The 56,634-nt window shown below is 62.7% G+C and carries 54 protein-coding genes and 1 tRNA gene (2 of these 55 only partly in view); 32 read left to right on the top strand and 23 right to left on the bottom strand.

All coding sequences use genetic code 11. From position 1 onward, the window contains the following. Both OKA04_RS19220 and OKA04_RS19215 read left to right on the top strand, forming a co-directional pair. Positions 1-459 carry the 3' portion of a hypothetical protein gene (locus tag OKA04_RS19220; RefSeq protein ID WP_264502830.1) on the top strand. Its footprint begins 243 nt before the window's first position, so 459 of the gene's 702 nt are visible here — the last part of the coding sequence; the start codon falls outside the window, past its left edge; the stop codon is at positions 457-459. Positions 460-631: 172 nt separating this feature from the next. Next, on the top strand, positions 632-2,467 hold the full coding sequence (locus OKA04_RS19215; protein ID WP_264502829.1) for a phosphoenolpyruvate carboxykinase (GTP): 1,836 nt from the start codon (positions 632-634) through the stop codon (positions 2,465-2,467). A 187-nt stretch (positions 2,468-2,654) separates the two neighbouring features. On the opposite strand, the gene OKA04_RS19210 is transcribed toward OKA04_RS19215, so the two are convergent. After that, entirely contained in the window at positions 2,655-3,224 is a 570-nt protein-coding gene (locus OKA04_RS19210) for a hypothetical protein (protein ID WP_264502828.1), read from the bottom strand. Between the two features lie 208 nt (positions 3,225-3,432). Between OKA04_RS19210 and OKA04_RS19205 the strand changes: the two genes are divergently transcribed. From OKA04_RS19205 to OKA04_RS19190, 4 genes are all read left to right on the top strand, one after another. Continuing rightward, positions 3,433-4,881 carry a glycoside hydrolase gene (locus OKA04_RS19205; RefSeq protein ID WP_264502827.1) on the top strand — a complete coding sequence of 483 codons (1,449 nt, stop codon included), beginning with the start codon at positions 3,433-3,435 and terminating at the stop codon, positions 4,879-4,881. An 82-nt stretch (positions 4,882-4,963) separates the two neighbouring features. Further along, a complete protein-coding gene (locus OKA04_RS19200; RefSeq protein ID WP_264502826.1) occupies positions 4,964-5,206 on the top strand; it encodes a phosphopantetheine-binding protein in 243 nt (80 codons plus the stop codon). Then, positions 5,207-6,520 (top strand): condensation domain-containing protein, encoded by a 1,314-nt coding sequence (locus tag OKA04_RS19195; RefSeq protein ID WP_264502825.1) that lies wholly within the window; start codon positions 5,207-5,209, stop codon positions 6,518-6,520. After that, positions 6,517-7,923: a class I adenylate-forming enzyme family protein gene (locus tag OKA04_RS19190; protein ID WP_264502824.1), complete on the top strand. Its 1,407-nt coding sequence runs from the start codon at positions 6,517-6,519 to the stop codon at positions 7,921-7,923. The genes OKA04_RS19195 and OKA04_RS19190 overlap by 4 nt, the downstream gene beginning before the upstream one ends. A 22-nt stretch (positions 7,924-7,945) precedes the next feature. On the opposite strand, the gene OKA04_RS19185 is transcribed toward OKA04_RS19190, so the two are convergent. After that, positions 7,946-8,761 (bottom strand): hypothetical protein, encoded by an 816-nt coding sequence (locus OKA04_RS19185; RefSeq protein ID WP_264502823.1) that lies wholly within the window; start codon positions 8,759-8,761, stop codon positions 7,946-7,948. Between the two features lie 208 nt (positions 8,762-8,969). Here OKA04_RS19185 and rpmI point away from each other — a divergent pair, with 208 nt between their 5' ends. Both rpmI and rplT read left to right on the top strand, forming a co-directional pair. Next, positions 8,970-9,179, top strand: coding sequence for a 50S ribosomal protein L35 (rpmI, locus tag OKA04_RS19180; RefSeq protein ID WP_264502822.1), 210 nt, complete (start codon positions 8,970-8,972; stop codon positions 9,177-9,179). Positions 9,180-9,318: 139 nt separating this feature from the next. After that, positions 9,319-9,690, top strand: a complete 372-nt coding sequence (rplT, locus tag OKA04_RS19175) for a 50S ribosomal protein L20 (protein WP_264502821.1) — start codon at positions 9,319-9,321, stop codon at positions 9,688-9,690. Between the two features lie 59 nt (positions 9,691-9,749). Here the strand turns inward: rplT and OKA04_RS19170 are convergent, their stop codons facing one another. From OKA04_RS19170 to OKA04_RS19155, 4 genes are all read right to left on the bottom strand, one after another. Beyond that, entirely contained in the window at positions 9,750-10,166 is a 417-nt protein-coding gene (locus OKA04_RS19170) for a hypothetical protein (RefSeq protein ID WP_264502820.1), read from the bottom strand. 32 nt (positions 10,167-10,198) lie between these two features. Then, positions 10,199-11,206 carry a glycosyl hydrolase family 18 protein gene (locus OKA04_RS19165; protein ID WP_264502819.1) on the bottom strand — a complete coding sequence of 336 codons (1,008 nt, stop codon included), beginning with the start codon at positions 11,204-11,206 and terminating at the stop codon, positions 10,199-10,201. Positions 11,207-11,259: 53 nt separating this feature from the next. Next, entirely contained in the window at positions 11,260-12,078 is an 819-nt protein-coding gene (locus tag OKA04_RS19160; protein WP_264502818.1) for a hypothetical protein, read from the bottom strand. Positions 12,079-12,337: 259 nt separating this feature from the next. Then, positions 12,338-18,487: an SdiA-regulated domain-containing protein gene (locus tag OKA04_RS19155; protein ID WP_264502817.1), complete on the bottom strand. Its 6,150-nt coding sequence runs from the start codon at positions 18,485-18,487 to the stop codon at positions 12,338-12,340. A gap of 136 nt (positions 18,488-18,623) precedes the next feature. Between OKA04_RS19155 and OKA04_RS19150 the strand changes: the two genes are divergently transcribed. After that, entirely contained in the window at positions 18,624-19,133 is a 510-nt protein-coding gene (locus OKA04_RS19150) for a gamma carbonic anhydrase family protein (protein ID WP_264502816.1), read from the top strand. 20 nt (positions 19,134-19,153) lie between these two features. On the opposite strand, the gene dinB is transcribed toward OKA04_RS19150, so the two are convergent. The 6 genes from dinB to OKA04_RS19120 form a co-directional block, all read right to left on the bottom strand. Continuing rightward, complete coding sequence (dinB, locus tag OKA04_RS19145) at positions 19,154-20,188, bottom strand: DNA polymerase IV (RefSeq protein ID WP_264502815.1); 1,035 nt, start codon at positions 20,186-20,188, stop codon at positions 19,154-19,156. A 74-nt stretch (positions 20,189-20,262) separates the two neighbouring features. After that, positions 20,263-21,048, bottom strand: coding sequence for an SDR family NAD(P)-dependent oxidoreductase (locus OKA04_RS19140; protein WP_264502814.1), 786 nt, complete (start codon positions 21,046-21,048; stop codon positions 20,263-20,265). Then, entirely contained in the window at positions 21,049-21,393 is a 345-nt protein-coding gene (locus OKA04_RS19135; protein WP_264502813.1) for a hypothetical protein, read from the bottom strand. Positions 21,394-21,476: 83 nt separating this feature from the next. Next, positions 21,477-22,496: a zinc-dependent alcohol dehydrogenase gene (locus OKA04_RS19130; RefSeq protein WP_264502812.1), complete on the bottom strand. Its 1,020-nt coding sequence runs from the start codon at positions 22,494-22,496 to the stop codon at positions 21,477-21,479. Continuing rightward, positions 22,493-22,804, bottom strand: coding sequence for a Dabb family protein (locus OKA04_RS19125; RefSeq protein ID WP_264502811.1), 312 nt, complete (start codon positions 22,802-22,804; stop codon positions 22,493-22,495). The genes OKA04_RS19130 and OKA04_RS19125 overlap by 4 nt, the downstream gene beginning before the upstream one ends. A gap of 68 nt (positions 22,805-22,872) precedes the next feature. Next, a complete protein-coding gene (locus OKA04_RS19120) occupies positions 22,873-23,382 on the bottom strand; it encodes a glycine cleavage system transcriptional repressor (RefSeq protein ID WP_264502810.1) in 510 nt (169 codons plus the stop codon). 136 nt (positions 23,383-23,518) lie between these two features. On the opposite strand from OKA04_RS19120, the gene OKA04_RS19115 reads away from it, so the two are divergent. From OKA04_RS19115 to OKA04_RS19105, 3 genes are all read left to right on the top strand, one after another. After that, entirely contained in the window at positions 23,519-24,136 is a 618-nt protein-coding gene (locus tag OKA04_RS19115) for a hypothetical protein (RefSeq protein ID WP_264502809.1), read from the top strand. Positions 24,137-24,212: 76 nt separating this feature from the next. Next, positions 24,213-24,305 (top strand) — tRNA-Ser (locus tag OKA04_RS19110). 63 nt (positions 24,306-24,368) lie between these two features. Continuing rightward, positions 24,369-24,728 carry an HIT domain-containing protein gene (locus tag OKA04_RS19105; protein WP_264502808.1) on the top strand — a complete coding sequence of 120 codons (360 nt, stop codon included), beginning with the start codon at positions 24,369-24,371 and terminating at the stop codon, positions 24,726-24,728. Positions 24,729-24,970: 242 nt separating this feature from the next. Here the strand turns inward: OKA04_RS19105 and OKA04_RS19100 are convergent, their stop codons facing one another. The 3 genes from OKA04_RS19100 to lpxA form a co-directional block, all read right to left on the bottom strand. Beyond that, positions 24,971-25,852: a hypothetical protein gene (locus tag OKA04_RS19100; protein WP_264502807.1), complete on the bottom strand. Its 882-nt coding sequence runs from the start codon at positions 25,850-25,852 to the stop codon at positions 24,971-24,973. Positions 25,853-25,950: 98 nt separating this feature from the next. After that, positions 25,951-26,397, bottom strand: a complete 447-nt coding sequence (locus OKA04_RS19095; RefSeq protein ID WP_264502806.1) for a hypothetical protein — start codon at positions 26,395-26,397, stop codon at positions 25,951-25,953. Positions 26,398-26,659: 262 nt separating this feature from the next. Continuing rightward, positions 26,660-27,493: an acyl-ACP--UDP-N-acetylglucosamine O-acyltransferase gene (lpxA, locus tag OKA04_RS19090; protein WP_425503699.1), complete on the bottom strand. Its 834-nt coding sequence runs from the start codon at positions 27,491-27,493 to the stop codon at positions 26,660-26,662. Between the two features lie 133 nt (positions 27,494-27,626). On the opposite strand from lpxA, the gene OKA04_RS19085 reads away from it, so the two are divergent. The 5 genes from OKA04_RS19085 to OKA04_RS19065 all read left to right on the top strand — a co-directional run bounded on the left by OKA04_RS19085 (position 27,627) and on the right by OKA04_RS19065 (position 31,725). Continuing rightward, positions 27,627-28,145, top strand: coding sequence for a hypothetical protein (locus OKA04_RS19085; RefSeq protein WP_264502804.1), 519 nt, complete (start codon positions 27,627-27,629; stop codon positions 28,143-28,145). Positions 28,146-28,232: 87 nt separating this feature from the next. Further along, a complete protein-coding gene (locus OKA04_RS19080) occupies positions 28,233-28,385 on the top strand; it encodes a hypothetical protein (RefSeq protein WP_264502803.1) in 153 nt (50 codons plus the stop codon). Next, positions 28,382-30,919, top strand: coding sequence for a cytochrome-c oxidase, cbb3-type subunit I (gene ccoN, locus OKA04_RS19075; protein ID WP_264502802.1), 2,538 nt, complete (start codon positions 28,382-28,384; stop codon positions 30,917-30,919). Before OKA04_RS19080 ends, ccoN begins: the two co-directional genes overlap by 4 nt. Before the next feature lie 6 nt (positions 30,920-30,925). Continuing rightward, the gene (locus tag OKA04_RS19070; protein ID WP_264502801.1) at positions 30,926-31,102 is read left to right on the top strand and encodes a hypothetical protein; all 177 of its coding nucleotides are present in this window, start codon (positions 30,926-30,928) and stop codon (positions 31,100-31,102) included. Next, positions 31,099-31,725 (top strand): cbb3-type cytochrome c oxidase N-terminal domain-containing protein, encoded by a 627-nt coding sequence (locus OKA04_RS19065; RefSeq protein WP_264502800.1) that lies wholly within the window; start codon positions 31,099-31,101, stop codon positions 31,723-31,725. Before OKA04_RS19070 ends, OKA04_RS19065 begins: the two co-directional genes overlap by 4 nt. A gap of 248 nt (positions 31,726-31,973) precedes the next feature. Here OKA04_RS19065 and OKA04_RS19060 read toward each other — a convergent pair whose 3' ends face one another. Further along, positions 31,974-32,666, bottom strand: coding sequence for a 3-keto-disaccharide hydrolase (locus tag OKA04_RS19060; RefSeq protein WP_264502799.1), 693 nt, complete (start codon positions 32,664-32,666; stop codon positions 31,974-31,976). A 526-nt stretch (positions 32,667-33,192) separates the two neighbouring features. Between OKA04_RS19060 and OKA04_RS19055 the strand changes: the two genes are divergently transcribed. Together OKA04_RS19055 and OKA04_RS19050 are read left to right on the top strand one after the other, a co-directional pair. After that, positions 33,193-33,537, top strand: a complete 345-nt coding sequence (locus OKA04_RS19055; RefSeq protein WP_264502798.1) for a GNAT family N-acetyltransferase — start codon at positions 33,193-33,195, stop codon at positions 33,535-33,537. Between the two features lie 128 nt (positions 33,538-33,665). Then, positions 33,666-34,175 carry a hypothetical protein gene (locus OKA04_RS19050; protein WP_264502797.1) on the top strand — a complete coding sequence of 170 codons (510 nt, stop codon included), beginning with the start codon at positions 33,666-33,668 and terminating at the stop codon, positions 34,173-34,175. A gap of 75 nt (positions 34,176-34,250) precedes the next feature. On the opposite strand, the gene OKA04_RS19045 is transcribed toward OKA04_RS19050, so the two are convergent. Both OKA04_RS19045 and OKA04_RS19040 read right to left on the bottom strand, forming a co-directional pair. Then, complete coding sequence (locus OKA04_RS19045; protein WP_264502796.1) at positions 34,251-34,721, bottom strand: hypothetical protein; 471 nt, start codon at positions 34,719-34,721, stop codon at positions 34,251-34,253. A gap of 137 nt (positions 34,722-34,858) precedes the next feature. Next, positions 34,859-35,929: a pyridoxal-phosphate-dependent aminotransferase family protein gene (locus OKA04_RS19040; protein ID WP_264502795.1), complete on the bottom strand. Its 1,071-nt coding sequence runs from the start codon at positions 35,927-35,929 to the stop codon at positions 34,859-34,861. Positions 35,930-36,101: 172 nt separating this feature from the next. Between OKA04_RS19040 and OKA04_RS19035 the strand changes: the two genes are divergently transcribed. Beyond that, positions 36,102-36,797 (top strand): hypothetical protein, encoded by a 696-nt coding sequence (locus OKA04_RS19035; protein WP_264502794.1) that lies wholly within the window; start codon positions 36,102-36,104, stop codon positions 36,795-36,797. Between the two features lie 98 nt (positions 36,798-36,895). Then, positions 36,896-37,357: an SRPBCC family protein gene (locus OKA04_RS19030; protein ID WP_264502793.1), complete on the top strand. Its 462-nt coding sequence runs from the start codon at positions 36,896-36,898 to the stop codon at positions 37,355-37,357. 9 nt (positions 37,358-37,366) lie between these two features. Here the strand turns inward: OKA04_RS19030 and OKA04_RS19025 are convergent, their stop codons facing one another. Further along, a complete protein-coding gene (locus tag OKA04_RS19025) occupies positions 37,367-37,840 on the bottom strand; it encodes an EF-hand domain-containing protein (protein ID WP_264502792.1) in 474 nt (157 codons plus the stop codon). Between the two features lie 165 nt (positions 37,841-38,005). On the opposite strand from OKA04_RS19025, the gene OKA04_RS19020 reads away from it, so the two are divergent. Together OKA04_RS19020 and OKA04_RS19015 are read left to right on the top strand one after the other, a co-directional pair. Beyond that, positions 38,006-38,914: an outer membrane protein assembly factor BamB family protein gene (locus tag OKA04_RS19020; protein ID WP_264502791.1), complete on the top strand. Its 909-nt coding sequence runs from the start codon at positions 38,006-38,008 to the stop codon at positions 38,912-38,914. A gap of 101 nt (positions 38,915-39,015) precedes the next feature. Beyond that, positions 39,016-39,630, top strand: coding sequence for a hypothetical protein (locus OKA04_RS19015; RefSeq protein ID WP_264502790.1), 615 nt, complete (start codon positions 39,016-39,018; stop codon positions 39,628-39,630). A 135-nt stretch (positions 39,631-39,765) separates the two neighbouring features. Here OKA04_RS19015 and OKA04_RS19010 read toward each other — a convergent pair whose 3' ends face one another. Continuing rightward, the gene (locus OKA04_RS19010) at positions 39,766-45,318 is read right to left on the bottom strand and encodes a LamG-like jellyroll fold domain-containing protein (RefSeq protein WP_264502789.1); all 5,553 of its coding nucleotides are present in this window, start codon (positions 45,316-45,318) and stop codon (positions 39,766-39,768) included. Between the two features lie 187 nt (positions 45,319-45,505). On the opposite strand from OKA04_RS19010, the gene OKA04_RS19005 reads away from it, so the two are divergent. The 5 genes from OKA04_RS19005 to OKA04_RS18985 all read left to right on the top strand — a co-directional run bounded on the left by OKA04_RS19005 (position 45,506) and on the right by OKA04_RS18985 (position 48,887). Next, on the top strand, positions 45,506-45,856 hold the full coding sequence (locus tag OKA04_RS19005; protein ID WP_264502788.1) for a hypothetical protein: 351 nt from the start codon (positions 45,506-45,508) through the stop codon (positions 45,854-45,856). A 59-nt stretch (positions 45,857-45,915) separates the two neighbouring features. After that, positions 45,916-47,652, top strand: coding sequence for a DNA polymerase/3'-5' exonuclease PolX (polX, locus tag OKA04_RS19000; RefSeq protein WP_264502787.1), 1,737 nt, complete (start codon positions 45,916-45,918; stop codon positions 47,650-47,652). Between the two features lie 6 nt (positions 47,653-47,658). Then, entirely contained in the window at positions 47,659-48,126 is a 468-nt protein-coding gene (locus OKA04_RS18995) for a DUF5063 domain-containing protein (protein WP_264502786.1), read from the top strand. A 251-nt stretch (positions 48,127-48,377) separates the two neighbouring features. Beyond that, positions 48,378-48,584, top strand: coding sequence for an addiction module protein (locus tag OKA04_RS18990; protein ID WP_264502785.1), 207 nt, complete (start codon positions 48,378-48,380; stop codon positions 48,582-48,584). A gap of 12 nt (positions 48,585-48,596) precedes the next feature. Continuing rightward, positions 48,597-48,887 (top strand): type II toxin-antitoxin system RelE/ParE family toxin, encoded by a 291-nt coding sequence (locus tag OKA04_RS18985; protein WP_264502784.1) that lies wholly within the window; start codon positions 48,597-48,599, stop codon positions 48,885-48,887. Between the two features lie 97 nt (positions 48,888-48,984). Here the strand turns inward: OKA04_RS18985 and trpD are convergent, their stop codons facing one another. Continuing rightward, positions 48,985-50,034, bottom strand: coding sequence for an anthranilate phosphoribosyltransferase (gene trpD / locus OKA04_RS18980; RefSeq protein ID WP_264502783.1), 1,050 nt, complete (start codon positions 50,032-50,034; stop codon positions 48,985-48,987). 175 nt (positions 50,035-50,209) lie between these two features. On the opposite strand from trpD, the gene OKA04_RS18975 reads away from it, so the two are divergent. Then, positions 50,210-52,027 (top strand): MFS transporter, encoded by a 1,818-nt coding sequence (locus tag OKA04_RS18975; RefSeq protein WP_264502782.1) that lies wholly within the window; start codon positions 50,210-50,212, stop codon positions 52,025-52,027. Positions 52,028-52,084: 57 nt separating this feature from the next. Here OKA04_RS18975 and OKA04_RS18970 read toward each other — a convergent pair whose 3' ends face one another. Next, the gene (locus tag OKA04_RS18970; protein ID WP_264502781.1) at positions 52,085-52,687 is read right to left on the bottom strand and encodes a thioredoxin family protein; all 603 of its coding nucleotides are present in this window, start codon (positions 52,685-52,687) and stop codon (positions 52,085-52,087) included. A 237-nt stretch (positions 52,688-52,924) separates the two neighbouring features. On the opposite strand from OKA04_RS18970, the gene OKA04_RS18965 reads away from it, so the two are divergent. After that, complete coding sequence (locus tag OKA04_RS18965) at positions 52,925-54,067, top strand: WD40 repeat domain-containing protein (protein WP_264502780.1); 1,143 nt, start codon at positions 52,925-52,927, stop codon at positions 54,065-54,067. A gap of 52 nt (positions 54,068-54,119) precedes the next feature. Further along, positions 54,120-55,232, top strand: coding sequence for a molybdopterin-synthase adenylyltransferase MoeB (gene moeB, locus OKA04_RS18960; RefSeq protein ID WP_264502779.1), 1,113 nt, complete (start codon positions 54,120-54,122; stop codon positions 55,230-55,232). Here the strand turns inward: moeB and OKA04_RS18955 are convergent. Beyond that, the gene (locus OKA04_RS18955) at positions 55,210-56,430 is read right to left on the bottom strand and encodes an FtsW/RodA/SpoVE family cell cycle protein (protein ID WP_264502778.1); all 1,221 of its coding nucleotides are present in this window, start codon (positions 56,428-56,430) and stop codon (positions 55,210-55,212) included. The two genes, moeB and OKA04_RS18955, sit on opposite strands and share 23 nt — an antisense overlap. Positions 56,431-56,526: 96 nt before the next feature. Here OKA04_RS18955 and OKA04_RS18950 point away from each other — a divergent pair, with 96 nt between their 5' ends. Continuing rightward, a protein-coding gene (locus OKA04_RS18950) for a hypothetical protein (RefSeq protein WP_264502777.1) crosses the window boundary here: on the top strand, positions 56,527-56,634 show its 5' portion. It continues 393 nt past the right edge of the window; only the first 108 of its 501 coding nucleotides appear in the window; the start codon lies at positions 56,527-56,529; its stop codon lies beyond the right edge, outside the window.

Here is a 56,634-nt window from a genome sequence, read left to right as displayed (position 1 = left end):
GCTGCCCAGCACTCCTTCACCATCGGCGCGAACGTCACCCATCCCCTGCTGATGCTGCTCCCGGATCCCAAGGATCCGGCGGGAATCCGCGCGGTCGTCTTCGATGACAATCCGGCAGGCTTCCGCTGGGGAACCTACCGCTTCCTGAATTCCACTCCGAAGGAGATGGAAGTCCGTCTGGAGAAGAAGGCCGTCCGCGTGCCCGTGGGGTGGAAGCCAGTGGACCTTGATATCGGCGGTGATAACCGTGGATTCAGTGCCCTCTTCATCATCCCCGGCAACACGAAGCCGCTCTACTCGGCGATCTGGGAATACGACAAGGAGATGCGCACGCTGTGCTTCCTGGTGCCCAGCGAGGACCCCCGCATCGGTCCCGTTGCCGTGAAGGCGATCCCCGAAGACCGCAAGTCTGCGGAAGACGCCCAGCCAAGAGGCGCCGCCGCATCTACTCCTAACTGAACGGCAGCTTCCTTCATATCATCCTGAAGCTTCCTCAACCCCCGCGGGCAACCTGCGGGGGTTGATTGTTTTTGGCGCAAGTTGGCGGCATCCGGTCAAATCCTCCGGGATTCGGCCCATTTTCATCGATTGGGTTGAACCATGGCAAATGGGCGCGTTTGATACGGATGCCATGAGCGCTCCCGTCCACCACGCCGAACTCCTCGCATGGGTCGAGGAAATGACCGCCCTCTGCCAGCCCGATGCCATCGAATGGTGCGATGGCTCGCAGGAAGAGTGGGACCGCCTCTGCCAGCTCCTCGTAGAGAAGGGCACCTTCACGAAGCTGAGTCCGGAGAAGCGCCCGAATTCCTTCCTCGCCCGCTCCACGTCATCAGACGTGGCCCGCGTGGAAGACCGCACCTTCATCTGCACCCGCCGCAAGGACCTCGCAGGGCCGACGAACCATTGGATGGAGCCATCCGAGATGAAATCGCTGCTGAAGGAGAAATTCACCGGCTCGATGAAGGGACGTACGATGTACGTCGTACCTTTCTGCATGGGCCCGCTGGATTCCCCGCTCGCGAAGATCGGCGTGCAGGTCACGGACAGCGCCTACGTGGCGGTGAATACCCGCATCATGGCCCACATGGGCAAGAAGGTGCTCGACCGGCTGGAGGCCGAGGCGAACGGGGAGCTTCCCCAGAAGCGGGACGGCCATGGCGTCTTCATCCCCTGCTTGCACTCGATCGGAGCCCCGCTGGAAGCCGGCCAGGCCGATGTCGCGTGGCCGTGCAATGAGGACAAATACATCGTCCACTTCCCCGAGACCCGCGAGATCTGGTCCTACGGCTCCGGCTACGGCGGCAATGCGCTGCTGGGAAAGAAGTGTCTCGCCCTGCGCATCGCGAGCAACATCGCCCGCGAGCACAATTGGATGGCAGAGCACATGCTCATCCTCGGCCTTGAGTCTCCAAAAGGGGAAAAGACCTACCTCACCGCCGCCTTCCCCTCCGCCTGCGGCAAGACCAACCTCGCCATGCTGGTGCCGCCGAAGACCTACTCGGACGCAGGATGGAAGACCACCATCGTGGGCGATGACATCGCCTGGCTGTGGCCGCATGCCGATGGCCGCCTGCATGCGATCAATCCCGAGACCGGCTACTTCGGCGTGGCTCCGGGCACCTCCTACGACACGAATCCGATCGCGATGGAGTCGATGAAGGAAAACACCATCTTCACCAATGTCGCCCTGACCGACGATGGCGACGTGTGGTGGGAAGGCCTCACGAAGGAAGCTCCCGCCCACCTCATCGACTGGCAGGGCCAGGACTGGACGCCCGGCTGCGGCAGGCCCGCGGCCCATGCGAATGCCCGCTTCACCGCCCCGGCGAAGCAGTGCCCGACCATCGATCCCCAGTGGCAGAATCCGGAGGGCGTGCCGATTTCCGCGATCATCTTCGGCGGCCGTCGTCCGAACACGATGCCGCTGGTCTATCAGGCTTTCAACTGGTCCCACGGCGTCTATGTCGGCGCGACGATGGGCTCGGAAGTCACCGCCGCGGCGATCGGCCTGAAGGCAGGCGTGCGCCGCGACCCCTTCGCCATGCTCCCCTTCATCGGCTACAATATGGCCGACTACTTCCACCACTGGCTCGACATGCGCCGCAAGGTGAACCACCTGCCGCGCTTCTTCCACGTGAATTGGTTCCGCAAGGACGCGGATGGCAAGTTCCTCTGGCCCGGCTTCGGCGAAAACATGCGCGTGCTGGAGTGGATCGTGAACCGCTGCCACGGCCGCATCCCCGGCCACGAGACGCAGATCGGCTGGACGCCGGATTGGGAGGACTTCCACACCGAGGGGCTGGAAGGCTTCGACGAGGAGAAATTCGACCAATGCATGGCCTTCGACGCCGACGAGTGGAAGGCCGAGATTCTCAGCCAGGGCGAGCTCTTCCTGAAGCTCTACGACTACCTGCCGAAGGAGATCGTGTTCCAGCGTGAATTGCTGGCGGCGAGGCTGAGCTGATGGCAGGCGGTGTCCCTATCAGCCGGAAGGAAGGCTTCGGGATCCACCGGGCACCACCATATCCGGCGCATCCCTGAAGTTCTGACTCCCCGCCCCTGCCACCTTGGTCTGCTCACGGCTGGCGCACTTGCAGCGTCAGCCGGTCTACCATGGATGGGCCAACAACCGACCGTCCCGGAAACTCAGGTCAAGAACGCCAGACCTCCTCAAAGATCAGGCCGGAAAGGCAAGCTTCCTGATATTGGTGATAAAAATCGTTCTCCGGATCACCCCGATCCGAGACGGTGTAAATCGACGTCCTCTTCCTGACCTGTGCCTTGAAGACACTTGCGTCCCCAATCTCGTCGGGCAAGAAGACATGCTCGAAGACTTGAACCACCGCAGTTCCTGCCTTCCGGTAATTTGAACGTTCAAGATCGAAGCACGGGTAGCTTGCCAAAGGATTCAGCACGAAGACCGGCCCGTATCCCTCGATCGTTCCGGGAAGAACCTCACCGGATTTTCCCAGGATCCCGCCTACCTTACTCATCCTCACTGCATCCCCGTAAACCAGACAGCCTAGCACGAGGTCGTGAAAGCCCCCTGCGCGGGTAGTGTCCGGTTCCCTCACTTGGAAGGCGCGCTCCTGATCGTCGAGCCTGCTCCATATCCCTTCAATCGGCTGGCCGTCGAAGAGACCCACCTTGTCGAAGAACGCCGGATCCTTCGGTAGAAGCGAGTAGCACCTATGGTCAGAGCGGATCAGAAATACTTTCATGATAGTCGGAAATGCCTCTCCCGGGATGAGGGGTGAGTGAAAACACGGACGAGAGCTGACCATGCAAACAGCAACATCACGTTGATGCAAGGAGTCACGGGTGACAGATCCGATCACCACAGAGTTCTGTTGCCGGAGGGTTCAAAGCCGCACCCGAAGCTGGACTATATCGCAAGACGTTCGTTGGAGCACCGCATTGACTGATCACATGGGCAAAGGATCATGGATGCTAGGGATCGGGTTACTGCTCGCCGGAAGACTCCACGCCGAACCGGTGGCGGTGACGCTGGACCCGACTGTCAGCCAGGGAAAGTGGGAGGGCTGGGGTGCTTCGTTGTGCTGGTGGGCGGCGGTTTTCGGCGATCGTACGGACCTGGCGGATGCGATGTTCACCACGCGGGAAGTGCGGGTGGAGGGCGAGGCGCTGCCGGGGCTCGGGCTGACGATCGCCCGCTACAATGCCGGTGCTTGCGCATGGCGGAAGATCGGCGAGCAGGAGATGCAGAAGTCCAAGATCATCCTCCCCTACCGCCAGATGCAGGGATTCTGGCTGGATGACCGCAGCAGCGACCCCGCTTCGGAGAGCTGGGATTGGTCGGTCGATGCGAAGCAGCGGAACATGCTGAAGCTCGCCAAGGAACGCGGTGCCACGCACTTCGAGCTCTTCTCGAATTCCCCGATGTGGTGGATGACCCGCAACGACAATCCCTCGGGCGGGCCGAAGCCGAGCGATGACAATCTTTCCCCGGAGCACGAGAGGAACTTCGCGATCTATCTCGCCGCCGTGGCGCGAAAGGCGAAGGACGACTGGGGCATCACCTTCACCACGGTCTCCCCTTTCAATGAGCCGGTGTCCGACTGGTGGTTCGCCGATTGCAAACAGGAGGGCTGCCATGTCTCGCCGGGACAACAGGCGCGCGTGCTGCCGATGGTGCGGGAGGAACTGGACAAGCGTGGCCTGGAGGACCTGCCCATCGCCGCCTCGGAGGAGACCTATTACGATCATGCGATCCGGACTTGGGAAAGCTTCGACGAAAAGACGCGCGACCTGATCGGCCAGGTAAATGTCCACGGCTATCAGGAGGCGAAGGGCGACCGGGCAAAGCTCCATCAGGTCGCACACCTGGAGGGCGGCAAGCGGCTGTGGAACTCCGAGTATGGCGACGGCGACCCCACCGGTCTGAACATGGCGCACAACCTTCATCGCGACCTCAAGGACCTGAAGCCCACCTCGTGGTCCTACTGGCAGCCCATCGACGGAGGCGGCTGGGGCCTGATCCCGGCAGACATGCAGCGGGGCCGCCTGCGCCGGCCAAACCCGAAGTGGCACGTGCTCGCCCAATACACCCGCCACATCCGGCCCGGAGCCACCATCCTGACCACCGGGGACGAGTCCGTGATCGCCGCACTCGATGAAAAGGAGCGCCGGGTCACGGTCATCTGCCTGAATGATGGCGAGACCGGGCGGGAATGGCGGATCGATCTTTCGAAGCTCGGGGCGCGGGGACAGCCCATCATCACCGGCTGGCAGACGGAGCCCATGGGGAAAAGCCGCTACCAGACCACCGGTAAGGTGAGCGTGGAAGGCGGACACTTCACCATGAGCTTGCCGAAGAAATCCGTCCAAACCGTGGTCATCGAGGGACTGGAGCGGTAAAACCGGACGGCGGACCTTTGGAGCCAGCCGCAAATCCCGGTATTGATCGCCCCGCGGTCCGTCGTATTCTTTGCCTCGCCGCATGGAAAACGAGCTGACCTCCCTCATCGCCTCCGATATCCTCGATACCGATCAAGCGATCACCCCGCAGAGCGACCTTTTCGCCGCGGGGCTGGATTCCATGGGCATCATGCAGCTCCTGCTCCTGATCGAGGACCGCTTCGGCGTGGAGATCGATCCCGCGGACCTCTCGCGGGACAACTTCTCCACCGCGGAAAAGATCGCCGCGCTGGTGGCAGAGAAAAAAGCGGCATCCTCTCGCTGAATGCCATCGAGCGGACAGACCCTTCCGCCTCTCGCTGCGACGTGCAGTGATGGCTTCCTCTTCGGGCTGGAAAGCCTGATGCGCCGCAGTGGCCAGGGCCACCACCTCGCGGCTACCGTGGTCGAGTGCGAGGGAGAGCCCGACCTCGCCGCCCTGCGACATGCCGCGGATGTGCTGGGCCATCGTTATCCCGTGCTGCATGCCCGCATCGCCCGCGGTGGTGACTTCATCGCACGCTGGAGATTGGACGAGGTGACACCGGCTCCGATCCCGCTGGAGGTCCACGGGATTTCCAAGGACGCCCTTCACCCGCTGATCGAAAGGCTGCTGAATGCGCGTGAGCCGGACGTGTGGAAAGCCGGGGCGAACCTGCGCTTCCACGTGGTGATCACCTCGCCCTCCACGTGGACGCTGGTGCTGATCTGGAGCCACTCGCTGCACGATGCCGTGGGGATCGACCGGCTGCTGCTGGAGATCGCCACGCCCGGGGACGATCGCACCCCGCGCAGCGGCGGAGTGGACTCCCCTGCCCCGGCCGAGCCGATGTCCACGCTCTACAAGAAGGCGCTCCCGATGATCGAGGAGATGCGGACTTTTCCCGCATGGCGGGTCCGCTCCTTTCACCGCAAGGGCGTGGATGCAGGGGAAAGCCAGGTAGCTGTCCATGCATTCGACCGCGATACCACGACCGTCATCCGGGCGAAGATGGCGGCGACCGCGGGTGAACTACTACTCCTGCCGTACTTCGCCAGCATCGCCGCACGCGCCGTGCAGTCGGTCATCGCCGCGCGCCACCCGGACGAGCAGGTGCCGGTGCTGCTCTCGCTCCCTGCCCAGCGCGCGGGCGAGCGCCCTCTCTTCCAGAATCACATGGGCGTTTACACGCTACTGCTGACCTCGGAGGACCTGGCTGAGCTGAAGCCCGCCACCCGCGCGCTCTACCGCAAGTCCGCGGACTTCATGCGGCGCAAGCTTCTCGCCTCGATGGACGCGCTGATGCGGATGATGGAGCGCTGCCCCTCCCGCTTCTACAATCTCCCGGCCTTCATGTATCTGAAGGGCGAGGTGTGCACGCTCTTCCATTCCCATACCGGCAGCTTCGCGCCAGGGCTCGCGATGCTGCATGGCAGCCGCGTGACGAATGGCTATCATGTCCCCTCGGTATGCTCGCCGCCGGGCGTCGGGATCTTCTTCTCGGAATACGAGGGCCAGCTCTCGATGACGCTGTCGTGGAAGGACGGCTGCCTTTCACCGCTGGAGCTGGAATTGATGAAACACAAACTCGCCGAAGACCTCGGAGTGCCTGTCCCGTGAACCTGATCGAGGAAATCGCCCGCCGTCATGATCCCGCCACGCTGGCTGTCGTCAGCGGAGATCGCCGCGTGACCTATGGCGACCTTTTCCGCCACGCGCGGGAAATCTCCGCGCGCATCCCTGCCATCGGACGCATCCCGCGCATCGGCCTTCAGTGCCCGAATGGCGTGTCCTACATCGTGCTCTCGATGGGCGTGCTGCTGGCGGGCGGATGCCTGGTGCCGCTCGCCGAGGAACTGACGGATGCGGAGCGCTCGGAGATCGTGGCGACCACCGCACTCGACTTCATCCTCGCGGCCGACGACCTGCCATGGCACGGGCCGGAGGAAGTTCTTCTCACGGCGGAAAGCGATGGCACGCCATGGACGCTGCACCGCTGCGCGCCGCTGACGCCCGAGTTTCCCGAGGATGGATTCCAGGCGCTGAACCCGGCTTTCATCCGCTTCAGTTCCGGCACCACCGGCACGAGCAAGGGCGTGGTGCTCTCCCACGAAACGCTGCTCGCCCGCATCACCGGCGCGAACGACGGCCTGTGCATCGGCACGCAGGACCGCGTGCTGTGGATGCTGCCGATGGCCCATCACTTCGCGGTCTCGATCGTGCTCTATCTCTACTTCGGCGCGACGACCGTGCTGGAGCACTCGGCCATGCGCGAGGACATCCTGGCGACGGCGGAGAAGCATGCCGCGACGGTGATCTACGGCTCGCCCTTCCACTTCGCGATGCTTTCCGGCGACAAGGGCGGCTTCATGTGGTCGTCGCTACGACTCGCGGTGGCCACGGCCGCGGCGCTGCCCGAGACGACGGCACGGGCATTCGAGCAACGCTTTCACAAGCCGCTGACCCAAGGTCTCGGCATCATCGAGGTGGGCCTGTCGGTATTGAATCTGGATGCCGCGAGCGAGAAACCGATGTCGCTCGGCAAGCCGATGCCCGCCTACGAGGTGGCGCTGCGCGACGATGAATTCCACGTGCGCGGCCCCGGGTTGTTAGACGCCTATCTCGTCCCGTGGAATCCTGACCCGCTCGACGACGGCTGGTTCGCCAGCGGGGATCTGGTGCGTCGCGACGAAGACGGCCACCTCTTCCTGATGGGTCGCAAGAAGTCTCTCATCAACGTCGCGGGAATGAAGGTCTTCCCCGAGGAGGTGGAGCGCGTGCTGAACGAGCATCCCGCCGTGACGCGCAGCCGGGTCCACGGTCGCGAGCACGCTCAAATGGGCCAGGTGCCCGTCGCGGACATTATCCCCGCCGACCCCGCGCTACCGCCGAAACCGGTCGATCTTCAGCGCCACTGCAAGGCGGTGCTTTCCACTTACAAGGTGCCGATGGTCTTCAAGATGGTGGAGACGCTGCCGCTGACGGCTTCGGGGAAACTGAAGCGGGTGAGCAGCGACGATTGATCCGGGGGGCACCGGCGTTATCTCACGGGTCCGCGTAGCTGCTGCTGGCCCGCGACGCGGTCGCCCACTGCTTTTTCCCGTCGCGGCCGACCACCTCCACGGCGTCGATCTCGTTCCAGCCGGGCACGCGGGTGGTGTCGAGGTACACCTTTACCGAACGGGCCCGGAGGTTTTCCTCCACGGGGAAGGCGGAGGAGACGAGTTCATCCGAGGCGGAGGGATCCATGGTCCCCTCCCAGACGGTGGCCTCGCGGCCATCGGAAAGCACCGCGACCACCTTGCTGATCGCGCCGGGGTTGTGACTTTCGATGACATTGATCTGCTGGAGATCGACGAAGCGGTCGTAGTCCACCTGCAGCCACTCCTCGCCCCCGTCGGGATCCTTCGACGCCCAGGCCGAGGGTAGGTCGCCGGGCTGATGGGTGTCCGGAGCCCCCACCGCCTGCTCATGCCCCCACCGGCGCTTTTCGCCTCCGGTCCAGTGCTCGATGGCGGTTTTCTGCTCCGGGATGAAAGCGGTGCTGGAATAGTCCGGCACAAAGGCCCCCGACTGCTCAAGTATGGGACGCCGCTCCCGGGCCTTGAGCTGCTGCTTCAGCTCGCCCAGCTCGGCACGGGCGCTGGCCAATTCTGCCGCGAGCATCTGCGGGGGGATTGCCTCCAGCGGCGGCAGCGGGCTGATGGCAGTGGCCAGCTTTCGAGCCGGAAGCTGGCGGCTCACCGGGACCTGTCGGCTCTCTGCCTCGGCGAGGCGCTGCTCAAGGTGCACCACCCGGAGCGCGAGGAAACCGGTGACGAGGGTGACTCCGGACAGCAGAAAGATCGGTAGCTTCTTCATGATCACCAAGGGGTTGAGACCGGGGAAAGGCGGCCTGTTTCCGAATCCGACACGCTGATCGCTTGATTCTTAGGCATCTGGTGCCGATTTTTCCAGCGTCCGCTCGACGCGGAGCCCATTTCGCCGGGACTGAATCCGGTCCGAAAAGCCCGGTTCCATGCCACTTTTGCCTTGCCAAGCCGGGGTCGGCCCCTAGTTTCGCCGCCCCATGCCACGCGTCTCAGGAAAAGCAAAGACTCGAAAGGCTGTTGCCAAGCGTTTCAAGGTGACAGGAACCGGTAAGGTTCTGCGCCGGAAGCAAGGCGCCCGGCACTTGCTCCAATGCAAGAACCGTAAGCGCAAGCGGGGCCTCACCAGCGCCGCCCTTGTCTCCGATGCCGACATCAAGAACGTGAAGGAAAACCTTCCGTTCCATTGAACTGCTGAAGCAACAAACCGCGCCCCCGTCCGCGCCTCGGACGGCCTCCATCGCAGCCTGACCCGCAAGGGTACCACCGGACAAGCGAGACTGCGGGAGGAAAGAATAACCAACGGCCTGTCCGACCAGAAAAGAAAACATGCCACGCGCCACCAACAGCCCGGCTTCACGTGCCCGCCGCAAGCGGGTGCTGCACCGCGCCAAGGGCTTCCGCGGATTCCGCTCGAAGCTCTTCCGTTACGCCAAGGACGCCGTCCGCAAGGCGATGACCTATGAGTATCGTGACCGTAAGAAGCGCAAGGGCCAGTTCCGCCGCTTGTGGATCCAGCGCATCAGCGCTGCCGTCCGCAACGAGGATCTGACCTACTCGCGCTTCATCGAAGGTCTCGCTGCCGCAGGCATCGAAGCCGACCGCAAGATCCTCGCCGACCTCGCCGTCAAGGACGCAGCCGCGTTCTCCGCGATCGTCGCCCAGGCCAAGGCCGCCCTCGAAAAGAAGGCTGCCGCCTGAGTTTGAAAGGACTCATCTGAAAGACGCCGCCCGGCCCCGTGCCGTGCGGCGTTTTTTGTTCATCGGGCCCGCTCTTCTTCCCCGGCAGATCCCTTGGCAAGCGATACGAGCCAGAACACCGCGAACCAGCCGACCACGAAGTGAGCCAAGGATACCTTCGTAATCGGTAGGAGGACCGCGGAACTGAGCAAAAGGAGGATGCAAAGCTCTTCCCACCAATTGCCCTCGCCTCTCGCGACAAAGCGGACAGCGCGGTAACCAAGGAAACAGAGAATAGGAAAAGTCACCAGCGCCCAAAGGCCGCCCCAGAGGACACCCATTAGAATGGTCGCAGGAAGGAGCAGGAACGCCTCCAAGGAGGCGAATTTCAAGGTGGCAAAGACAAGGCCGAGCCAGACGGCCAGCCATGCCAAGGCGGCGCGGGCGAATACCCCGCTCATCGCGCTGCCAAAGACATCGGCGGGATCGAGCTTCATCGATAACGCACTACCGGAAAAGCCCGGTCCATTCAAGGCGGCGCGTTGAAGGCCTCTCCGAGCACCTTCCAATCCTCCTCGCTCATCTCCCACTCCGAATACACGGAAATGCCGGCGTAGTGGGCGGGGACACCGTCTTCCAAGGCCGCATGGATGCCCCGGAGGGCATTCTCCAGATCCTCCACCCGCGGGTCGTGATAGCCGGTGCCCGCGTCGTCGTAGGCAGGCACGCCGAGCAGGACTTCCCTCCCCTCCGACCACGCCAGCACCTCATGGGTCCAGTCCACCATCAGCTTGCGGTAGGGCTTCTCCCACGTCAGCCCGGTGTCGTAGAGCATCGGCACGATCTGATCGACCCGCTTCGCAACCTCCCGGAAATAGGACTCTCCCCAGTGGACTTCGGGAAAGGGATGCCAGCGCGTCGGCGGAGGGTAGGCTGCGATCGACAGGATCTTCCCCGGCGGCATCGCCTTCCGCAGCTCTTCCAGAAGCAGCAGGAAGGACGGCTCACCATCCGGCATCGGCTCGATATTCACATGCAGTCCGGCGAGGCGGGGATGGCGGATGAGCAGTCCGACGGAGGTCTCGACGAACCGGGCCCGCCACTTCGGCGAAGAAGGATCAGCTGAGTCATCCTTCACCCCGCCAACCCATGGCATCACCCGGAAGCCCTCGAATCCGTCCAGAAAGCGCTCGGTCTGTGCGTCATCGACCGCCGCAATCGCTCCATCATATTCGCAGGGGCAGAGGTGTGGGAAAACGTCGCGGATGCCGTGGCGCTCCAGCTTTCCGCGCAGCGCCGCGATCTTGCCGGCGTCGCGGAAATTTGAGGCATCCCTCTCCGTCTCCTTGAACCACCCGTCGTCGCCCATCCAGCCGTGCTGGAGCCAGATGCCATTCCGCCGCAGGTCATGCCGGCCGTCCGTGATCCGCTCGCCCGGCGTCCAGCACAGGTAGCCAAACCCGAAGATACCCAGGATGGCAGCGAGCAGGAGCAGGGTCCGCCATGGAGGTCGCTTGAGCCGCTGCCAGAGAGTCATTCGGGAAGCCTAGCGGCACGGACTGGTCGCGGCAAGATACAGCATCGTCCCCCTCAGCAAAGCCGCACCATGTCCTTCACGAACTGACCCCAGAGGAACATGAGGCCGCGGAAGGAATACTCGAAGTGGCCGCTGCCGGTATCGCGGATGATCCCGGCCTCGAGATTGTAGCGGATCTGGAATTTCATCTCCTCCTCGATGGCATGCTCGATCTCGTCGGGATCCGGCATCACCAGCGAGTCCACCGGGACCTTCGCACGCTTCAGGAACTCGTGATGGTCGCGCAGGATGTGATGAAAGCAATTCCGTTCGCAGGGCACGTGGTTCCAGCGCATCTGCGGCGGGCACTTCAGCGTTGGGGAAAAGGGGAAATTCGTCGTGCGCCAGATCCGGCCGGACTCGTCCCGGGAGGTCACGGAGATGAAGGCGAAGGCGACATCCCCTTGCTCACAGAGGCAGACGGCGCTCACGGCCTTCTCCTCCGGATGCCAAAAAAGGCGGAAGAATTGCTTCATCCCGCCCCATTCCCAGCCGCAATCGTCCACATGCTCGAAGCCTGCATCCTCCATGGCTCCGGCCGCCTCGACCGCATTCGGAAAGAACGAGGGATCTGGCACCTCACGGCTGCGCAGGCGGTTTTCCAGCGGCAGACGCATGCGCCGGATGCGGGTGAGCAGCTCGATCCATGGCAGGAAAAACCATAGCGCCACCCCCGCCACGCCCCACCAGAGGCAATCCGTCAGGAAGTAGAGGGCCAGGAAGCTGGCGACCAGAAAGACCAGCGCTCCGAGCTTTCGCCACATCGCCCTCCGCGCCGATCGCAATCCGACGGCGAGGACGAAGAGTCCGAGGACAATGAGGCAGGAACGCATGAATGAGTGATGGGAGGGCGGAAACGAAGCCTCCCACGCTGATACGTCAAGGAAGACATCGCGGGTCAGATGACTGCCGCCCCGAACTTTTCCGCGTGATACCCGCGGCTGTCCAGCGATTCGTCCGCGATTCCCGGGCCGGGCAGCCATCTTTCCCCCGCCTTGCCAGCCGGAAAAACAACCGGAAAATGAAGCGGCCCCGGCGGAGAGTCTCCACCGGGGCCGCCCCTACTTTAACCATCCAATCAGCCTGAAAGGGTCATGGATTCTCCTTCACATCCATGCGGAAGAACTTGCCGCCGGCGTCGATGGTCAGGCGCCAGACGTAGAACATCGCATCATTCGTGATGCCCGCATTGAGGCGGCCATCGCCACGGCTGACCACCTGGCCCGCCGCATTCAGCATCCTCACGTCGGACGACTGGAAGTCGTTGTCGTTGGCGACGAAGAGGAAGAAGTCATTGGCCTGCTCGGTGGAGAGGTCCGGGACGAGCGCCATGCCTTCGATCTTCTCGTTGAGGGTGTTCGAGTTGGCCGGGATGGTGGTGTTCATGCCGAATTTCGCGAGGTCGTCCTGCTGGAGCATGTTGATCACCTCCGCCGTGGCGGCTGCCTTCACGCCCTCCGCCAGGACACCGCCAGGGCTGACCGCCTGGCCGGCATTGTCATACTGGCCGAGAATATTGGTCGCCGAAGCAAAGTCCACGAGCTGCACCGACTTGAAGGTGATCGGCACCAGTGTCCCCTTGCCCAGTCCATTGCCATCGCGCGGCAGCATCAGGAAGGAATTCGGCCCGAGCGCGACGATCTCCGACTGGGCGGCGGTGCCGGTCAGCGAAGACGGTGACGTGCTGGGATCGAGGTCGATCTGCGGCAGGCGGACGATGTATTCGCCGATAGCCACCGGATTCTCGCGGTTCCCACCGGCGATGTCATAGACATACAGGCGGGCGTGATTCCGGGTCTGCTGGGCGGACCCTGCGGTGTCCTGCACGGTGGCGCTTTGCAGCATGGCGAAGAGGCGGGTGCCATCGGGAGTCACGGACATGCCTTCCAGGCCCTGGTTGTTGCGGCGACCGTTGGCCGGAGCTCCAATCGAGTCGAATTTCAGACCGCCGGTCGCATTGTGCGGCTGGGCGGCACCGGGGAGCTGGGTCAGGCCGGTGATCTTCTTCGTCGCGTCAAAGCGGGCGATGTAGGTGCCATACTCGTCCGAGACATAGCCGGAGCCGTCCGGGAAGAGGTGGATGGCCTCCGCATCGAAGGAGAGCAGGCTTTCCTGCGCGCCGCCCTCGCCATTCGCCGCCGTGGCGAGACCCACGGTCTGGCCAAAGAGCGTGCCGGTGCGGGCACCGACGACTCCGGCCACCGTATCGGGATTGAGGCCGGTGGTGAATTTCACCTTCGCACCATCCTGATAAGTGAACTTCGTGGAGTCCACATAATCAGCCATCACCTGCGTCTGGGCGACCGGGGTGGTGCCGTAGTACGGGCTGAAGGTGAAGTCCACCTCGTGGAGACGTGCCGCGTAGTTCGACGTGCCGTCGCCGTAGCCGCGGTCCGGCAGGACGTGGAAGATACCGCTGAACTGGCTGCCATCGTAGGCCCAGTCCGTGATGAAGAGGCCGGACGAAGCGCCCTGCGTCTCGCCGAACTTGTCCACGTTTTCACCGCTCATGCGACCGACGCCGACGAGGCCCTCATTGACCACGCGCACGCCACCGAGGGTGGCACCGATCGGGTCCGAGGCATTTGCCACCAGATAGCCCGCGGACGGGCTCGGCTGGGACGGGCCAGTGCCGGGCAGATCGTAGGTCACGGTGGTCTCGTCGCCATTCACCACGGAGCTGGCCACGGTGTAGTCGAGGCCGAGGATCGCCGGGGTCCAGCCCTGCAGGTCGCCGGACACCTGAAGCTCGCCATTCAAGCCAAAGGCATTCGTCAGGCGGGTGTAGCCGAGTTGCAGGCCGCCGCCATTTGCGAAGACCTTTGGCAGATTCGCCAGGTCAGCACCGCTGTTCGGGCTCTGGTTGAAGAAGAACTCCATGCCATCGGTGTAGCCGTCATTGTCGGAATCGAGGTCCATGCCGAGCGACGTGTAGCCGTTGGCAGCAAGCCATGAGGCAAAGCTGCTGTCGGCAATGGCGACCGTCGCGGAATCCGGAGTGCCCACATCGTAGCTGCCCGTGTCGAAGAGCGTCAGCGTGAGGGATTCACTACCCTCCACCAGCGAATCCGCGACCGGGGTGATGGTGATATCGACGAAGGACTGGCCCGCGGGGATGACGGCAGACGTGCCGATCGCCGGGGTGAAGTCGGCGGCGCTTGCCGTGCCGGTGACCGTGAAGTTCGCCGTCAGCGGAGCACTGGTCGCACCGGTGCGGGAGACGCGGAAGGTGCCGGAGTCAGGACCGTCCTCCGAGGCCGTGGCATCGGTGGCGGTGATGCTGATGGTGGGCATGCCGCTGCCGATGGTGCCGGGCGAGCCGATGAGCGTGCCGCTCGTGGTGGCATTCACCATGTCCGTCACGCTGTAGGCACCGTTCACGCCGACGCTGCTCAGCGTCGAAATGGTGGCGTTGTTCGCACCCGCCGCATTGTCGAAGGTGCGGAACGGTCCCGGGACGGCCGGGGCATTCGCACCGAAGACGACGTTCGCCTGGATGTTTCCGGCGCTGTCGAACAGGTTGATCGCATCGCCACCCGTGCTGAGGCCGACGCCCGAACCCACATAGGTGCCGAACTGGAGACCCGCCGGGGCATTGCCGCCGAACCACACGTTGATGAAGTCGGTGGTCTTGTTCGCCACTTCGAGGAAGATCACCGACTCGCCTGGGGCGATGGAGGTGATGCCGACCAGCGGGACCGAGGTGCTGAGATTTGGCGCGCTGTCATCCATGCGCCAGTTCGTGATGTCCGCGGTGGCGGTGCCGATGTTCGTGACCTCGAACCAGTCCGCGGCCACGGTGCTGTTCCCGCTCGACCAAGATGCGACCTCGGTGATGACGAGCGTCGGCGTGCCGGTAGGCGGAGGCGTGATGGTGAGCGTGTAGTTCACCGAAGCGTCCGGCGTGTTGCCGACGCTGGTGTCGTCCACCTCGACCGAGACACTGAAGGTCGGCTTCGTGAGATGGTTCAGGGTGGTGCCCGCCTTCAGGAACAGGGCATTGCCCGTGATCTGGAAGAAAGCGGCATCCGCGCCGGTCACGGTCAGGCCATTGGTGCCCAGACCGTCATCCGTCACGAGAATGTCGGCAACCTTGATGGCGCTCGCGGTCACGGTGTTCTCGGCGAGCGAGGTCACCGAGTTGTTCAGCGCGATCGAGGTCGGTGCCTGATTGATCGCCTCGCTCGGAGCGAAGACCCACACTTGCGGGAAGGCACTGGTGCCGCCGCCATTCTCGCTGACCACGTAGAGGCGGCCGGTGCGGTCCATGGTGACGCCTTCATGCGTCTGGTCCTGGATGGAGATGTTCCCGGCATCGGCCACCAGCGTCAGCGAGTTCGCGACTGAACCGGCGCGGTCCACGTTCACGATCTTCGCGGACTCCTGGCTGATGATGAGCATGTTCCCCGCCTGAGGCTGACCCGCCATCGACGGCAGGTTCGAGAAGGCGAAGACGTCGGACATGTCCAGCGTGCCTGCGAGTGCGGGGTCAAACAGGTTCACCGAGTTCACCGTGGTCGGCGATCCGTTCGATGCGGTGAGCGTATCGAAGTTGATCGTCGCCTGGAAGATCGCCATCGGGCCGGACTCCTTCACGAAGAGGAAGCCGTTCGTCTGCGGATCGTAGGAGAGACCTTCCAAGCCGATGTTCCCAATGGTGGTGCCCAGCTTCATCGTCCGCGTGGCGGAGCGGGCGAGCGTGGTGCCCGGGACGTAGGTGAACTTCACCGCCTGGCGATCGCGCTCCTCGGTGAAGACGAACTCTCCATTGCCGATGTAGGTGATGCCTTCCGGATCGTAGAATTCGGTGCCCTGCGAGCTGGCGCCGGCCCCGAGGGTCATGGTGTCCACCAGCTTGCCGGTCTTCGTGACTTGGGTGACCGACTGGCCGCCGTCGCCGATGACGAAGAGCGTGTCGGTGTCCCAATTGTAAGCCACGCCGGAAGCTTCCTCAGCGAGGAGGTTGCCCGCCGGGGCGGTGTCACGCGATGGGTGCGGGAGATTGTGGCGACCGACGCGGAGGTAGGTGGAAAGATCCACCGAAGTCACGGCCGGAGCGATCGACACCAGGGCCGACGAGCTATCGACATGGGTGCTGCCATTCGAGACGCGAGCCCAGAAGCTCGTGTCCGTGGTGAGCGCCGGCGTGACGAAGACACGCGAGGTGGCTCCGCTGACAGGATTCGAAACATCGCCGCTCGCACCGCGATACCACTGGATGGTCGGCGCGGGGCTGCCCGTGGCATTGACGAGCAGCGTGGTGACTCCGCCGCTGGTGATGGAGGTGCCTTCCGGCTGCAGCGCGATGGTCGGCGGGATGATGTCGTCATTCAGGATGGTTCCGATCCCGGTGCCCGTGCCGATGAGCGTGGTGCCGGTGGCATTCACCACATTGGAGAGCGTGACGATGACGGTTTCATCCGGCTCACCAACCGTGTCACCATGGACGGTGATATTGATGGGCTGCGTGGCGGCACCACCTGCCGTGAAGGTCAGCGTGCCGGAGGCGAGCGTGAAGTCGCTGGAGTCGGCAGTGCCACCCGTGACCGCATAGGCGACGGTGAAGGCGCTGGCCGTATCCGAGCGCGTGACATCCAGCGCGAGCGTGGAGGTGCCGCTATTGCCCTCGGTGATCGAGGCGCTCGCGATGCTGACGGTGCCAGCTCCGGCGATGCCTTCGGTGATGCCCGGCGATCCGGTATCCGTGCCGACCGCAGCGGTGAAGCTGCCGTAATTCGTACCCGTGGCCGCGGTGTAGCGCGGGGTGGCAGTGCCGGACGTGGGCACCCAGATCACGGTCTGCGATTCCGTGCCGCCCGCCGCGACGCCCGCGTGGCCGGGGTCGGCGACGTCGGTCGGATTGGCCGGATTCTCGCTGACCGATGGAGTACCGTCTTCCTTCGTGAAGCCGCCCACGCCGTAGCTGAAGTAGAAGAGCTCGTTCTGCTGGGCATCGAAGAAGGAGATGCCGTCGCCCTTGCCAAGGCCCGGTGCGCCGGTGGTCTGGAAGACCTGCACGCCATCCGGGATACCCCACCAGGCGCGGAAGTCGGCGACCGGCATGACCGTGAAGATCACCGATTCACCCGCGGCGATGGTCGCGCCGTTCGGCAGCTTGTAGGCAGCGGCGGAAGCACCGGAACGGCCGCTGTCGTGCCAACTGTAGCCGCTGATGTCCTTCGTGACGGTGCCGATATTCGTCAGCTCCCAGAAGTCCTCGGCATTCGCCGGGCTGGTGGCGGACGGACTGGAGTGGACCTCCGTGAGCATGAAGCTGCGATCCAGCACGTCGCCATCGTCCTGCACCGTCAGGCCGACGGTCGGCGAGGTCGCATTGGTCGCGGTGGCGGTGATGGTCACCGCCTTGTCGCCATCGGGGAAGCTGTCATTGACCGCCGTGATCGGGAAGGTGGCGGAGGTCTGGTTCGCGAGGATCGTCACCGTGGATGGCACGGTCGCCTCGGTGGTGTCGCTGGAGGAAAGATTCACCACCAGGTCGCTCGCCGTCGCCGTGGCGCGGCTGACGGTACCCGTGGAGGCGGGATTCGCGGCGCTCTCAGAGAAAGTCGCAGGAACGGCGGAAAGCGAGAGCGTGACGGATGGACCGCCACCGGTAGTGATGCCCGTGACACCCGGCGAGCCGACATTCAGGCCGCCCGAGGCATTCGCATAGGCACCATGCGCACCAACGGTGGCCGCGGTGTAGCGACGTCCGGAACCGGTGCCGAACCCGGGATCGAGGATCGCCGACTGCGAAGCGACACCACCAGCCGAGGCACCGGCATGGCCACCCTGCGACCCGCTGCCATCGGCGCGCGTGAATTGGCTCGCCGCATACGAGAACGTGAAGATGAGCGCGTCGCTGCTGTCGTAGAGACGCACCGAGTCATTCTGGCCGAGGCCGGGGCCGCCGACGAATTTCTGGACGCCCGGGTGAGGACCCCATGCCGCTTCCCAAGTTGCCGACGTCGCAGCATTCGAGATGAAGATGACCGACTCGCCCGCAGCGATCGTCGTGCCCGCGGGAAGCACTTGGACGGCAGGTGCAGGAAGGGACTGCCCGCTGTCGATCCACTTCCAGCCGCCGATGTCCTGGCTGGTGGTTCCGACATTGGTGAGTTCCCAGAAGTCACCGCCGGCGGCGTCCGAGTTGATCTCGGTAAGGACAAGCTGGGCGTGGAGAGGATCCAGGGAGGCCGCCAGCGCAAGGAGGGCGGGATAGAGGACACGTGGAGGTTTCATGCTGTCTAGGCGACTCGTGCCGTCTATCCGTTCCTCGCGTGGCGTCTTGCACACTTTTGTGTCGATGCCGACACGTGCCCGCCCGGCCACATTCGCGGCTGACAGGGCGGCGGGGGTAGCTCACCCTCTGCGAGTCATGGCCATCGAGCACTACGAATCCTTTTCCCCGCAGATTCATCCATCCGCCTTCGTCGCGGGCAGCGCCGATGTGATCGGCCGCGTCACTTTGGGCGAGGAAAGCAGCGTCTGGTACAACTCGACCCTGCGCGGGGACATCAATGAAATCGTGATCGGCCCGCGCTCGAACGTGCAGGACAATGCGGTGATCCACCTGGCCGACGACTACGGCTGCTACGTCGGCGAACTCGTCACGGTGGGCCACTCCGCCATCCTGCATGCCTGCACGGTGAAGGATGAAGTGCTGATTGGGATGGGAGCGATCGTGCTGGATGGCGCGGTGATCGGCGAGCGCTCGATCATCGGCGCAGGTGCACTCGTCATCGGCGGCACGGTCATCCCGCCGGGCTCGCTGGTGCTGGGCTCCCCTGCAAAGGTGGTGCGCACGCTATCGCTCGACGAGCAGTCGAAGGTGAAGGGCTGGGCGGAGAAGTACGTCGTGCAGTCCCGAAAGTATCTCGCCCGGTGACGTCATCTGCGCACCCAGCATCACAGCAACTCCATCTGCTCCTTCTCCTCGGGATCGCGGAAGCGCACTCCCACGCCTAACAACCGCACCGGCTTCCCCCCGCCCCGCTGCCACGCCTCCTCCAGCAGCGTGCCAAAGATTTCCGTATCCAGAATGCCGTGCGCCTTCTCCGCAGTCGTGCGCGTGAAGTCGGCGAACTTCATCTTCACCACCAGCGAGCGGATCTCGCGGTCCTCGTGACGAACGAGATCTCCTGTCAATTCATCGAGCATCACATGCATTGGTGGACGCAGGTCCTCGAGTGAGGTCAGATTTTCGCGAAAGGTATTCTCGGTGCTGATCGACTTGCGGATGCGCTCGGTCTCCACCTCGCGGTGATCGATGCCGCGGCTGAGTTCCCATAGCTCCAGCCCCCATTTTCCGAAGCGCCGCGACATCTCGATCTTGTCGAAGCGCTGGAGGTCGCCACACGTCTTCACGCCGAGGCGCTCCAGCTTTTCCCGCATCTTTCCGCCGACTCCCCACAGCTTGCCGACGGGTAGCGAGTGCATGAAGGCATTCACCTCCTGCGGACGAATCTCGTGCTGGCCGTCCGGCTTGTTCCAATCGCTGGCGATCTTCGCGATGAGCTTGTTCGGCCCGATGCCTGCCGAAGCTGTTAGACCCAGCTCCTCGCGGATCTGCGTGCGGATCTCCCGGGCCACCGACTCCGCGGAGGAATTCAGATGCGAGAGGTCGAGGTAGGCTTCATCGAGCGACAGCGGCTCGATCTTCTCCGTGAAGCGCCCGAAGATCGCACGCACGTGCGCGCTGACGCTGCGGTAGAGATCGAAGCGCACCGGCACGATGATGAGCTGCGGGCAAAGTTGCAGCGCTTTGAATACCGGCATGGCGGAACGGCAGCCGAACTTTCGCGCCTCGTAGTTCGCCGTGGTCAGCACACCGCGGTGCGTGCTACCGCCCACGCCGACAGGCTTGCCACGCAGCGCGGGATTCTCCCGCTCCTCGATCGCCGCGTAGAAGCAATCCATGTCGATGTGGACGATCTTTCGCATGCGACCGCGGGAGCAAACGACGGGGAGCGGCGTTGCGCAAGTGGCGTTGAAGAGCGCGTCCGAGTTGACACTGCTCACGCCTTCTTCGGCACGGCCTTCACCGCGCCGACGGAAATCCCGCCATCCACCAGCAGCGTCTGGCCGGTCATGTAGGCGCTGGCGTCCGAAGCGAGGAAAACGAGCGTGCCATCGAGATCGCCGGGCGCACCGGGCCGCTTCAGCGGAATGCGGTCCGTGAGATAATCCACCCACCCGGTATCCTCATACATCACCGCATTTTGAGCCGTCTTGAACCACCCGGGAGCGAGGCAATTCACGGTGATGCCATGCTGCCCCCAATCGTCCGCCAGGCTCATCGTGAGCTGCTTCACGCCACCGCGGCTCGCGCAATAAGGCGCGAGGCCCGAGTAACCATTTACGCAGGTGACCGAGCCGATATTGATGATGCGGCCGTAGCCACGTCCTACCATCCGGCGGGCGATCGCTTGCGCGGTGAAAAAGACCCCGCGGAGATTCGTGTCGAGGATCAGGTTCCAATCATCCCACGTCACCTCGAGCGCGGGCTTGCGGACATTGCAGCCGGCGTTGTTCACGAGGATGTCGAGATGGCCCGCAGCGGACCATGCGGCTTCCGCGGCTGCCTCGATGCTGTCCTGCTCGCGCACATCGAGCACGATCGGCCAAGCCTTCCGACCCAGCGCCTCGATCTCCGCGACGGTGTCATCCAACGAGGACAGGGTGCGGCTCGTCACGACGACGTCGGCGCCAGAACGCGCGAGGGCAAGGGCGAAGCCTTTGCCAAGCCCGCGGCTGGCTCCGGTGACGAGAGCGGTCTTTCCTGTGAGGTCGAAGGGGTTCATTCAGTTGTAACGTTGGATCACCCAGCGGCGCATGTGGGCGTCGATTTGCCCCACGATCTCGCGGAGCTTTTGCTGATGATCGGAAATAGGAAGCGACTCGTCTCCATCTTCAAAGGCTCGGAACTTTTCCATCGCCACCTCGTTCGCCTCGTTGGAGCAGGAAAAACAGAGATACCGTTGGGCCCCACCTGCTTCTCCGGAGATACACGACAAGTTGTCCGTCATCACTGCCTGCGCCCCGCAGTGATGACAGCGCCCCGCCTTCAGATCCGCCATGAGCCCCTTCGCCGGACCGGAAAGCGCGGCTTCATGGCAGTCCTTGCAGAAATGCTGCGACGTCTTCACCCCCGAGACGATGGTGGTGAAAAAGAACCGGGCAGGCTTTCCTCCACAGCTCTCGCATTCCGGCTGGCCAATGGAATCCATGGTCACAGCTCGCCCGCTGCCGCCCCCCCGTCAATGACGAGCACCTTCAGCGCGCCGGGGGACTTGGCTTTCTCGAAGGCAGTGACGCCATCTTCCAGCGACACGCTCGCGGAAATCAGCGGCTTCACGCGGATGTCTCCGGAAGCGATGGCATCCAACGCTTCGGGATATTCGCCCGCGATGGCGCAGGTGCCCACGACATCGAGCTCGCGCGTGACGACGATCTGCAGGGGCAGCGGGACGACCGGGGAAAGATTCCCCACGAGAACGACGCGGCCGCCCTTTCTCACGGAGCGGATCGCGAGATCCACGGTCGGCGCGGCGCCCACGACTTCCATTGCAAGGTCCACCTCGGGCACGGGCGCGCTGCCACTGAGGATGGCCTCGTCTGCACCGAGTTCCCTCGCCAGCGTCAGACGGCCCTCATCCAGGTCCACGGCGATGATCCTGGCAGCACCCGCACGCCTCAGCGCCTGGATGACGAGCAGACCGATGAGGCCCGCACCTACGACGAGCGCCGTACTTCCCGCAACATCCCCCGCCCGCTTCACGGCGTGGAGGGCCACCCCCACCGGTTCGGCGAAGGCAGCCTCCTCGTAGGAAAGCGCGTCCGGCAGGCGGTGGACGATGCGCTGCGGCACCGTGACGAATTCCGCAAAGGCCCCGTCACGGCGGAACTCCGCACACGCGACGCCCACCACCTGGCGGGCATCGCAGAGATTCACGCGGCCCTCGCGGCAGTAGCCGCACTCGCCGCACCAAACGGTGGAGTCGAAGGTGACGCGATCCCCGGGCCGCCAGCCCGTCACGCCCTCACCTACTACATCCACCGTACCACTGGCCTCGTGGCCCATCACCAGCGGCGGGATGCGCCGTCCGCTGCTGCCGTCCATGCCGTGCAGGTCGCTGCCGCAGATGCCGCAGGCTTTCACGCGCAGGCGGACCTCACCCGGCCCGGGCATGGGCGCGGGCAGATCCACCACGGCGAGCGTGGACGGGGCCACGAGTTGCAGCGCTTTCATTGGCTGATCTTTTCGAGATCGCGCACTTCCACGCGTGCCCACCAAGGCTTGAAGCTGTCGATGAAGACGTGGTGATCCGGGTCTTCCTGATAGGCGTCCTGCGCGGCCACGGACTCGAAGGTCATCGTGAGCGCGTAGTCCCAGGACTGGTCCACCACCGGGCGCTCCATCACCTTCGCCGGGATGGCCCAGAAGCCGCCGACCAGGCCCTTCAGCGTGAAGAGGCTCGATAGCCCCGCCTCGAAGGCCTTGCGGTCCGCCTCGTTCTTGTGCTCGTCCTTCAGCCAGAAATACACGTGGTGTTCCATATCCCCGCCCGTTTAGCCCCGCCGGACCGCGGCGGCAAGGGCCGCGGGTGTCTGCACCAGCGCGTGCGTCAAAGATCGACCGAGACGGAGAGATCCGGCCCCAGATTCTCGATCGCCGCGACCAGTGCGCCGGGAGCGCTGCCAGCGGCCAGGGAGACCACGCCCTTCGCATGGAAAATCGGATGGCCGGCCATCGGCGCGCTCTCCAGCGAGGTCGAGAGATCCTCCACGTTTCCGCCTGCACCGGCGATGGCGGCGGAAAGCGAGCGGATGATGCCGGGTCGGTCATTCCCCACCACATCCAGCGTCAGCGTCTCGCGCTTCTCGGCCGGGGCGGCGGCCTCGCGCTTCGCCTGCACGGAGATCCCCTCGGACTCCAGCGCGGACAGGGCGGCCAGTAGCGCATCGCACTCCGCCTCCGCGCACTCCACCCGCAGGATGCCTGCGAATTGTCCCGCGAGACGCGCCATGCGGCTCTCCTGCCAGCTCCCGCCATGCGCGGCGATGGTCTCGGAAAGGGCGCGGACGAGGCCGGGGCGATCGGCGGCGAGAACGGTCATCACGATGGAGGCAGGCATGACCCCAATTGAGCATTGACCTTCCACTCCCGTCATCTGATTTTTTAGAATTGCGGCAAATTATTTAAGAAAAAATGATCATTGACCCCTTTTGGATCAAGGTGTTAGACCTACCCCCAATCGGTTCACCCCCCATATGATTTTACCCGATAGCCTCGCACCCTTTCCCGTTCCGAAACGGGACGACGATCCCGGCTCGTCACGCCCGGAGATCGAGGACTTCGTGACAGCAGTGGACGTGCGGAAGGTCCTGCTGGGCACCTCGGGCGAGCTTCCGGTGGAAGTGCTCACCGCCGATGATTTCGACTCCTTCGCCGGCCGTCCGGACGTGCATCTCCCCCACTCGTCCCGGTCCCCTTTCGGCTCCGGGCGTCAGGTCGAGCTGCGGGTGCCGGATCTCCAGATCGAGCCGCAGACCATTCATCCCGCCTTCGATGTCCTGCCGCCATCGGTCACCCGCCGCGCCGCACCGCCGAAGGCCGCGCCGACCATCGACTGCGAGTCGAACTACGGCCGCGGACGCACCGGGGAACGCTGGTGGGTCATCGGCATGGGCCTCGCCGTCGCCGCCATCCTCATGTCCGGCACCCTGGTGGACTTCATTTCCCGCGAGGCCGTCCGCCGCGGCGGAGCGGAGGCCCCGGCGAAGCCCGCCCCCGCGCCATCCGATGATTCCGCACAATCCTCTGGAAAGCAGTCGGATGCGGAGATCGCAGCAGCCTCAAGCAAGGAAGCCGCGCAGAATATCGAATGATCCCGTGTGAATTGATCGCACGGGAAGCTTTACAAGCCGGGGCCGATTGCTACTTTCCCGGCCCCAGCCGCAAAAAGGAGAGATGGCTGAGCTCGGTTTAAGGCACTCGACTCGAAATCGAACGTAGGCTTAAAACCTACCGTGGGTTCGAATCCCACTCTCTCCGCCATTTTCCCTTCCGCGCATTCCCCGGCGAATGCCTTTCCCTCTCAATGGGAAACCTTCCCTCCCGATGTCCGCAGACTTCTATTGCGACTCCGTGCTGAGCGGGCAGGTGCCGGTGCAGGTAGTGATGGAGACGCAGCGCGTGCTGGCCTTCGAGCACACGCGACCGACGTGGCAGATGCACGTGGTGATCATCCCGAAGCAGCACATCGCGAGGCTGGTCGATGTGACGGACCCCACGCTGCTCTCCGAATTGCTCGAAGTCGCGGTGGCCATCATTCGGGACCGCGACCTGGCCGGGACAAACTACAAGCTCATCACGAACGGGGGCAGCTACCAGAGCACCCCGCACCTGCACCTCCATCTCGTCTCCGGCTCACCGCTGGATCCCCATGATCCCGCGCAAGCCGGGGAGATGGCGGTTTGATCCGGCCAAGTGGGTGGCGGCTGATCAAAATTACAACCGACATTTCCCGGAGAAACTCAATTTCTTAGGCGCCTACCACTACACCCGACATGGCATCGGCGAGATTTTTCACATTGTGAGATCATAATCTCGAATTGCTGGCGATCACTCAGGTGAGTTCGTCCGATCCACCCAGCCAACAAGCAGCCCGGGAATCCGTGACATGCCTCCGAACGCTCTCGCGGCCTTGGCAATTCACACTCTCATGAAATGGATGTGAACGACCCATCCAGCGGGAAGCCTCCTCGCCGCTGCCAGAAATACTCCAACTCGCTCGCATCCAAGTGCCTAGCCGTCTGTTCTGAACAAATCCGCTCATCAATTTCAGGAGAGAAAAGTTGGGAGGTCATCACTTCACCAGACTGGAGCCGCCGCCAATAATCGCTCCAAGGCAGATCAATCACGCGTAGAGAACTCCGCCTATAGCCGTGGAGGAATGGCTCCGCATCACGAGCCGCCCTATACATCTCAGAGGTTGGACGGACACCCTCTTCCAATCCCGCAATCACTGTCTGGGGCCCTCGCTTCCGGAAATGAAACGCAAGCATTTCCGCCCCGTAGTATTCACCGTAACCAGCCTGATACTCGGTATCATCGTCAATAGCACCCCAGCACTCCTCGGCGTCGAGTCGTTCCATGAGCATCTTAACCCAACCGTAGGCTTGTAGTTCCCGCGCGACATCACCCTCGCCACCAGACAAAAGGTTGCCGTCCAATGTCACCTGAGGAAACTCAAACTCCACCACTGAACGCATGACGTGCACCTCGAACAAATTCACCCGACATGGAACTCTCCCCAACGCGTCCTCCTCTCCATAAATCCCGCAGATCCCAACGCATTTCTCAGATTTATCAGATATTAAATTCACTTCAGAGGCAGAGATATCGTGTTTAGTCGAATATGAAAAACCCGGCAAGCAACTAATATTATTAACTCCATAACAAATATGAATTTCATATTTCATGGAGACACCCCCAAGAACCTCTCGCGCGATGGCATCAACCTCCCAAAAGGTGTCCCAGAGAGTTCGCGGATGCACCGTCCGAGAAGGCTGCCGGAATTCAACAATTGTAGGATCATTCATCTAATATCAATCATTAAATCTAAACATACAGGAGCAACCCCCGCTTCCGCGCACTCGCATCGGCAGGCGTTCCAATTTGCTCAGCTTCGCGAATATGGTCATTTTTCAGGATCCGCCAAGTCGCCTTGGTGCCAAGCGCGAATGACCACGTTTCCTTCTTTTGAATAATACCAGCTCCACTTCGAAATCACAATTATCACATCGAACAAATCATACGCATCCCACTCCCCCTCCTCAAAATTCACTCGATTGTGTCGATTGCTCGCCCTTCTCGCAAAGGAAATCGGGTTCTTTTGCTCTTCAAGCAGCGGCCAGAACTCAACATTTAGCTGATCCTTCACCGCCTTGAAAAATATCTCAAGAGCAACATCGGGCACCTCATCTACGAATCTTTTGATTTTCAGTTTCTTCCCTTTGATTGCATCCAATTTCACACTGACTGCCCGATCCTCACTGACGTCTTGCAATCCATCCTGGGCGGAAGAGACCCCGACAAAGGCTGATGCCAACCCCAATTTAATCACATCCCTCCTGATATAATTCATATTTCACCGCTCGGATCTCACGACAAGAAAACATGAAAATCATCAGCCTAAAAGAGAAATCACCTGAGCTCTTTGGGTAACCCTTGAATCTCAGTTTCAACCAGCGAATCAGGTTTTCCGGACCTCGCAGTCGCTTGATCGTGGGGAGTTCAAGAAAGAGCCTCCTCGACATTCCGCTTCATTTCGATGCAGCCCTCTGCAAGGAATGAAGGGAATCTATAGTAGCGTATTCTGATCTGCCGCGGTGGCCCTGCGAAGCACCCTACCTCGAGATCCCGCGCTTCGTGCCTTCGATGAAGGCGATGAGGTGCTTCACGGGGTCGTGGTTCGCGGGGCGGTCGGCCTTGAGGGAGCTGAGCTGGTTCGCGAGATTGCCGTCCTTCTTGAGGAAGAGCTTCTTATAGGCGGACTTCAGCGCCTTGATGTCGCCCTCGTCGAAGCCACGGCGCTGGAGGCCCACGAGATTGAGCCCGCGGGTGGCGGCAGGATTCCCGTCGATGATCATGTAGGGCGGCACGTCCTGCACCACCTTTGCACAGCCGCCGACGATGGAGTGGCAGCCGATGCGGCAGAACTGGTGGATGGCGGCGAGGCCGGAGACGATGGCGTGGTCCTCCACCTCGACGTGGCCGCCGAGGGTGCCGTTGTTCGAGAGGATGATGTGGTTCCCCACCTGGCAGTCGTGCGCGACGTGCGAGTAGCAGAGGAAGAGATTGTCGCTGCCGATGCGCGTGGGCGTGTGGGCGTGGGTGCCGCGGTGGATGGTGCAGTTCTCGCGGAAGACATTCCGGTCCCCCACTTCCAGGAAGGTGGGCTCGCCCTCGTACTTCAGGTCCTGCGTGCGGCCGCCGACGGCGGCGAAGGGGAAGAACTCATTGTCCCGCCCGATGCGGGACGGGCCACCGAGGATGACGTGGGAGTGGAGCACGCAGCCATCGCCGAGCTCGACGCCGGCCTCGATGATGCAGTACGGCCCGACGCGGACGTTCGCGCCGAGCTTGGCTTCCGGAGAGATGATCGCCGTGGGATGGATCACGGGCGGGATTCCGAACGAGCCGACCGTGGATGGCGAACGTTTTTTGCGCTGCTCCGTCATCCCGGGTGCGAAAATTCCCGCGGTCCGCGTCATCTCCCGACTTGCTTTCCCTCAGTGGATTTCAGAGGATGCGCATACTCTAGAGAAAGAGATGCGGAGCACCGGCTCCGGCTAATCCCCACGTTTTCGGGTCATGCTCGCCAGCAATCTACCCGCCTTCCACCGTTGGTTCCTCGCCCCCCGGGCTGCTGCTCCGGGCGTGGTGCTCCATGGCTTCCCCCATCTGCCGTCCGGGCTCGCTCCGGCGATCGCGCGGTATTTGAATGAATTCGACGATGATGCGGGTGGGAATTGGACGGCATTTGCGCCCGAGCTGATCCAGATCATCTCCGAGACACCGCCGCAGCGGAGCCTGCTGGGTCTCGGCGAGGGGTGCAAGAATTGCCCGGCGAATAGCCCGTGCGGCCGGCGAAAGGTGCTGGGCGCGCTGGCGCGAAAGGGCCACGCGGTGCTGGATGGCCCGCTGGCCGTGGAGGCGTGCGCGGATATCAGCAATGTCTTCCGCGTCTCCCTGGGGCCTGCGCCTGCGGATGGCAAGGGCTTCCACCTGATCCTGCGGCCGGAGCTTTTCAGCGACCGGTCCCTGCCGTCGATCATCGGCGACACGTATCTCGAGTGGATCACCACGCGCGAGATGGCGGATACCGTCTGACGGATTCCATTTGAGAGAATCCGCGCATTGTCCGGCAAGCGGCGCGGCGACGGCATCCGGCGGTCAGGCTTCACTGGCCGCGATGCCATGAACGTCATCGCCCTCACCATCCTCGTGAGCTCGTGCCTCGCGGGGACCTTCATCTTCTGCTTCGCCGGCGAATTCCGCCGCTCGCGCCGTTCGTCGCCCGAGCGCGACTCCTTGCTGCCCCTGGACGACGACACCCCCATCTCGAAATGAACACCGCCACAGCCAAGACGACCACCATCACCTACGACGACCGCACGGTGCGGCAGTTCATGATCGCCTCCATCGTGTGGGGCATCGTGGGCATGCTCGTCGGGGTGATCTGCGCCACCCAGCTCTCCTGGTGGCAGATGAATGGCAAGTTCCTGGAGGCCGTGACCGGCGGGCTCTTCAAGGGCGATGGCCTGCAGTACATCACCTTTGGCCGGCTGCGCCCGCTGCATACGAATGCGGTGATCTTCGCCTTCGTGGGAAACATGGCCTTCGCGGGCATCTACTATTCCACCCAGAGATTGTGCAAGGCGCGCACGGCCTCGGACCTCCTTTCGAAGATCCACATGTGGGGCTGGCAGCTCATCATCGTGGCGGCTGCCATCACCCTCCCCGCGGGCCTCACGCGGGGAAAGGAGTACGCCGAGCTGATCTGGCCGATCAATATCGCGGTGGCGCTGGTCTGGGTGGTCTTTGCGGTCAACTTCTTCTGGACGCTGGCGAAGCGCAATGAGCCCAGCCTCTACGTGGCGCTGTGGTTCTACATCGCGACCATCGTCACCGTGGCGATGCTCTACATCGTCAATCACCTCTCGATCCCCACGTCGCTGCTGCACTCCTACCCCGTCTTCGGCGGGTTGCAGGACGGGCTGGTGCAGTGGTGGTACGGGCACAATGCCGTGGCCTTCTTCCTCACGACTCCGATCCTGGGGATCATGTACTATTTCCTGCCGAAGGCGGCAAACCGGCCGGTGTATAGCTACCGGCTCTCCATCGTCCACTTCTGGTCGCTGGTCTTCATCTACATCTGGGCCGGTCCCCACCACCTGCTGAATACCTCGCTGCCACGGTGGCTGCAGATGCTCGGCATGCTCTTCTCGCTCATGCTGTGGGCACCATCGTGGGGCGGCATGTTGAATGGCCTGCTCACCCTGCGCGGTGCCTGGGCGAAGCTGCGGACGGACCCGGTGATCAAGTTCTTCGCCGCGGGCATCACCTTCTACGGCATGGCCACCTTCGAGGGCCCGCTGCTCTCGATCCGCGCGGTGAATGCCCTCTCGCACTACACGGACTGGGGCATCGGCCACGTGCACTCCGGGGCGCTCGGCTGGAATGGCTTCATGGCCGCGGGCATGTTCTACTGGCTGGCCCCGCGCTTGTGGAAGACGAAGCTGTGGTCCACGGGCATGGCGAACATGCACTTCTGGATCGGGCTCGTGGGCATCCTGCTCTACGTGACGGCGATGTGGACGGCGGGCATCACGCAGGGGCTGATGCTTGGCGAGGTGGCCGAGGGCGGCACCACGCTGAAGTATGAATTCGTCGAGACGCTGAAGGCGATCCAGCTCCCCTACATCCTCCGCTCGGTCGGCGGCACGCTCTACCTCATCGGCTTCTTCCTCTGCGCGTGGAATATCTTCATGACCGCCCGCTCGGGCAAGGCCAGCGACGACACCGTGGAAGTCGCCGTGCCGGAGAAAGCGCACGACCGCATGCGCCTCGGCGACGCGCTCGCCAATGACCCCGTGGCCTACTGCGTGGCCGCACTCGCGATGATGATCCTGTGGTTCTTCCTGCCGCCTCATGCGGACAAGGCCGCACTGCTGCTGACCGTGATCCTGGTGGTGAAGGCGATCCGCGTCTTCAAGACACGCGGCAATGCCTGGGACCAGTGGCATGAGAGCCTGCTGCGGAATTACCTGCCCTTCACCCTGCTCACCTTCATCGCCGTGGCCATCGGTGGCGGTGTCCAGATCGTCCCCTCGCTGCTGGTGAACCGCGAGAAGAACATCGAGGGCCGCCTTCAGGAGATCTACACGCCGCTGGAGCTGGCAGGCCGCGACATCTACGTGGCCGAGGGCTGCTACAATTGCCACTCGCAGATGATCCGCACGCTGATGCCGGATGTGATGCGCTACGGTCGTGCCGGGGTGAAGGATGACTTCTCCCACCTCGGCGAGTCGCTCTACGACCACCCCTACCAGTGGGGATCGAAGCGAACCGGGCCGGACCTCGCGCGCGAGGGTGGCGGCTTTGTCCAAGGCTCGGATCACGTCCGCTCCGGGAAGCGCGACAACAAGTGGCATTGGTTCCACTTCATGAATCCGCGCTGGGCAAACGAGGACTCGAACATGCCCGCCTACCCGTGGCTCTACGAGCAGAAGACGGACTTCAAGTCGCTGCCCGCGAAGATCGCCGTGCAACGCCAGCTCGGTGTCCCCTTCCCCGCCTGGACGAAGGACGAGATCGACCAGCAGGCCCGTGAACAAGGCATGGCGATCGCCCGCTCGCTCTTCGAAGGCAGCTCGCCGGTCGGCTACGAGCCGATTAAGGGCGAGAGCACCGAGGCACTGGTCCGCCATTTCTCGGAAAGCCGCGTCGTCGCTCTCATCGCCTACGTCCAAAAGCTCGGCACCTACCGCGAGATCACGAAGGAAGGCGCACCCGCCGCCGTCCCACTCGATCCCGACAGCTTCCGCAACATCTCCGAGAAAACCGAGGCACTCCGCCGCGGCGAAACGTCTGCCAATCCCTGAGCCGCCATGTTCAAGCGCATCATCCTCGATGAATGGGCGAACCTCGTCCCGATGGTCGCCTTCGGCGTCCTCTTCACCGTCTTCCTCGTCACCACGCTGCGGGCCATCCGCCTGAAGCCGGACGAGCAGAAGCGCATGGCCGACCTTCCCCTGCAAGATTCCGACAAACCTTCCGATCCATGAATTCCGACGAGATCAAACGCGGCACCTACGCCAGGGAGAAAGGCGAAGTCATCCTGCGAGAGCACGAGTATGACGGCATCCAGGAGTTTGACCAAAAACTGCCGAACTGGTGGCTCTTCACCTTCTACGGCGGCATCGCGTGGTTCGTGATCCACTGGACGCTCTACTACCACACGGAGGTCTTTCAGACCGACCAGCAGAAGATCGTTTCGCAGGTCACCGCCCTGCAGGAGAAGAAAGACGCGGAACTCGCCGCCACGCTGGCCTCGCTCGACGATGCCACCCTGATCTCAAAGTGGTCCACCGATCCGGTGATCGTCGCCGCGGGTGAGGCGACCTTTTCCATCAATTGCGTGGCCTGCCATGCCGCCGACCTGAGCGGCATGATGGACGTCGGCGGGAACAAGATCCCCCTGCCCGGCCTGCCGCTCACCGATGGCGAGTGGAAATATGGCGCGAAGCCGATGGACGTCTTCAACATCATCAACAAGGGAACGCCGGTAGACTCACCCGGTCACAATGGAGCGAAGATGCAGGCTTGGGGCCAGATGCTCACTCCGAAACAAGTCGCGGAAGTGACGGCCTTCCTGATCTCGAAGAATCCGAAGGACTTCGAAGGATGAGGGGGTGCGTGGTAGCGAAAGCTCTCGTGGCGAAACTCTCGTAGCGGAAGGACTTCGTCCTTCCGGCGGGGCGAGGCCTCTCACAAAATCGCCGCTCCGATTTCCTATGCGGTCCGCCCCCAACCCGAACGACGAAGTCGTCCAGCTACGAAGAGACAAACAAAAAGGCCCGGCACTCCTCGTGCCGAGCCTTTTGACTAAAAGCAAATCGCCCGCTGATCAACGATCATCGGACTCAAGTCGCCGCGTTACAGCTTCTTGATGCGGATCGAGCGGAACTCGACCTTGTCGCCGTGGTCCTGGAACACGATGTGGCCCTTCGGGGCCTTGTTGAAGTGCTGCCAGCCCTTGAACTTGGACTTGTCGAGCATCGCCTTGAACTCGTCCGAGGTGGTGTCCACGTCGGCGGTCACGTTGCCATTGAGGTAGAGGGTGACCTTGCTGCCCTTGATGACGATGCGGGTCTCGTTCCACTCGCCGACCGGCTTGGACCATTCTTCCTTGCCCGGGATGATGTCGTAGAAGCCACCGGCCACGTTGCCTTTGTCGGTCTCGTGCTTGTACTTGTGGCCGTCCTGCTTGAAGGAGTCGAGGATCTGGTATTCCGGGCCGCTGACCCAAGGATACTGGTGCTCCTCGGTGGAGCGCCACATGATCCCGGAGTTGCCCTGCTTCGCGATCTTCCACTCGCAGCGGAAGTCGAAGTCGGCGAACTCGTCGTCGGTGATGAGGTCGCCACCGCCACCGGAGGTCAGCACGAGGGCACCGTCCTCGACCTTCCACTGGTCTTTCGGAGCCTTCTCTTTGTACGTGCGCCAGCCCTTCAGGGTCTTGCCGTCAAAGAGGAGCTTGAAGCCCTCACGCTTCTCTTCGGGCGTGAGCTGGTTCGGGGCGGAAAATGCGGGCAGTGCCATGGCAAGCAGGAGAAGGATCGATTTCATCGTCACAAGTAACGCTCGCAACCCGATTCAGGTTTAGGGCCAGTGTGTCATTCTGTTCCATTGGCTGCGGGGGCTGTTTCCGGCAAGGAGTCATCCCCCCACGTCTTCCGGAAACACTCGGACTGCCGCCTCAAGCGCACTGCTCCGGCCGGCAACATCCAAACTTTTGATTCAATCACGAAATCGAACGAACGATCGACAACCTCGGCAGAGGAATGAGATCGAACCAAATTTGCTGTGAATAAATTCCGCTTAAAGCAAATTAAGCACTTCCACAAAAGCAACAAATCATGTTCATAACTTGTGAATAAATTGTTAATAATTTTGCTTTATTCTATCGCTTAAAGCTTATCACAATCGCCGAAGTTTTTCACATTCCGAGCAAACGTTTGCGCTAAACCTCGCCATTAAGCAGCCCTTCTGCCATACCTTGCCCGTGAGTTCTCACCGCCTGACTTCCCCGAAAGATGCTTCGGCCCTATCCGCCCTCGTTCGAAAAGGCATTCGAGGAGCCGATCCCGAGGACGTGGGTCCACGGGATTGGGAACCGGTAACGCTGGCACTGGAGGACGAATCCGGAGAAGTCATCGGCGGGGTCTATGGCGCGACCATGTGGCGCTGGCTGATGATCGACGGTCTCTGGGTTGCCGAAAGCCAACGGGGCAATGGACTGGGCCGGCAGCTCCTGCTCGCAGCGGAAGAACTGGCGATCAGCCGCGGCTGTATCGGCTCGTGGCTGGGCACCTTCGATTTCCAAGCTCGCGGATTTTACCAAGCGCACGGATACGAAGTCTTCGCCGAGCTACCCGGCTTCCCACCGGGAAGGACGCATTTCCACCTGCGGAAAACTTTCGCGGGGCCAGCGGCCTGACGTAGCCCCCTCTCACTTCACCGTAATCTGCCGGTCCCAATTCGGGATGTCTTTGTATTGCGAGGGGCCACCGCCTTGGCGGACGATCTCCCGGACGATTCCCGCGATGCTGATTGCTTGCCTTACGAGTGATCCTCGAGGGAAAACCGTTCAGGATGATCACCAGTGGGTCAGTATCTAGGGAAGAGGCGGCGGCGCGCTTCGACTTCCTCGCAGAGGGTGTGAGAGGTCGTCGCGCATCCTTGAAGGAATTCACCCACACCGATCCGGATTTTGTCTTCTGGATCTATCCGGACGGTCGTCTCTTCGATGCCAAGGATGCTCATATCCGCAACTATCCGAAGGGACATGCCCACATCCTGAAGGACAAACCCGAATACGGTGGCTTCCTCCGTGGCAGGGTTGCGACGCGACATGGGCATCAGCTAATCGTCGTCTATTGTCGGGAAGACGCGCTGTTCCGAGACACGGGTCGGATGATCCAGTTTCTCAAAGGTATCACCCATTTACCCGTTCCGCTGGAACCCGCTGCTCTCGTGGTCAGCGACAATGCCGATATTTACGGCACGCTTGATGACATCGAGGACCGCATCGCGGCCATCTCCGACGAATCGAAGTCCCCTCTCACTTCACCGTAATCAGCCGGTGCTGATGCGGGGTAGCGACGCAGACCAAGGCGACAGGAAAAAGCCGGCCGGGAGATCTCAGGGAAATCATGGCGCAGGGACGGTGGACGCTGGAAAAGGCGCATGCAGTTGAGCATCGATGGCATCCTTGATCTCGCGCGGGCTCACTCCGAGCCAACCGATCCTGAAGCCGGACCGCCGAAGCACCCAAGCTGCCGACGCGCCCGCCGTGAATAGAACCACCATGCCCACCCCCGGTATCGTGGCGAACAACCCGACAATGAGTGCAGCCACCCATCCCCGAAGGCGATTGACGAGTTGGACGATGCAGCAAAGTGACACGATCAGGACAGTCACCCATATGAACTCCACGGATGCCCACGGAACCGTGGAGCTGATGAAATAAAGCACTGCCTGCGTGAGAGAGCAGAGCAGCACCCACCGCTGGGACTGGGCAATGCGGAGCAGGCGACGAAGCTCCGCCTCTGATACCGGAACGGTCGTCGGTGAAAGCTCCAGCAGGCTGCTGGCCGGGGCCTGGTACGGATTCTCGGACATGACCGGCGCGGTGATACCATGGCTAGCAGGGATCACCTGAAGATGTCGAGACCTCGCCATGTGCGGGTCCCCGGGAAATAAGAGAAGGAGGGCATCGCTGCCCCCCTTCCCCGGAATCTGGATGATGTCGAGGTGGCTCAGCCGAGCACGTCCTCCATCGCATCGATGAGCTCCTGCATGGTGGCTTCGGTTTCGTTGCCCATGTTGGAGATGCGGAAGGTGGTGCCCTTGATCTTGCCGTAGCCGCCGTTGATGAGGAAGTTGTGCTTCGTCTTCAGCGTCTTGATGAAGGCGGAGAGATCGAAGCCCTCAGGCGTCTTGAAGCAGGTCAGAGCGGTGGAGCGGTAGCCCTCCGGCGCGAAGTGCTCGAATCCGCGCTTGGCAGCCCACGCGTGGATCATCGCATTAGTCTTCGCATGGCGCTCGAAGCGGGCGGCCAAGCCTTCCTTGTCGATCTCGCCGAGGATGTACTGGAGCCCGTAGAGGATGGAGATCGCCGGGGTGGACGGCGTGTTGTTCGCCGCGGCGTTTTTGGCGAACTGGATGAAATCGAAGTAGTAGCCACGGTTTGGCGTGGCCTTCGCACGCTCCATGCCCGCCTCGGAGACGGCGAAGACGCAGAGGCCGGGCGGCAGCGCGAGCGCCTTCTGGACGCCGGCGAGCATCACATCGATGCGATTCGCATCCATGTCCACGGGCACGGTGGAGAGCGAGGAAACGGTGTCCACGATGAGCATGGTATCCGGGAAGGACTTCACCACCTTCGAGATGGCGGAGAGGTCATTCAGCACGCCGGTGGAGGTCTCGCTGTGGATGAGCGTGACGGTGTCGTAGCCGCCCTCGGAGAGCTTCGCGCGGACAGCCTCGGGGTCGATCTGCTGGCCCCACTCGACCTGCACGGAGTCCGCCTCGTAGCCCAGCTTCTTCGCGACATCCAGCCACTTGTCCGAGAAGGCACCGCAGCACAGGCAGAGGACCTTTTGGCGGACCAGATTCCGCAGCGCGCCTTCCATCACGCCCCAGGCGGAGGAGGTGGAGACGAAGACCGGACGGGAGGTGCCAAAGATGGCCTGCAGGCCGGGCTGGAGCGAGGCGTAGAGGGCTTCGAACTCGGAGCCGCGGTGGCCGATCATGGTGCGGGACATCGCCGCGAAGGTCTCGGGCGAAACGTCGATCGGGCCGGGGCTGAACAATTTGGGCGAGGACATGTCGGCGGGGAAAGTAGGCCGAGACGGGAGATCGCCAAGGGCGAAGCGTGTTCCCCTCAGCCTCTGCGATACCCGCTTTATGCCATTTCCCTGAAATTTCCTGAAAATTTGGCGGTGCGTGGCACCAGACCTGCAATGGGATGCCAAGCCCAAGGTCCGAACAATCAACCAAATGAGAAAGATCACAGCTTTGACGACCTGCTGGGCAGCTATTGCGGGACTGACCGCCTACGCCGATCCCAGCGACCAGGAAATGCCGCCGAGTGGTACCCCTGCCACCGCGACTGTGGCAGTGGCAGATCCCTCATCGCTACCAGAGGCCAATGACCCTTTCGCCGCGGCTTTGGCGATCATGAGCGGTGAGGCAAGCGCCCGGGCCGATGCGGGCACGGAATTGCCGCCGGCGATCCTGGATTCCCTGCACTCCGGGGAGCACAGCGCGGTCCCTTCGGTCGAGTTGGCGGGAGGCAAGGTGTCCTCATTCCGGATAGACGCAGAGGGTGTCGCCCCGATCACCGTGAGCGAGATCGGCGGTCTCCGGGTTGGCGAGACCGCAGTGGATACCCACTTTATCGAAATTGCTGGGAAGGACGGGATCACGGCGGGCACCTACACGCTGATCGACTATGAAGGCTTGATAGGGGGAGCAGGCTTCAGTGGCCTGGTGCTCCGGAACACTGCGGATTTGCAGGCGAAGCTGGTGCACAACACCGCGGAGACCAAAATCGAACTTGTGATTTCGGAAGGCCCAACGCCGGACTCGTTCAAAGCAGCGGGCCGTATCGGCAACCTCATCGCCTCCAATCTCCGGTCAATCCTGGGCCAAGCGGGCGCGTACTTCCTAGGCGACAGGTCGGTGAATGGCTGAGCCCCAGAGGTCCTCTGGACCATTGGAATCGGCAGCGAAGGAAGTGAATCGAGAAGCCCTATTGCACCCGGCATCTCCGGTGCGACTCTGGTCCGCCGATGCTCCACTCCCTGTATCAGGAACAGACCCTCCCGCTTTCCCTGGACGAAGCGTGGTCCTTTTTCTCCTCACCGCGGAATCTGGAGGCGATGACGCCGCCCGACCTCGGCTTCCGGATCATCCATTGCCCCTCGGATACCATGCACGAGGGCCAGATCATCGAGTATCGCGTGAAGGCCCTGCCGCTCCTGTGGATGACGTGGGTCACCGAGATCAAGGCAGTGGAGGACAGGCGCAGCTTCATCGATGAGCAGCGCTTCGGTCCCTACAGATTCTGGCACCACCGCCACACCTTCGAAGCGGTAGAGGGCGGCGTGAAAATGACCGATCTGGTCCACTACGCCCTACCCTTCGGCCCGCTGGGCGAGATCGCCCACGGGCTCTTCGTCCGGCGGAAGCTGGAAGGCATCTTCCGCTTCCGCCGTGAAGAGCTGGACCGACGCTTTGGCCGGCCCGGCTGAAATCAAGAATCAGAGTACCCAGCCGCGGATGCCGAATTCCTGCGGGCTCACCAGCGAGTCGTCATTCTTGTCCTTGCGACCGAAGTCGCGCAGCACCTTCTTCCACGGACGATTCTGCGGGAGCGTGCGGGCGTACTCCTCGGGGTCGAGGAAGCCGTCCTTGTCGATGTCGGCGAGGACGAATTTCTGGATGCCATTCAGGCGGCCACCTTCCTTCACGCCCTTCGACGCGCGGAATTCGGTGATCGAGAGCAGGCCATTGTCATCCACGTCCGCGAGTTGAAAGCGGTACATCGTGTCCACCCACGACTTGCTGCGCTTCTGGAGGGAAAGGATCTCGGTCGCATCGATCCAGCCGTCATTGTTCAGGTCCGCCTTGGCGAAGCGGCGGTCGAGCACCTTGTTACCGGGGGCGGCAGAGGCGGACGAGGACAGGGCGATGGCGGCAAGCGTCGCGAGAGGAAGGAGTTTCAGCAATTGCATGAGGTTTCGTCAGATGGTTTAGGTCTCTTAAATAAGCGTACCCCGCGAGTCCGTCAAGGAACAGGGTCTAACGGGTCTGGGGCAGCGTCATCGGGCGCAAGATTTGATTTGGCAACCGCGTTTGAGTCCGACTTTCTTTTCCAAAAGCCCCACTCCGCCCAAACCATGATCGTCCGCTCCGCACTCGCCCTCCTGCTGCTCGCCTCCGCCGCCGATGCCCGCGATGTCCTCCTCCAGGGGAAGGGCAAGCTCACCCTCTGGAGCGACGGGAAAATCGCCTGGGAGATGCCGTGGGGCAGCATCCACGACCTGCATCGCGGCGATGACGGGAAGATCTACGTCCAGAAGGACATGCGCGAGGTCTGCGCCATCGACCCCGCGGAGAAGAAGGTCGTGTGGAGCTATGATTCCACGAAGTCCAACGGCAACGAGGGCAAGCGCCTCGAGGTCCACGCCTTCCAACCGCTGAAGGACGGCCACCTGATGATCGCCGAGAGCGGTGTGGGCCGCATCATCGAGGTGGATCGCGAGGGCAAGCTGCTGAAGGAAATCACCCTGAAGCGCGATCACCCGGACGCCCACCGCGACACCCGGCTCGCGCGCAAGCTGGACAACGGCCACTATCTCGTCTGCCAAGAGGGCGACGGTGCCGTGCGCGAGTATGATGCGGACGGCAAGCTGGTGTGGGATTTCCCCGTGCCGATGTTTGGCAAGGAAGCGAAGGGCGGCCACGGCCCCGAGGGCTTCGGCAACTGCACCTTTGGCGCGGTGCGCCTGAAGAATGGCAATACCCTGCTGACCACCGGCAACGGCCACTCGGTGCTGGAGGTGACACCGGAAAAGGAGATCGTCTGGAAGATCGAGCAAAAGGACCTGCCCGGCATCACGCTGGCCTGGGTGACGACCATCCAGGTGCTGCCGAATGGCAACTACGTGATCGGCAACTGCCACGCCGGCCCCGGCCAACCGATCCTCATCGAGATCGAGCCCAAGACGAAGAAGGTCGTCTGGCAGCTCGATGGTTTCGAGGACTTCGGCAATGACGTGTCGAACACGCTGGTGGTGAAGCCGTAAATATAGCGAATGGGCAATAATGCCGCAGACCGTCGCAAGGAAGCGGAGACGGATAACGACCGCACCGGGTTTTCCGGAGGAACCATCATCGTCCCTCCTCCATGACATGCCCCACCTTTCTACTTCTTCTGGCAGCGCTCTTCGCGATTCCGGTTGCAAGCGCCATCAACCCTTCGATTCCGCTAGACCAATTCGATGAAGCCCGCGGCTTCACATCGGTTCAAGCCTTCAACGACCCCAAGAGTGGCTTCACCGAATATCGAATCATCCTGAACCCTGCTAAGTTCCTCTCGCATTTCAGCAATGCATTTCCCGGTCGCGTGACCGCTGTCGACATCACCCTGCGTGGCGAGCGGTCCCAAGAGTTCAAAGGCCTCACAGTCGAGCTCGGTTCCTCAGTCTCGGAAGTTGAGGAATTTCCCATTATATTCAGCATCCCCACGTCCGACCTCGGCCGCTACGAGTTGGAGTTCCAATGCAGTATCCCTTTTGCCGTGGACGAGCCGCCGATCGTCGGGGGTGCGATGTTCCATGCATCGCTTGCAAAATTCAGGCGCGCACCATCCACGATCCGGGAGGATCATCCGGTTTGGAAAGAGATGGAAGCCAAGCGTCTGAAATCCCCGTCGTCGTTAGACCAGAGTGGCGCAGATTTTGGAGGCCCGACGAAACGCATCGAACCTCCCCCACCCGCGACAAACCCATCCTCTCGTTAGATGCTTTCAAGCATCGGTATGGCCTCGTGTTACTTCGACGCGCGGGATTCAAGACGCTTTAGTTGGCAGGCTCCCCAGTCCAGTGAAGCGGGATAAATCCCGCGCTCCCAGAGCCTAATCAACGGGAGCACATTCTCACGGCCGCGTGATCTCCAGCCGCAGGAATTGCTTTGGCTGGCCGCCGATCGGGACGGCGGTGCGGGTCTTCACGGTTTCGGTGCCGTTGCCATTGTCCACAGGATAGCCGGCAACCATCACGGCGGCATCCCACTGCGTCAGATCGAGCGAACTACGATGGACATAGGAGATGCTGGCCAGCGCGGGCCGTGGACGCACGTAGGTGGAGGTCAGGAAGAGCTGGCCATCGACAAGCTCGATCTCCTCCACCGGGAGGCGTCCCGTGTCGGATGCCGAGGGGCTGCCTCCGAGAGCTGCTTCCATCAGCGTGGTGAGGCCATCGCCGTCCGCATCCGCATCATCGGACGCATCGGCCCCCTGCGCTCCAGCGAGCCCGCCGAATGCCGAGATCTTCCAGTCGTTCACCGGCGAGTCCTGGATCGTCACCGAGGCGCTGGCACTTCCCGGCAAATAACCGGGCACCTCGCCGAGTGACAGCGTGAGAATCACCGGCCCCGTGACCGAGGTGGAGTCCACCGGCTGCACGAGCAAGTTCGCCGAGCTCTGGCCCGCAGGAATTGCAAAACCGGAGAGCACCGGATTCAGCGTGAAATCCAGCCCGCCCATCGCGGTGCCGGACTGGAGCAGCGGGATATCCAGCGCCGCCGCCGTGGGCCCCGTGCGGGTCACGGTGAAGAGCCCGGTGTCCCCGGTGCCCTTCCGCGCGGTGGCATCGCTCGCAGCGATCGAGACGGTATTGCCCTCCAGCGCGAGTTGCGCGACCTCGGCAGCGCTCAGACCGCGGCGGTAGAGCCGCACCTGGTCCAGCATGCCATTCAGGTGATTCACCGCACCGGAGGCGGCGGTCTTCGTGCCGAGATGCAGCGCGTTGTTCGTCACCGGCACGGCAGCGGTCGCGGCACCCATGGCCACTTCCACGCCATCGTAATAGATCACCATGCGGTTGCCGTCATACGTCGCGGCGATGTGGACCCATTGGTTGGCCGGTGGCAGCGGCGCGACGACACGGCCGACCCCGGAGATGTCCCAGGCGAACTCGCCGAACTCCGCCATGAGGCGATACTGGTTGTCGTTGCTCCCCTTCTGAAGGATGCGGTTGTTCCCGTTCCAAGCCACCGCATTCACCCACGCGCTGACCGAGACGCCCGCGGTGGGATTGAGCGATGTCGCATTTGGGACCGTCACGCTCTGTCCCACCTCCCCGCTGAAGCGCAAGGCCCCGGCGAGACGCCCGCCCGTGGCCTGCCACTGCGGCAGCGGTGCGGTCAATGTGCCGTTGTTTCCCGCGCCGCTCGAGTCGGAGGCCGCGGTGCCGTTCGCTTCATCGAACTTCCACCAACCGGCGAGCCCGTCCGTGAGGCCGAGCCCTGCGAGCGCGCCGATCTCCGACCCGGTCAACGAGCGATTGTAGAGACGGACATCGTCCAGCGCTCCGTTCAAGTGATCGCCCGCGATCGCCGTGGGAATCTTCGTTCCGAGATAAAGCGGGTCCGCAGTCACCGGGATCGCGCCAGTCGCATTCATGGTGCCGACGCGCACGCCATTGATGAAGGCGCGCATGCGGGCGCCATCGTAGGTGGCGGCGACATGCACCCACTGGTTCACCGGTGGCAGCGTGGTTTCCAGGCGGCCCACATTCGCGATGTCCCAGACGAGCTCGCCCGCTTCCACCAGCAGCCGATACTGCGAGTCGGTGTTTCCCTTCTGCAGCACGCGGCGATTGCTCGTCCAGTCGGCAGCATTCACCCAGGCGGAGATGGTGATGGCGGTCGTCGGGTTCAGCGAGGGATGATTCTCCACCATCACGCTCTGGTTGAACTCGCCGGTGAAGCGCAGCGATCCGCCGATCTTCCCGGTCTCCTGCCACTGTGGCAGCGGCTCGGTCAGCGTGCCATTCCGCCCGAAGCCGGTGGCATCCATCGCCATGCCCCCGCTCCCCTCGTCGAGACGCCACCAGGCGACGATGCCGTCATCGAGCGCGACGCCCTGGATCGCGAAAGTGGTCACCGGTTCGCTGGCATCGTCGGAGGCGATGACCACCGTCGCACTGCGGCTGCCATAGCCCTGCGGAGCGAACAGGATCTGGACATCAAAGCTGCCGGGACCGTCGAGACTTGCCGGAGGCTGGGAAACGACGGTGAAGGAAGCGGCATCCGGACCCTCGATCCTCACGCGCGGATTTCCCGTGAGACTAAGCGGCAGATTTCCCAGATTCCGGATCGTGAAGGTGCGGGTCACGTTCCCGGAGCCGGGCGTGAAGACGCCGAAGTCCGTGCCATCCGCAGCATCGGGCACGAGGTCGTTGTTAGAGATCGCCACACCATTTCCCGTGAGATGAATCTCCGGCGCAGGCGGTCCGACATTCGCGGTGGCCGAGGCGATATTCGATGGAGTGGAGTAAACATACTCGCCGAATGCCATCACCCGGTAAGAGTTCACCTGGAAGGGCTCCGCGGTGATGTCGCTGTAGCCGGTGATGCCCGGCCCGACGATGGCGAGCGAGGTGAAGTTCACGCCATCCAGCGAGCGTTCGATCGAGAAGCCGGCCTCGTTCTCGGAGAGATCCTGCCAGGAAAGATCGACCTGCGTATTCGACACTGCGGTGGCGACGAGCACGGCAGGCGGCAAGACAGTCTCCTCCGGCAGCGAGGCGATCCATGCCTCGAGCATCGCCACGCCATCCTTGTCCACGAGATTGCGCGCCAGCGGCGGCATCTGGTTCGCGCCGGTGATGCTGACGCGGTGGTGAAGCATGGAGCTCGCGAGATTCTTCGGCACCACCACGCGGGCATCCGGATCGCCGAGCTGGCTGACCAGCGGGCCGTAATAGATGCCCTGATTCTGGAATGACGTCTCGCTTCGTCCGTCCCACAGCGCCTGCACGCCATTCGGCTGGTGGCAGTAGGAGCAGTTCGCATCCAGATACGACCTCGCCCGGTCCAGCAGCGAGGCGCTCGTGTCATTGTGATGATGGAGCTTCTCCAGCGCGGCCAGCTCTTCATCCTCCGGGCCGTCGTCGAAGAGCCCGACGTGATTCCACGCGCCAAGCTGCTCGTCGGTCACGCCATTCGGGAACAGCATCGCCCGGTTGAATTGCCGCGTGCTGGGCCCGAGGATACCACCCGCCTGCGGATTGTGGCAGCGCATGCAATCCTGCCTGCTCGGGAAGTACCAAGGCTGGCGTCGGGTATCGACATGGAACTTCGCAACCGTCGATGCCGCGCCCGTGTGGGCGGTCACCGCGAGACCGAAGTAAAGCTGATCCGGCAGATCGAGCGTGGTCCGCGAATACTCCGCCCACGTGAAGCCATCCGCGCTCCAGTAGGCGATGAAGGTGTCACCTTCCCGCTTCATGCGCAGCCACGTATTCGGGTAGTTCACCAGCGGTTGCGGCGCGGCAGGATAGAGAGCGGTGGCTCCCCCACCCGTTGTCGCGCGATACTGGAATTCATAGCCGCCGGTGTTGTTGTTGCGCGCGGCATTGCTGGGGAAAACAAGCGCCATCACGTGGCGGGCATTTGCTGCGAGCGAATCGCGCACCATCAGGCCCGTCTTCGTGTAGAGGTCCGACTGCACCACGCTCTCGATGCGCACGGAGACATCAAAGTCACCCGTGCGCTGCTGGTGGGCGAAGTGGAATTGATCGCTGTTCCCCCAGATATCGGTGCCTCCCGCGGTGATCGTGATCTGGTTCCCATCCCGCACGGTCGATCCCGGCAACGTCGGATTCCCGATGTCCTGGCTGGTGAAGCTACCGACCGGCGCGGTGGCAATGGAGACATTTTCGGTGAGCGCGCCATCGAGTAAATCCGCATCGCTCTGGTCGGCACGCCATTTGTAGGTCGCGCCATAGACCTCGCCGTCATCCTGCTTCACGATGACGCGCGTCTCGAGCCGGCGCTTGGCATTCGGATCGATATCGCTGACGGGCAGGTCGAAGTGCTTCACGAGCACGGTGCCGGAGGGAAAGTTCCACTGACCGGTCGGCGAGAATCCGACGGTCGATCCATTCGGGATCGCGACGAAGCGGGACTTGATCGCATTGTCGGACCAGAAGGGCGCATTGAGCTGGTAAGGGATCAGCCGCGAGTCCGGCGTGAGTGAGGCGAGATTGCTGAAGAGCCCGGTGGCACCGAGCGTCGCAGGCAGCGGCGATCCCGGGGGCGGACCTCCGCGCTGGAGCTTGTAAATGCGGCCCTCCACGCTGCTGAGGCGGCAGATGAAAAGCTCGCCATTCGCATCCACGCCGAAGGAGCCGAGACCGCGGTAGTCATTCCCGGAGTTCGGTCCCGGACCGTCCGGCAGTGTCGCCAGCCTCACCTTCACCGCAGGCGTGACGGACTCATCCAGGTACCAGATGATGCCGCTCATGTTGTCGCCAAAGATGTATTTCCCGTAGAGCTCGGGGAACTCGGTGCCGCGGTATACATACCCGCCGACCACGCAACTGCCGTCACCGGCCGCGTGCGCGTAGTCGATGATGGGCGGCTTGCTGGTGCCGATATACGTGCCGGTCAGGTTGCCATTCTTCCCCTCGATCCGGTCCCATTGGAAATTGAGGCCGGGAGGGTCGTTCGGCTCGATGACGCTGATCTCCTCGCGCGAACTCGCGCCCACGTCACCGATGAAAATGCGCCCGGTGACCGGGTCGATGGTCATGCGGTGCGGGCTGCGCAGGCCGAGGGCGTAGATTTCCTCCAGCGCGGTCGGTTGGCCGACGAAGGGGTTATCATTCGGCACATAGTAGCGGGGCCAGGTGGGGCTCACCTCGTTCAGCGGGCGCTTCGTCGGAGCATGGCTGATGGTCCCGCCGCGCAGGTCCACGTCGATGCGGATGACGCAGGAGAAGAGCGCGCGGTCGATCCGCTGGGTATTCAGCCCGGAGTTCTGGTCGTCGCCATTCGTGATGTAGAGGAAGCCGTTTTCCGGGTGGAAGAACATGCCGCCACCATTGTGCCAGACGCTCGCGTCCTGCTGGTCGATCACGACGTATTCGCCCGACTGCGTCGTCTGGTAGTTCGCATCGAGAACGAAGCGCGAGAGGCGGTTGCGGGTCGGCGTCGAGGTCGGCGGACGGGTGTTGGCGTTGCCGAGCACCGGGCCCATGTCCCCGCTCGCCCCGGTGATGCCGCCGCGCCAGTTGTACCAGATCCACATCTGGCGGTTGTTCTGGAAGTCCGGATGCAGGGCCAGGCCGAGCATCCCGGAGTCGTCCCAGCCCTGGGTATTCGCCGACAGGTCGATGACGAGCGTCTTCTCCGTGGTCGCCGGGTCATTGGGAAAGGACCAGATCTTCCCATCGCGCTCCCACACGATGATCTGGTTCGTTCCCGGGATGGCGGTGAGGCCGACGGGGTTCTGGAAAATCAGATTGGGGAAAGCGATGACCGTGGACCAGTCACCGGGCACGGCGGGTGCCGTGGTGGGAAAGGTGCCGTCATAGTAGGCCTCCACATCCGGGCGGGAGGTGAGGCCACGCTGCTGGGCGGCGAGGGGTAGCACTGCGGCGCACAGCAGCGCGACACAGCGGAAGAATGCTGGGATTTTCATTCGGGAGCGGGAGCGGGGACGACGGGAAAAAAACGCCGACGGAGAATCTGCGACTTAGGATACGTCCATATGGGGCCAAGAGGTTTAGCTTAAAGTGGTTCTCTCCGGTGACAGGAACGTCACACTCGTAAATCCACCCGGCAAATCCCCTTTCCTACCCGGCAAGCCGCGCGGAGAATCGATGCTTATGGACATCCGGGAATACGCGGTGCAGGGAGCTCTGGCAGCGGTGCAATGCGCCGTGATCCAGGTGGGAAGCATCGTTTCCGTGGTGCTGCTGCGCTCGGCAGGCTACCCGGAGCCGACGCAGGACTGGCCGGCCCTGCCCGCCTTCATCCGCGAATGGGGGCCTCTGGCTTTCGGGATTCCTGCGGCGTGGATCATCGCGACCATCGTGCTGGAACAGCGGCGGCCGGACATCTTCTCAAAACGGGAGACCTTTCTCACCGGGGCGCTGGTGGGAGCGGTGCTGGCGGCAATTTACGTGATCGCCTCGGTGCAGGCGTGGCGGCTGCTTCCCCACGTGAGCGGGTCATGAGGATGATGAAGACCGAATTTTCGGCTGTCCCGCCTGCTCCGGCTTCCTAGCCTGACGGCATGTCCGTCACCCGCGAGCGCCTGGTCGAAGTCTTGGAAGAAATCGCCCTGCTGCTGGAAATCCAAGGCGAGAATCCCTTCAAGATCCGCGCCTACCGCCAAGGGGCCGAGGTGGTCTCCGGCTACGACGGCGACATCGTCGCGCTGGCCCGCGACAACAAGCTGGAGGGCATCAAGGGACTGGGCGAGGCGCTGCGGGACAAGCTGCACGAGCTGGCGACGACCGGTGAGCTGGAATTTCACAAGAAGCTGCGAGTCGGCTATCCGGATTCCTTTTTCGATCTCTTCGACCTCGACGGACTGGGGCCGAAAAAGATAGCGATACTGAATCGCGAGCTGAAAGTGGACTCGCTCGCCTCCCTCAAGGCCGCCTGCGAGGCGGGCACGGTGGCGGGCCTCAGCGGATTCGGCGCGAAGACGCAGGCGAAGATCCTCGAATCGCTCGCCCGCAGGGAACAGGCCGCCGAGGCATTCCGGCTCGACGTGGCGATCCAGGCATCGGAGGAAATTCTCGAGATCCTGCGCATGCACCCGGAGGTCCTGCGGGCATCCGTGGCGGGCTCGACCCGGCGGTCGAAGGAAGTCGTGCATGACCTCGATTTCATCGTCGCCACGCCGAAACCCGCGGAGCTGACGGCCTTTTTCGCGACGCAGGAGTTCGCCAAGGAAGTCATCGCACAGGGCGACACGAAGTGCTCGATCCGTCTGGAGAGCGGCATGCAGTGCGACCTGCGCGCGGTCTCGAACGAGCAGTATCCCTTCGCGCTCTTCTACTTCACCGGCAGCAAGGAGCACAACGTGGCCATCCGCTCTCGTGCGCTGAAGAAAGGCTGGTCGCTCAACGAGTATGCCTTCACCGGCGAGAACGTGCCGTCCAATATCCACGACGAGGCGGACATCTACCGGGCGCTGGGGCTCGACTTCGTGCCGCCCGAGCTGCGTGAAAACCGCGGCGAGATCGAGGCCGCGGATGAGGGCAAGCTGCCGCGTCTTCTGGAATGGGAAAACCTGCGCGGCACCTTTCACAACCACACCACGGAATCCGACGGCAAGGCATCGCTCCACGCGATGGCCGAGGGCGCGCGGGAACTAGGGTTGCAGTACTTGGGCATCGCCGATCACTCGAAGTCCTCGCCGCAGGCAAATGGCCTGAGCGTCGAGCGGCTGGCCGCGCAGGTCGGGACCATCGCCGAGTGGAACCGCGAGCACGGTGGCGAGCACTTCCGGCTCTTCGCGGGCTCCGAGGTGGACATCCTGAAAAGCGGCGAACTCGACTTCGAAGACGACCTGCTGGCCACGCTCGACTACGCCGTGGCATCGGTCCACAACGCACTCACGCTGGACGAGGACGAGATGACCAAGCGGATCATCCGGGCGATGGAGAATCCCCACATCACCATGCTCGGCCACCTCACCGGCCGCCTGCTCCTCCGCCGAGATGGCTATGCGGTGAATCACGAGAAGATCATCGACTGCGCCGCGGAGACGCGCACCGTCATCGAGCTGAATTGCAACCCGAAGCGCTTCGACATGGACTGGCGCTGGTGGCACCGCGCCCGCGACAAGGGCGTGCTCTGCTCCATCAATCCCGACGCCCACTCGGTGAACCAGCTCCAGTTCCTCCGCTTCGGCGCGAGCGTCGCGAGGAAGGGCTGGCTGCGCCGCGAGGACGTAGTGAACACGAAGTCGCTGTTAGATATGGAAGCTTGGTTGAAGCTGCCGAAGAACAAACGTTAGGAAGCCATGGATCCAAGCACCAAGTTCGGAAAAACGGTCGAACGTTTTTGCCTTTGGGCCGAGGGTGATCATCATACGCTTGCGGACGCTCGCCGGAACTTGCTCGATCTCATGGCGCTGATTGCCGAGGTGAAACACCTCCGCTATTCAGGTGACACCGAATTGGAATTCCCTCGGCGTGGCCACCCCGCATGGGTCGAGGACCTTGCTCGATTCGGAGATCTACCTTTCAAATACTATCGGGTGGTCTTTGACCCACTGGATCTCGATTCGACCGACGAACCGGTAACGGGAGATCTACACGCTGACTTCGCCGACATTTATGCAGATCTTTGGGAAGGCCTACAAGCTTACCAATCAGGGCATATCGATGAGGCGGTCGCCACGTGGGTAGATTCCTACGTCATTCATTGGGGTTATCATGCTCGCTCTGCACTTCTGGCAATCGACGCGCAATTTGTGAGCTACCGGTAGATTATTCGCCCCGCAACCAACCGGCATCCAGCACGATGCCCGGACTGAATCGCAACGACTTCGCGCGCCGGGCAGAGCCCTGCCGGTGTGTGAGTGCAATATATTGCAACAAGCTTCTGCACCTACATCGCTGGAATGCGTGACGTGCTTGCGTCCTCGGACAGGGTGGTGATCGGGCTACCGCTGAATGCTACGCTCTCGGATCGAATTCCGATCTGGCAGAGCAAATCCAATGATGCTATCGATGTCCCATGTCACAGGTCAGCGACATCCGGCAGGCAGCATCCCGACTCTCCCTCGAGGAGCGGGCGGAACTGGCGGTGTTTCTTTTGGACGGGCTAGAGGATGCCCCTCATCACGTCACAGACGAGGAAGCCCTGCGCCGCCGTGACGAACTCGTGTCGGGTGCAGTCTCGGGGTTGAGCAGGGAAGAATTCAGGAAGGCGTGCGGTCGCTGAGTGTCGGCAGGAATGGAATTAAGCATCCATCCTCTCGCCGCAAAGGATGCCCGCAAAATCGCGGATACCTATTCATCGATTTCCGGAGAATTGGTTACGCGCTTCTGGCACGAACTGGACGCTACGCTGGACATGATTGAATCGGCACCGACACAATTCCATTTCGACGACTCAGGACTGCGGCGGGCAAACCTACGGAAGTTCCCCTACCACATTCTGTTTGATGAGCACTTGGATGTAACTCGGATCTTGGTGATTCGCCATGACCGCCGTCATCCCTCCTACGGGCTACGAAGAAGGTGAGCCAAAAAGTGGCTGCGGCATCCTGCCGCAAACCTTCCACGGGCAGGCGCAGAGGCTTGCGGCAGGATGCCGCAGCCACTTTTCCCCCTTACCCTCGTTACGCTTTTTTCGCCACGTCATGGAAGAGACGCAGGCGATCAAGTGCGCTGCCATCATCGATCAACTTGCGTGCGATCTCGATGCCGTCGCCGATATCGTCGGAGAGGCCGCAGCAGGCGATGGCGGTGCCGGCATTGAGCAGCACCATGTCGCGCTTCGGGCCGGTGTCCTTGCCGGTGAGGATGCTTTCCAAGATAGCGGCATTCACTTCCGCGTCGCCGCCCTGGAGTTCCTCCACCTCGGCGTGCTTCATGCCGAAGTCGCGCGGGCGGACTTCCTCATCCTGCAGATCCTGATAAAGCCCTGCCTTGCAGATACGGGTCGAGCCGAGAAGACTGACCTCATCGACACAACGACCGTCGCCGGTAGTGCCGTGCACGGCCCATGCGCTCTCGCGACCGAGCCGCTGGAGGATCTCGGCGAAGGCCGGGCACATCTCGCGGTCGAAGACACCGACAAGCTGGCACTGCGGCTTGGCCGGATTCATCAGCGGGCCGATGAGATTGAAAATGGTCCGCACACCCTTCTCCGCGAGCTGTTTGCGGACATTCACCACGGCCTTGAAGGCGGGGTGATAATTCGGTGCAAAGAGGAAGCCGACACCCGCCTTTTCCAGACAGTCGCGGAAGCCTTCCGGCGGGAGATCGATGCGGATGCCGAGCGCTTCCAGCACGTCCGCGCCGCCGCTCTTCGAGGTGATGCCGCGGTTGCCGTGCTTCAGCACCACCGCTCCGGTCGCGGCCACGACGAACATCGCCGTGGTGGACACGTTGAAGAGGTTCAGCTTGTCGCCGCCCGTCCCGCAGACATCGATGGTCGGTCCTTCCAGATCCAGCAGCCCGACATGGGGATCGACGGCGTGCTCGAGGAAGGCCTCGACGAAGCCCGCGATCTCGGCGGGCGTCTCGCCCTTCTTCGACAGGTTTTCAAGGAGGGCCGCCTTCTTTTCATCAGGCGCATTGGGATCGAGCAAGAGCTCGGCAGCCACGGTGATCTCGCGGGGCGAGAGCTCCTCCTTCCGTTCCAGATGATGAATCAGTGCGTCCACGGGTGTGAGACCATAGCACGCGTTTCACCAAGTTTGCCAAGGGATTCTCTGCCAAAACCCGCGCCATCATTGAAAGCGAGCCTTCCCCCATGCGCAAAAACGCCATTTTCCCGCGCTTTTTCAGGATTGTCGGGCTCCGATGCGGCCCTAGTTTCCAGTGAGCATCCCTGCTCCCATGGCACAAAATACCCCGACGACCGGTAGTCCGACCTTTTACAACAAATACCTGCTCTTGATCGCAGGGCTCGGGGGCCTCCTCTACGGCATCGATGTCGGGATCATTGCGGGTGCCCTGCCCTATCTGGAGGCGACCTCCGGCTACACACCGGGCCAGCTTTCCACCGTGGTCGCGGCCGTTTTGCTCGGTAGTTTCTTCTCATCCCTCTTCGCCGGGCTGCTGGCAGATCTTTTCGGCCGGAAGGCCATCATGCTCCTCAGCGCGGTGCTTTTCGTGGCGAGCATCCCCATCATCACCCTCTCCCAAGGGATCAATATGCTGATTGCCGGTCGCCTCCTGCAGGGTATCAGCGGCGGCCTCATCGGCGTGGTTATCCCTCTCTATCTGGCGGAGTGCCTCGGCGCGAATTCCCGGGGCAAGGGCACCGGCATGTTCCAGCTCATGCTCACCGTCGGGCTGGTTGCCTCCGCCTTCATCGGACTCTTTTTTGCCAGCCAAGTCGGCAAGCTCGAGGAAATCGTCGGCATTGATCCGGCTACCATTTTCTCCGCGAAGGACAATGCCTGGCGCATGATCTTCTGGGTCTCGATCGCTCCCGGCATTGCCTTCCTCGTCGGGGCCTTCTTTGTCTCGGAGTCGCCACGCTGGCTGTTCCGCAAGGGCCGCAAGGATGACGCCCTCGCCGCCCTCACCCGCTCCAGCGGGCAGCAGGGTGCCCAGGTCATCCTAGAGGAAATGAAGCAAGCCGATGCCACCGCCACCGACAAGCGCAGCACCTCCCCCACCGATTCCCTCCTCCAGCGGAAGTACGTCCTGCCCTTCGTACTGGCCCTCATCACCCTCGCCTGCACCCAGGCCACCGGGGTCAACTCGGTGCTCGCCTACGCGGTGAACATCTTCCAACAGGCCGGCCTCACAGGAAAAATCGGCAACCAGGGCAATGTGCTCCTCACAATCGTCAACTGCGTGATGACCGTCGTCGCCGTCGCACTGGTGGACAAGAAGGGTCGCACATTCCTCCTCAAGATGGGCACCGCCGGCATCATCGTCGCCCTGCTCGGCGCCGCCACCACCTTCCTCGGGATCGAGTCCAAGCGCGTCGATATCCGCGAGAAGGTCGAGTCCTCGCTCGACCAAGCCAACCGGAGCTTCCGCCTCGATCTCCGCGATCCCGCGTTGGCCTCCGTCTTCGACTCCGCCATCCCGTCCACCTCCTCGCCGAATGGCACCCAGGTCGTCGTCTCCTACAAATACGGCCCCTACACGAACGTCAAATACGTCGCCGCCCACACCGGCTCCCACACGCCCGCCGTCATCGAGATCACTCCGCCGAAGTACGATGAACTCAAGGACAACATCATCGGCGAGTTCTTCCGCAAGCTGCACCTGAATCCCTTCGCCGACATGACGCAGGCCGAGGGCAAGCCGCTGGAAATCGTGTCAGTGAAATACGGGGCCATCCCCGGACAAGGCACCGGATGGATGGTTGCGGGCTGCTTCATCCTTTTCATCGCCTCCTTTGCCTCAGGACCGGGCGTTTGCGTGTGGCTCGCGCTGTCCGAACTCATGCCTACCCGCATCCGCTCGAATGGCATGTCGATCGCCCTTATGGTGAACCAAGGCGTCTCGGCCACCATCGCCGCGGTCTTCCTGCCCACCGTGGGCAGCTACGGCTACTCCACCATGTTCTTCTTCTGGGCGGGATGCACGGTGATCTACTTCATCACCGCGGCCTTCTTCCTCCCGGAAACGAAGGGCAAGACCCTAGAGGAAATCGAAGAGCACTTCGAAGGCAAGAAATCGAAGGCCGCCTGAAACCCCGCGAAAACCATCACGGCCCGGTCGGATCTCGACCGGGCCTTTTTTGCGCCCTCAGCGCGGGGCAAACCACGAGGGCTCGCTGCCGATCTTCCACTTGATGCTACATCCGCTGCTGGGATACGGGCGCTCCGGGGCAGGTTCGCCGGCGAGCATCGATTTCACCGCCGCGCGCAGGTCGGCCCCGGTCACCGGTGTGCCGGACTTTGGCCGCGAGTCGTCGAATTGACCCGAGTAGTAGAGGCGCAGCTCGCTGTCGAAGAGGAAGAAATCCGGCGTGCAGGCCGCGCTGTAGGCCTTTGCCACTGCCTGCGTCTCATCGAAGAGATACGGGAAATCCCAGCCATACTCCGTGGCGAAGCTCGACATGTGCTCCGGCGCATCCTGCGGGTAGCGCGAGATGTCGTTCGAGGAAATCGCCACGGTCTTCACGCCCGAGGCCCCGATCTCCCTCGCCAAGCTGGCAACCTCGGCGGCGAGGTGGATGACGAACGGGCAGTGATTACAGGCGAAGATCACCAAGAGCCCCTCTGTCCCGCGGATTTCCTGGAGATCGTGCATCGCCCCGTCCGGAGCGGGCAGCCGGAAAGCCGGGGCGGAATCGCCCGGACGGAGGGAAAAGGTGGAGCGGACTTCGGCCATGGCGATTCGTTTCACGAAATCGGGAAACAGGGTCAAGCAATCCCCACCAACCCGCGACACCCGGAAGCTTTCCAGTCATCCCGGGTTGGGATAATGAGACGCGCAGTCATGCGCCCCCCTCGCCCCGTCTCGGTCTGCCCACACCTGCACACCACGCCTGCCGACAACTTCCATGTGTGGTTCACTGGAGATGGCATCGCTTGCTGGTGGGTCTGCGAGAATTGCAAAGAGGTCGTTTCACCTCCTACCCGGATGGAGGCCGCTTCCGATGAGTTGCTCAAAGAGATCGAGGATGAAGGCTGCTGGGACGGCGTGCGAGGAACTCCGGGAGTCCGCTCCTCAGAAACCGGACTCTCCTTTTCCCACAAGGAGGTTCCAATCTCAGGGAGCACGGATGCCTGGATCGACGTGCAGCCAGATCCGGTGGCACCCGGGTTCTGGTGGATACTGCTCCTCACGGGCTCGGTCGGGCGATTCTCTGCGGATTCAGGGGAACTCGTGACGATTTTGGAGCCGGGAGACTTGGGCTTTCCCATGTCCCCCGCTATTAGTGTGCGTGTCTCGCCGGACGGAGGGTTTGTCGCCATATTCGAGAGCCACGGCAGGATGGGCAGAGTCTTCGACCTTCGCACGCAAGCCTGCACCACATCGTTGGATCGAGGAAACTACCGGCCTGAGACAAGCCACTTTCCGATCACATTTTTCCGATCACCGATTGATGGAAGAACCTTGCTCGTGTCCGCGACCGCATGGTGCAGGCTCGACATCTTTGACCCCTCGAATGGAGAGGTGCTTACGACGCGCGAATTCGAGAAAACGACCGGGGGCAAGGCCCGACCTCACGGTCTGGACTACTTTCACGGCGGCCTGTCGATCTCTCCCGACAATCGCTGGATCGCAGATGGAGGCTGGGCCTGGCATCCCGCCGGGATCATCCGGACATGGAGCATCGAAAGGTGGCTCGGGGAAAATCCGTGGGAGAGCGAAGACGGAGCCTCCGTCCGGAACCTCGCCCAGCGGGATTACTTCTGGGACGGGCCATCGTGCTGGATCGACCGGACCACCTTGGCGGTTTGGGGCTGGGGTAATGATGATGAGTGGCTACTTCCGGGTGTTTGCCTGTTCGACATCGCTACAGGACAGGAGTTGGGCTGGTTCCCGGGCCCATCCGGGAGAAAGCCTCGGTGGCCCCGCGCCAAGGATTGGCCATCCCTGTTTTTCGACGAACTGCTCTTCTCCACGGACGGAGAAAACGGGATGTCAGTATGGGATGTCGGGGATGGCTGCCAACTGCTGGAAGATCCGGGCTTGAATCCAATCGGCTATCATTCGGGGTCGAAGGAATTCCTTACCTTGATCGGAGAAAGGGTTCGCTTGAGCAGGCTGACGAAATGAGATGTGGCCCGGCCATTGCCAGCGGCCCGCCGGTCGCTACCTTCCCCCCGCGATGCCCGACCTGACTCCGGAAGAACGCCAGCGCTATGCCCGCCATCTTTCGATCCCGAATGTAGGCGAGGAGGGCCAGCTCAGGCTGAAGGGTGCCTCGGTCCTCATGATCGGCACGGGGGGGCTCGGTTCACCGGCGGCTCTCTACCTCGCTGCGGCGGGGGTCGGGCGGATCGGCCTGATCGATCCGGACACCGTGGACCGCTCGAATCTCCAGCGGCAGATCCTTCACGGCGAGTCGTGGGTCGGAAAGCCGAAGCTGGAGAGCGCGGCGGACCGCCTGCGCGAGATCAATCCGCACGTGGAGCTGGAGCTCCACTCCGTCCGCTTCACCCCGGAGAATGCGATGGACCTCGTCTCCCGCTACGACGTGGTGCTGGACGGCTGCGACAATTTCCCGACGCGCTTCCTGTCGAATGACGCATGCTTTTTCCTGAAGAAGCCGTGCGTCTATGGCTCGATCTTCCGCTTTGAGGGCCAGGTGACGGTCTTCGCCCCGCACCTCGGCGGACCGTGCTACCGCTGCATGCTGCCGACGATGCCTGCCCCCGGGGCCGCGCCATCGTGCGAGGAGGCGGGCGTGCTGGGCGTGCTGCCCGGGGTGATCGGCTCGCTGCAGGCGATGGAGGCGATCAAGCTGATGCTGGGCATCGGCGAGCCGCCGCTGGGCAAGTTGACTTGCTACGATGCACTGAATACCAGCTTCCGCGCGCTGCGCCTGCGCCGCGATCCCTCCTGCCGCCTGTGCGGCGACAGCCCCTCCGTTTTCTCCGTCAAGAACGACGAAACCACCGCCTCAGACTCCTGCACCATCCCCGGCATGCTCACCATCACCGTCCAAGACCTCGCCGCCCGCCTCGCCGCGGGTGAAACGCCCTACATCATCGACGTCCGCCAGCCGGAGGAAGAGGCGGAAGGCACCATCCCCGGCGCCATCCTCATCCCGCTGGCCACTCTGCCGGAGCGGATCGGCGAGCTCCCGGCGGACAGGGAAATCCTCGTCCACTGCCGCTCGGGTGGTCGCTCGGCGCGCGCCGTGACTTTTCTCACTGAAGCCGGATTCCCCCATGCCGTGAACGTGGAAGGCGGGATCAACGCGTGGAAATCGATTTGAGCGCAGCCGCTGCTTCCTCCTCCTCTGCCCGGATGCGGTCCACGTCGCGGTGGATCCAGACGCTCTGCACCAGACCCAGCATGGTCATGCAGATCACGGCGAAGGTGCCGGAGTAGCTCACCAGCGGCAGCGGAATACCGGTGATCGGCATGAGCTGCACGCACATGCCGATCCCCTCGAAGATGTGGGCGAAGAAGACGGCCACCACACCGCCGACGATGATCCGTCCCATGGGGTCCCTCGCATATGCCCCCACGAAGAGGCACAGGACCAGTAGCAACGCGTAGGCGGTAAGGAGCAACAGGCTCCCGCGGAAGCCCTGCTCCTCCGCGATCACCGGGAAGATGTAGTCATTGTGCGCCGTTTCCCACGGCACGAATTTCTTGTCGTGAAGCGAACCCTCGGTAGCGGTGGCATTCCACCCCACGCCTGACCAGCCGGATTTCCCGATGGCCACGGCGATATTGTGCGGTGCCCAGGCATCGCCGGTGATGTCCACGGGCTTGTTCTGGGCAATATCGAGGAAGAGCTGGATGCGCTTCGTCCCCGTCTCCGAGACGCTCGGCAGCACCACGAAATACGCGATGGGAATGACAGCCGCCGCCAGCAGCGCCATGCAGCTCAGGTAGCGGAAGGGTATCCCGGCCACCAGCAGGCACACCGCGGCGAAGGGTATCCACACGAGCGCCGAGCCCATGTCGCCCATGCCGACCACCAGCAGGAAGGGAATGCCGGTCAGCAGGCCGATGAGGCCCACCTTCACGATCGGCTCCTCGAGTATCCAGCCGACCTTCGGGATGCGTTTTCCCAGCCGCGGCAGGTCCTGCAGCAGCCAGGCCAGCAGGATAATGCCCGCCATCAGGGCCAGTGGCGCGGGCTGGAATTTCAGGAGACCGGCATCCACCTGGTGCACCTCGCTGCGGTCCTTGCCAAACAAGGCAGCGCAGAGGCCGAGCGCCCCACCATACAGGGGAATGGCCAGCCACTTGATCCATTTGTAATCGATCAGGGCGGCAGCGAAGTAGGCTACGGAGCCGATCACGATCCAGTTCCGCTGGAGATTGGCGTAGTGCTCCCCGCCTTGGGGCAAGTGGCGGGCGGCGCTTTCGATCGTGAAAACGCCGAATACGAGCAGCCCGTACATCGTGAGGATGAGCGGCCAGTTCAAGCCGAGCAGTTTGCGGAGCAGCGGCGTCATCGCGTGGGCCTGCGACCATACCGGTCAGGCCACGGGTGACAAGAGGAGTCCCGCGCAGACTTGCGAATCCCGCATTTCGCCGTGATGCTGCGCCCCATGCGCCGACTCCTCCTGCCCTTGGTTCTCTTCCTCGTTCTCGCCGGTGGCTTCGGCTGGTGGTGGTATCAGCCCGAGCGTGTGCTCGCCCGACGCATCACCTCGTTC

This window comes from Luteolibacter flavescens (assembly GCF_025950085.1).
GTDB classification, from domain to species: Bacteria; Verrucomicrobiota; Verrucomicrobiia; order Verrucomicrobiales; family Akkermansiaceae; genus Haloferula; species Haloferula flavescens.
This window is presented reverse-complemented; position numbering and strand designations above follow the sequence as displayed.

Coding starts and splice junctions, on each gene's coding strand:
- OKA04_RS19095 (WP_264502806.1), bottom strand. CDS start 26,397: ATGAATTATATCAGGAGGGATGTGATTAAATTGGGGTTGGCATCAGCC.
- OKA04_RS19120 (WP_264502810.1), bottom strand. CDS start 23,382: ATGCCTGCCTCCATCGTGATGACCGTTCTCGCCGCCGATCGCCCCGGC.
- OKA04_RS18985 (WP_264502784.1), top strand. CDS start 48,597: ATGGAATTAAGCATCCATCCTCTCGCCGCAAAGGATGCCCGCAAAATC.
- OKA04_RS19215 (WP_264502829.1), top strand. CDS start 632: ATGAGCGCTCCCGTCCACCACGCCGAACTCCTCGCATGGGTCGAGGAA.
- OKA04_RS19130 (WP_264502812.1), bottom strand. CDS start 22,496: ATGAAAGCGCTGCAACTCGTGGCCCCGTCCACGCTCGCCGTGGTGGAT.
- OKA04_RS19160 (WP_264502818.1), bottom strand. CDS start 12,078: ATGCGTTCCTGCCTCATTGTCCTCGGACTCTTCGTCCTCGCCGTCGGA.
- OKA04_RS19015 (WP_264502790.1), top strand. CDS start 39,016: ATGACATGCCCCACCTTTCTACTTCTTCTGGCAGCGCTCTTCGCGATT.
- OKA04_RS19185 (WP_264502823.1), bottom strand. CDS start 8,761: ATGAAGAAGCTACCGATCTTTCTGCTGTCCGGAGTCACCCTCGTCACC.
- OKA04_RS19030 (WP_264502793.1), top strand. CDS start 36,896: ATGCTCCACTCCCTGTATCAGGAACAGACCCTCCCGCTTTCCCTGGAC.
- ccoN (WP_264502802.1), top strand. CDS start 28,382: ATGAACACCGCCACAGCCAAGACGACCACCATCACCTACGACGACCGC.
- OKA04_RS19080 (WP_264502803.1), top strand. CDS start 28,233: ATGAACGTCATCGCCCTCACCATCCTCGTGAGCTCGTGCCTCGCGGGG.
- OKA04_RS19020 (WP_264502791.1), top strand. CDS start 38,006: ATGATCGTCCGCTCCGCACTCGCCCTCCTGCTGCTCGCCTCCGCCGCC.
- OKA04_RS19070 (WP_264502801.1), top strand. CDS start 30,926: ATGTTCAAGCGCATCATCCTCGATGAATGGGCGAACCTCGTCCCGATG.
- OKA04_RS19115 (WP_264502809.1), top strand. CDS start 23,519: ATGATTTTACCCGATAGCCTCGCACCCTTTCCCGTTCCGAAACGGGAC.
- OKA04_RS19035 (WP_264502794.1), top strand. CDS start 36,102: ATGAGAAAGATCACAGCTTTGACGACCTGCTGGGCAGCTATTGCGGGA.
- OKA04_RS18965 (WP_264502780.1), top strand. CDS start 52,925: ATGGAGGCCGCTTCCGATGAGTTGCTCAAAGAGATCGAGGATGAAGGC.
- OKA04_RS19140 (WP_264502814.1), bottom strand. CDS start 21,048: ATGAACCCCTTCGACCTCACAGGAAAGACCGCTCTCGTCACCGGAGCC.
- dinB (WP_264502815.1), bottom strand. CDS start 20,188: ATGCGAAAGATCGTCCACATCGACATGGATTGCTTCTACGCGGCGATC.
- OKA04_RS19210 (WP_264502828.1), bottom strand. CDS start 3,224: ATGAAAGTATTTCTGATCCGCTCTGACCATAGGTGCTACTCGCTTCTA.
- OKA04_RS18955 (WP_264502778.1), bottom strand. CDS start 56,430: ATGACGCCGCTGCTCCGCAAACTGCTCGGCTTGAACTGGCCGCTCATC.
- OKA04_RS19085 (WP_264502804.1), top strand. CDS start 27,627: ATGCTCGCCAGCAATCTACCCGCCTTCCACCGTTGGTTCCTCGCCCCC.
- OKA04_RS19065 (WP_264502800.1), top strand. CDS start 31,099: ATGAATTCCGACGAGATCAAACGCGGCACCTACGCCAGGGAGAAAGGC.
- rpmI (WP_264502822.1), top strand. CDS start 8,970: ATGCCACGCGTCTCAGGAAAAGCAAAGACTCGAAAGGCTGTTGCCAAG.
- OKA04_RS19205 (WP_264502827.1), top strand. CDS start 3,433: ATGGGCAAAGGATCATGGATGCTAGGGATCGGGTTACTGCTCGCCGGA.
- OKA04_RS19170 (WP_264502820.1), bottom strand. CDS start 10,166: ATGAAGCTCGATCCCGCCGATGTCTTTGGCAGCGCGATGAGCGGGGTA.
- OKA04_RS19040 (WP_264502795.1), bottom strand. CDS start 35,929: ATGTCCTCGCCCAAATTGTTCAGCCCCGGCCCGATCGACGTTTCGCCC.
- OKA04_RS19195 (WP_264502825.1), top strand. CDS start 5,207: ATGCCATCGAGCGGACAGACCCTTCCGCCTCTCGCTGCGACGTGCAGT.
- rplT (WP_264502821.1), top strand. CDS start 9,319: ATGCCACGCGCCACCAACAGCCCGGCTTCACGTGCCCGCCGCAAGCGG.
- OKA04_RS19125 (WP_264502811.1), bottom strand. CDS start 22,804: ATGGAACACCACGTGTATTTCTGGCTGAAGGACGAGCACAAGAACGAG.
- OKA04_RS19045 (WP_264502796.1), bottom strand. CDS start 34,721: ATGTCCGAGAATCCGTACCAGGCCCCGGCCAGCAGCCTGCTGGAGCTT.
- OKA04_RS19005 (WP_264502788.1), top strand. CDS start 45,506: ATGGACATCCGGGAATACGCGGTGCAGGGAGCTCTGGCAGCGGTGCAA.
- OKA04_RS18975 (WP_264502782.1), top strand. CDS start 50,210: ATGGCACAAAATACCCCGACGACCGGTAGTCCGACCTTTTACAACAAA.
- OKA04_RS19105 (WP_264502808.1), top strand. CDS start 24,369: ATGTCCGCAGACTTCTATTGCGACTCCGTGCTGAGCGGGCAGGTGCCG.
- polX (WP_264502787.1), top strand. CDS start 45,916: ATGTCCGTCACCCGCGAGCGCCTGGTCGAAGTCTTGGAAGAAATCGCC.
- OKA04_RS19155 (WP_264502817.1), bottom strand. CDS start 18,487: ATGAAACCTCCACGTGTCCTCTATCCCGCCCTCCTTGCGCTGGCGGCC.
- OKA04_RS19060 (WP_264502799.1), bottom strand. CDS start 32,666: ATGAAATCGATCCTTCTCCTGCTTGCCATGGCACTGCCCGCATTTTCC.
- lpxA (WP_425503699.1), bottom strand. CDS start 27,493: ATGACGGAGCAGCGCAAAAAACGTTCGCCATCCACGGTCGGCTCGTTC.
- OKA04_RS19010 (WP_264502789.1), bottom strand. CDS start 45,318: ATGAAAATCCCAGCATTCTTCCGCTGTGTCGCGCTGCTGTGCGCCGCA.
- moeB (WP_264502779.1), top strand. CDS start 54,120: ATGCCCGACCTGACTCCGGAAGAACGCCAGCGCTATGCCCGCCATCTT.
- OKA04_RS19165 (WP_264502819.1), bottom strand. CDS start 11,206: ATGACTCTCTGGCAGCGGCTCAAGCGACCTCCATGGCGGACCCTGCTC.
- OKA04_RS19150 (WP_264502816.1), top strand. CDS start 18,624: ATGGCCATCGAGCACTACGAATCCTTTTCCCCGCAGATTCATCCATCC.
- OKA04_RS19100 (WP_264502807.1), bottom strand. CDS start 25,852: ATGAATGATCCTACAATTGTTGAATTCCGGCAGCCTTCTCGGACGGTG.
- OKA04_RS19200 (WP_264502826.1), top strand. CDS start 4,964: ATGGAAAACGAGCTGACCTCCCTCATCGCCTCCGATATCCTCGATACC.
- OKA04_RS18990 (WP_264502785.1), top strand. CDS start 48,378: ATGTCACAGGTCAGCGACATCCGGCAGGCAGCATCCCGACTCTCCCTC.
- OKA04_RS19025 (WP_264502792.1), bottom strand. CDS start 37,840: ATGCAATTGCTGAAACTCCTTCCTCTCGCGACGCTTGCCGCCATCGCC.
- OKA04_RS18995 (WP_264502786.1), top strand. CDS start 47,659: ATGGATCCAAGCACCAAGTTCGGAAAAACGGTCGAACGTTTTTGCCTT.